The sequence below is a fragment of the Asticcacaulis sp. AC402 genome (assembly GCF_000495835.1).
Lineage (GTDB): Bacteria > Pseudomonadota > Alphaproteobacteria > Caulobacterales > Caulobacteraceae > Asticcacaulis.
Window position 1 is genome coordinate 55651 of record NZ_AWGC01000001.1, and the last position, 56037, is coordinate 111687.

The window sequence follows — 56037 nt, forward strand, 5'->3', positions numbered from 1 at the left end:
ACGCGGATGCCATCAACGACTCCGGTGGTGGTAAAGCGACGCTTGACCCCGCCGAAACCGGCTAGCCCCTTGCGGGCATCGTCTTCGGTCACACCCAGTTCGCGGGCGATGGCGATGGCGGCGGTGGCATTGCTGACATTGTGGTTGCCGGTCATCGGCAGCCTGATTTTTTCCCAGGTGAAAGGTTCGACGCCCGACGGCTGGAACTGGACGTCGAAACAGGCGCCTTCCGGGCCGAATTCGATGTTCAGGCAGCGGACCTCGGCTTGCGGGCTTGTGCCGTAGGGGATCAGGCGGCGGTTCTCGACCTTGGCGGCCAGGGCCTGGACTTCGGGATGGTCGATACAGACGGCGGCAAAACCGTAAAAGGGGATGTTCTCGACGAAATCGACAAAACCCTTTTTGACGGCGTCGAAATCGCCCCAGTGGTCAAGGTGTTCGGCGTCGATATTGGTGACAATGGCCAGGGTCGATTTCAGGCGCAGGAAGGAACCATCAGATTCATCGGCCTCGACCACGATCCAGTCGCCGTCGCCGACCTTGGCATTGGTGCCGTAATTGTTGATGATGCCGCCATTGACCACGGTCGGGTCCATGCCACCGGCATCCAGCAGGCAGGCGACCATCGAGGTCGTGGTGGTTTTGCCATGGGTGCCGCCCACCGCGATCGAGAATTGCAGGCGCATCAGCTCGGCCAGCATTTCGGCGCGGCGGACCAGCGGGATGCGGCGGCGGCGCGCCTCGACCATTTCCGCGTTGTCCGGCTTGACTGCGGTTGAATAGACCAGGGCGCAGACGCCATCGCTGACGTGCTCAGCCGCGTGGCCGATGAAAACCTTCGCCCCCAGCTTTTCCAGCCGTTCGGTATTGGCCGAGGCCTTGGCGTCCGAGCCCTGGACCAGGTAGCCGATCTTGAGCATGATCTCGGCAATGCCGCTCATGCCAATGCCGCCTATGCCGACAAAATGGACCGGACCGAGGTCGAACGGTGTAGGGCGAATTTGGGAAAGTGAGGCCATCAGGACAGGTTTCACGCGCGACAGTGAAGGGAAGGAGTACGCGCTTTATACTACGCTGTCGTAGCTGTCACGGGGCGTTTTCAACTTGGTGACGGGCGCGTTTAATGGCACAATAGCATTAAGAGGTATGGCGCTGATCATGGACAGGATTACAGTTTCTCTGGACGACGGCAACAGCGATTGGGTGCAACAACAGGCCGGCACCAATGCCGACGCCTATGTCAACGGTGTACTGCGCAAAGACCAGGAGCGCAAAACGGCTGAAGCTGAGGTAAATCGCTTGCTCGATGAGGCCGACGACAGTGGCGTCAGTGACAAAACTATCGAACAGATTTGGGAAGACGCCGAGGCACGCTATCGTGCTCAAAATGGCTGACGACAGATTAAGCCGTAAGGCCGAAGGCGATCTCACCGAGATAGCCATATATGGCTTTGAAAATTTTGGTTTTGTGAAATCGCGTGCCTACCGAGATAATCAGTTAGTTTTACTCCAGATGTTGACCGAGCATCCGCGCGCCGGAGCGATCTTCGGTAGCAAAGGCGACAGGCGGCGATTTGTCCATCAGGCGCATGCAGTTTACGATCGTATTTCCGGCAACAGTATATTCGTTCAGCGTATCTTGCATCATTCGCAAGATGCTTTGCGTCATCTGCCGTGACGGCCGGAACCCTATCCAACCCGCAGGGCTACCCATTCGTTGCCCGGCTTCTCCACTGGAGCATCGCCGTTTGTGTGCTTTCTTTGATTCCGGCGGGCCTCCTCATGAACCATGTCCCGTCCGGCGAGCCGCAGAACACCCTCTATACCGTCCACCGGTCGTTGGGGGTTCTGGTGCTGGTCCTGTCGGTGATCCGGCTGGGCTATCGGCTTACGACGCGATGGCCCAAACCCGAAACCAGCCTGACATCCTGGCAGCGAAGGGCATCGGCCACCGTGCACAGCCTTTTCTACGGGCTGCTGATCATCCAGCCCCTGGTCGGATGGTATGCCACCTCGGCCTATGGCGCCGCCATCAGCGTCTTTGGCCTGTTCGATCTGCCGCCCCTGAGCGCAAAGAACGCCGTCGCCGCCGATCTATGGTTCAATGCCCACGACGTTTTGGGCTTTAGCCTGGCGGGCCTGGTCGTGATGCATGTCGGCGCCGCGCTTTACCATCACCATCTGCGACGCGACGACGTTCACATCCGCATGCTTGCCGGCCGAAGGCATTAAAGGGCTCATATTCGCCCAGGTGGCTTAATCGGGCACAGGCGCCACACCTCATTAATGATTTGTTAACCACGTTGTCTTTTGGCGCAACCGACGTTACGTTTTGCGATTGAGTCTATGACGCCGCAGGGGCTGAATGCGTGGCTAAGGTATGGATTTACAGTCTTGGCTGGCTGGTCCTCGGGCTGTGCGCAGTCCTTGCCCTGCCCCGGCGCACCGATGGGCTGGAAACAATGCTGCGTAGCCAGATCGAGCAGCGGCTGGCGGCTCAGGGCCTGGGCGGTTTCGAGGTTCGCATGGACGGACAAGGCGCCACCCTTGCGTACCGCGACGACGGATTTTCCCAGGTCGCGGCGTCGGGCGATACGGCCGGCGACCGTATGCAGCGCGCCGTTACCGTGACACGCGGCGTAACCGGCGGTCTGCCCGAACGTGCCGGCTATGGCGGCGTGCTGGTGGGACCGGTGACAGGCGTAAGGGTGAACGAAGCTTCGGTCATTGCCATGCAGACGCGACTGGACGCGGCCGCCACCCAGACCGCCATGGCTGAGCAGGCCGAGCAGGCGGCCGACGACTGCACCGGCCGGGTTACCCAGGCCGTGGCCAGCCGCAGGCTGCAGTTCGTGTCGGGGAGCGCCGAACTGACCGGTGACAGCCAGGCGATACTGACCGATGTCTACACCACGCTCCAGACCTGTCCCCAGGGCCTGATCCTGAATGTCGAGGGCTATACGGATAATGTCGGCCAGGACCTCGACAACATGAAGCTGTCAACCGCCCGGGCCGAAGCGGCGGCCTTTGCCCTGACCGATATGGGCCTGGCTCAGGCATCGGTCACATCCCGGGGCTACGGCGCCCAGGATCCGATTGCCGACAATGCCACCGAGGAGGGCCGCGCGCGCAACCGCCGCGTCGACTTCATCCTGCGGCCACGCGATGAACCGGAGGGGCCATAATGTCCTCAAGGAGCGGAGCGTTAGGACAAACAAGAATGTCCTCAAGAAGCGGAGCGTTAGGACAATAATGCTGTACCTGGTGTATGACTTGCGCTGGCTCCTGCTCGCCGCCCTGCTGCTGGGGGCGGTGTTCGGCTTTGCCGCCCACCGTTGGGGGCGCTGACATGGTGTGGCTCTGGGTTCACTCACTCGTGCTGATCGCCCTGACCTTCTCTCTGGGTCTGGTGCTGGGTCATATCGTGTCTGCGGCGACCCGGAGCACGGTCCGCACGGTGCCTGCCAGTGCCAGCTTCCTGCCCCCCAAGGACGACATCATCTACCCGCCTTATCATGGTGCCGACCTCGCCCCGAAACCGCTTCCGGCCGTCGCCGAGCCGCCACGGCCGAAGCCGGAACCGCTGTTCACACCTCCGCCGAGGATCAGACCGCAACTTCTGTTCCCGATCAATCAGTTCGGTATCGTCACGGTGACCCAGGCGCCGGCGATCTGAACCCGGACGGCCATGAAGCCGCCGCAGTTGTCTTCGACAACGCCGTATAGGGAATCGCTGTAGAGATTCAAATCATGAAGAAGAACATGATCCATATCGCCGGGTGGGCGGCTTTGCTGGTCGTGGGCGCAATCGCCCTGACCACGACCAAGTCAGCCACCGAAACCGGTCTGACGCGTGAAGCCCAGGCAAAACTGGTGCAGGTTGGTGTCACCGGTGTGACCGTGACGGCATCGGGCCAGGAACTGGTGCTCAATGGCACGCCCGATAAGATCGCCGCCGCTCAGGCAGCGTTGAAGCCCGACGGCTTCTGGACAGGCCCGGTCACGGCCGTGCGCACCACAGCAATTGCGGCGGCCAGCCCGTCGGGTGCCAGCGAAAGCGCCAGTTCGACACAAAGCGCCAGTGCAACACTCAGCGTCAGTTCAAGTTCCGTGTCGACATCGTCGGCTTCGGCGTCATCGGCGACCGCAACAGTTGCAGCGACAGAAACCGCCCAGCCGCTCAGTCGCGCCGGCCAGCGCTGTCAGGACCGGATCAATGCCGTGGTCGCCCGCAGCGGCATCCGTTACAGGTTCAACGCCTATGAACTGACGCCCCAGGGCGAACGGACGATGCGCGAGGTCTATCGCGCACTGCAAAGTTGCCCCGCTGACGTTAAGCTGACGATCACCGGTTATACCGACAATGTCGGCGCCGACGAGGTCAATAGGTCCCTGTCGGCCGGCCGCGCTGTCGACGCCATGAACGCCCTCACCGCCGCAGGCTGGCCCGACGAAAAGGTCGCGGCCATTGGCGCTGGCAGCGCCGATCCGGTGGAGAGCAATGCCACCGCCGCTGGACGCAAAAAGAACCGCCGCGTCGTCTTTACCCTCAGTTCCGCGAGTTAAGCCATGCTATATCTGATCTCCGAACTGCGCTGGTGGCTGCTGCTCGCTCTTGTCCTGGGCGTCGCTGTCGAATACGCCGCCCGTCGCTACGGCAAATAGGAGGAAGCGCCTTGTCGATGCTGCTTAAATCCGCCGCCCTGTTGATCATCGCCTTCCTGATCGGGCGCGGCATTGGTTACCTGTTGACCCGCCAGGCGCGCAAGACCGCCGAAAAGCCGAAGCCGCTTCTGCTGGAAGACGAACTGCCGCCGCCCGCTGCTGAGTCCATCCTGCCGCCGGGCGAGGTCGAACTGATGCCGCTCGAGGCAAACTACGTGACCCTACCGGCGACTTCCGCGCCGGTCACGACCGTGGTCCCCAAGACGCGCAAGCCCAGGCCGGAACCCGAGGTCATTGCCAAGGCCCGCGCCGCCGCCAAACCGGCAGCCCGCAAAGCGGAACCCTCCCCGGCTGTCTCTCCCCTTGCGGCCATGACCCCGGACCAGGTCGAGGCCGCCATTGCCGCGGCCGGCGCGCCCTTGGAACCCGCTCGCTTGAAGGTCGCCGACAAGGGCAAGCCCGATCCGCTGCTGGACATCGTCGGCATTGGTCCGGTCAATGAGGTGCAGCTTCACGCCCTGGGTATCTATCACTTCCGCCAGATTGCTGCCTGGACGCCCGAGAACATCAAGTGGGTATCGGAGCGCATCAAGTTCCCTGGTCGGATAGTGCGCGAAAACTGGATGAAACAGGCTGCCGAGTTTGAGGCTGCGAAAAAGGGATAAGGCGTGTTACAAAAGATCGGCGCCTCGATAACGATGGCAAGCTTTCTTCTGGCCGCATCCGCAGCTTTATAGCGCAATCCGATGTAGTGGAAGCCACCTTATCGGATTGCGCTCTAAGGGTGAAACCCAGCTTGCCGTGAAAACGGATGACGACGTTAGGGAACTTCTGAACAATCGCGTTTCGATCGAATACTGTTTTGAAGACCGCCCACGCGACTGCTGGGAAAAGCGCCAGAATCATTGAGGTTGAGAGGGCGGAAAAACCGGTACGGCTTCCGCGACCAGTAACCTACTTCCTAAGTTGCCCCAGGTCGCGCACAGCGCCGGTGTCGGCCGAGGTAACCAGCGCGGCATAGGCCTGCAAGGCCGCCGAGACCACGCGGTCGCGGTTGTGGGGCGTATAGGCATCCGGGCCGCGGGCCTCTTCCTCGGCACGGCGTTGGGCGATTTCGGATTCGGAGATGGCCAGTTGGATCGAGCGCTTGGGGATATCGATCTCGATGCGGTCGCCTTCGCGGACCAGGGCGATCAGGCCGCCCGAGGCCGCTTCCGGCGAGGCATGGCCGATCGACAGGCCCGAGGTCCCGCCCGAGAACCGGCCGTCGGTCAACAGGGCGCAGGCTTTCCCTAAGCCCTTCGATTTCAGATAGGTCGTCGGGTACAGCATTTCCTGCATACCCGGGCCGCCTTTGGGACCTTCGTAATGGATGACGACGACGTCGCCTTCGACGATCTTGTTGTTCAGGATGGCCACGGTGGCCTCGTCCTGGGATTCGAAGACGCGCGCCGTGCCGTTGAACTGCCAGATCGATTCATCGACCCCGGCCGTCTTAACGATACAACCGTTTTCAGCGATGTTGCCGTACAGTACGGCCAAGCCACCGTCCTTGGTAAAGGCGTGTTCCTTGGAACGGATCACCCCGCCGATCCGGTCGCGGTCCAGCTCGTCCCAGCGGCGGTCCTGCGAGAAGGCCTGGGTGGTGCGCACGCCGCCCGGCGCCGCCTTGAAGAATTCGGTGACCTCTTCGTCATTGGTCTGGCGGATGTCCCAGTAGCTGAGAGCATGGGCGAGGGATGGCGAATGGACGGTCTTCGATTGGGTGTGCAGCATGCCACCGCGCGCAAGTTCGCCCAGGATTCCCATGATACCGCCAGCGCGGTGGACGTCTTCGACATGGACATCGGAGGCTGCCGGGGCAACCTTGCAAAGGCAGGGCGTGACGCGCGAAATCCGGTCGATATCGGCCATGGTGAAGTCGACGCCGGCCTCCTGAGCCGCCGCCAGGATATGCAGAACGGTGTTGGTCGAACCGCCCATGGCAACGTCCAAAGCCATGGCGTTCTCAAAGGCTTCCTTGGTGGCGATGCTGCGCGGCAGAACCGAGGCATCGTCCTTTTCGTAATAGCGCCTGGTGATGTCGACGATCAGCCGGCCAGCCTGTTCGAAGAGGCGCTTGCGGTCGGCGTGGGTGGCCAGGGTGGTGCCGTTGCCGGGCAGGCTCAGGCCCAGGGCCTCGGTCAGGCAGTTCATCGAATTGGCGGTGAACATGCCCGAGCACGAACCGCAGGTCGGACAGGCGGCTTCTTCGACGGCCTTGACCTGCGCATCGGAAATACGGTCATCGCCGGCCTGGATCATGGCGTCGATCAGGTCGAGCGAATGGGTCTTTTCGACGCCGTTCTCGTCGGCCCACACCACCTTGCCGGCCTCCATGGGCCCACCCGAGACGAAAACGACCGGAATATTGATGCGCATGGCCGCCATCAGCATGCCCGGCGTGATCTTGTCGCAGTTGGAGATGCAGACCATGGCGTCAGCGCAGTGGGCGTTGACCATATATTCGACGCTGTCGGCGATCAGGTCGCGCGACGGCAGCGAATAGAGCATGCCGCCGTGGCCCATGGCGATGCCGTCATCGACGGCGATGGTGTTGAATTCCTTGGCGACGCCCCCTGAGGCTTCGATCTCACGTGCTACCAACTGGCCGAGGTCTTTCAGGTGGACGTGGCCCGGCACGAACTGGGTGAAGCTGTTGACGACCGCGATAATCGGCTTGGAGAAATCGGCGTCGGTCATACCTGTCGCCCGCCAGAGCGCCCGCGCGCCCGCCATGTTGCGGCCGAAGGTGGTGGTGCGGGAACGATAGGCGGGCATGATGGTTACCTGTGAAAATACTTGGCGCGACAGGGGTTTGGGTTGTTGCCCTATATAGTCCCGCAGGCTCGTATGGCAATCACGGAATGCGCGGCAAATCTCAATTGGGTTTCATGCCGGACAGATACAAGGCGTTGACGCGAAACTGGATCTTGGCCTTGTCCGAGCACAAAGACTCGTAAGGCCGATCCTCCTTTACGAAAGCCTTCTCACCATTCCTCAATATGAAGACGTGGGACATGCCCGGTTTGTTGTTCGGGTTAACGGGTTGGCAGAACCATTCGCTCCAGAAAACCAGTCCCTCTTTTTCGCGAAGAAAGCCGTCCCATTCGTGCTCGGACCACTGCTCGCTTTCCGCCAGCAGCCGGCCGGAGGGGTCGAGAACATAGACGTAGGAGGATGACCAGTCGACACAGTCGTGCTGGTTGGTCGTTATGACGATCTCATCCTTAGTGCGGGCGATCTTGGCCGTATTGATGGAATTTCCCCAAGGCTGCGAGCCCTTCTCCGATACGGTCTGGCCGTTCACCTTGAGATGTGCCACGGCAGGCAGCTCGATCGACAACCCGCCGATCTCGGCCGAATAGCTGGACACCGGAAAGGACCAACCACACATGTCTTCTTCGTCGGACATCTCATCGGCATAAGATACCGCCGGCAGGCTCGCCATCAAAAACGCACCGAGAAAGCTTACCAGCTTCAGTTTCATAGTCCCCTCCTCTTACCCTTGCGCAGCCTATACCAGCCGCGCTGCGGCCGCAATCATGGCTTGGCGCAACACGCCTTCTCCGTCGTTCCCGCCATCCAGCGCAGGATATCCGGCATCAGCGCGCCGCCGTGCTGATCGGAGTGGCCGCCGTCGCCCCAGACATACTGCAATTCATACCGCGCCGGCCCGAGATTGCTTTGGTCAGCATTGGCATTAGCCCATTCCAGCGACTTGACCATCTGCTGGTTGGCCAGGAACCAACTGCCATGTTCGTTGTCGAGGTCGTTGGAACCATCCTGGAAAAAAATACGGATTGGCCGGATCTTCGATTTTCGGATCAAACCTGGATAGGTGTCGCCGCCGAAACGCGCCGGCTGGTCGCCCGCGGCCGGGCGGTAAGCGATGGAGGTGTAGGAGCCGACAATCGAAATGACATTGCTGAACGCGTCGGGGCGGTTCCACGCCACCGTGAAGGCCGCGATAGCGCCCGAGGAGGTGCCGCCAATGATGCGTCGCCGCGGATCATGACTAAACGTGTAGGTCTTGGCGACTTCCGGCAACAGTTCCTCAAGCAGCATGCGCGTATAAGTGTCGTCCAGCACGTCGTATTCTTCGGCGCGGTGGTCAGGGTTCGACATGCCCAGATTGTCGGGATAGTGCTCGCTCAGGTTCCCGGGCGTGACAAAAACGCCCAAGGTCGGCGCAATATCGCCCTTGGCGATGAGACTATCGAGCACGATTGGCAGGCGCAGGGAACCGTTGGGGTGTGTGGCGCGCTGGCCATCCTGGAAGACCAGCAGGCTGGGCGGGGTGTTCGGGTCGTAACCCACCGGGACATAGACCCAGTAACGCCGCACCGTGCCGGCGATTATCCTGGAATGGAATTCATAAGGCCCCAGCAGTTGCCCCTTCTGCACGCCAGGCTGTTCCACAGAGTCGGGCGTATGGGCGTAGTCTCCCGGCTTGCGCGGTGCATCAGCCAGGGCAGGTGAAGATAGAGCCAGCAAGGCGGCGGCCAGCAGGATACGGAACATGGTCTCTTCCCTTTGTGAGTTCGGTGACTCTTGGTCAAACCTTTAACATAGTGTGCACCGCGGCGTCGTCTGGAAACCCGTGGTGCCGTTTGGTTTCAGCCGCGAGCGCCTTGTCGTCGGGGCAAAATCGTTTCTGATTCTCGGGTAACGTGGCTGCTTTTTAAGGGTTTAAGACCGCTATCACGAAAATGTATTTCGGAAAATGGCGTTTTGCAGGTAAATTGTTTTGCTGCGACGCCGTTATTTGCCAGATTGTCGAAAAAATTTTCCAGATTTTCTTTGCTTTTTTGGCTGCGCTAGGCTTATATGGGGTCAACGCACCCGTTTGGGGCTGCGCAGGAGTATCTTTGACCATGGCCAAGGCCATTGCCATTGCGAAGAACCGGACGCAGGAGCTAACCGCTCTGGCTGTTTCTTTCGTCGTGGCTGTCATCGTATTCGACCTGGTATCGCTCCTTATTGGGGGCGTACTAAGCCCCCTGTCATCGGAGTGGTAGCGAAAGGTTCCGCCTAACGCTTTCAAGAGGATAAGACATCCTCCCGCTCCTTCAAAAGAGCGGGATTTTTAATACGCGCCTGTCAGTAACGTAACCCACGAGTTCCATCCGGAAGATTTGATATGACCCAGTTCACGCAAATCCATTGCCAGACCGCTACGACTGCCTCTGCGGGCTTTGCCATTCTTCATGGCTCGCTCGCTCCGGAAGGCTGTGTCGTAAAACTGGACGGGTTCACGGTGGACGTATTCGACGGTCCGGCGCGCGTTTTCGGTTCGACCAGGGATGCTCTGGACGGTATCGCCCGCGGCAGGATCCGCGCCTGCGACATTGTTATCATCCGACAGGACGGCAGCGAGATCACCGCCGCCGGCCTGCAGTCGGTCGCTGACGCTCTGGAAGACGCCGATATCGAGCGTGTCACCGTCCTCACCGATGCGCGGACCACGGGCAGCGAGTCCGGCGCCATCATCGGTCAGGTCGCACCGGGTGCTCAGGCGCGCGGTCCGATCGCCTACGTTAATGACGACGACATCATCCACATCGACATTGCCGCTCGCCGCATCGACGTCTTCGCCGACATCGACCTGCGCCGTGCCACCAAGGCGCAAAAGCCCGGCAAGATCACCTTCGGCGCCGGTGCGCTGGAAAAATACGCCCGCATGGTCACCTCGGTGACGAATGATGGCTTACTCTAAACCCCTGACGTAAAAAGACTACGGAGACCATTGTGAAGATCTATACGAATGACGACGTTTCGCCCGATGCCTTCAAGGGCGAACGCATCGCCATCATTGGTTACGGCTCGCAGGGCCGCGCCCACGCCTCGAACCTGAAGGATTCCGGCGCCGATGTCGTGGTCGGCCTGCGTGCCGGCGGCGCCGGCGAGGTCAAGGCCAAGCAGGACGGCCACACCGTTCTCTCCGTCGCCGACGCCTGCAAGGATGCGACCATCATCGCCATCCTGACCCCGGACATGACCCATGCCGACCTTTACAAAGACGTTATCGAGCCCAACGCCCCCAAGGGCGTCGCCATCCTGTTCGCCCACGGCTTCTCGGTCCTGTACGGTCGCGTCATTCCGCGCGCCGACATGGATGTGATCCTGGTCGCCCCGAAGGGCCCGGGTGATCTGGTGCGTCGTGAATACCAGCGCGGCCGCGGCGTGCCTTCGCTGTTCGCGGTTGACCGCGACATGTCCGGCAAGGCCTCGACCAAGGCCCTGGGCTATGCCCGCGGCATCGGCGGCACCGTCGGCGGCGTCATCGAGACGACCTTCAAGGAAGAAACTGAAACCGACCTGTTCGGCGAACAGGCTGTCCTGTGCGGTGGTACCACCGAACTGGTCCTGATGGGTTTCGAAACCCTGGTCGAGGCCGGCTACCGTCCCGAAATCGCCTATTTCGAATGCCTGCACGAGCTGAAGCTGATCGTCGATCTGCTGTACGAAGGCGGTTTCGAAAAGATGCACAGCTTCGTGTCGGAAACCTGCAAGTACGGCGACCTGATCTCTGGCCCGCGCATCATCAACGAAGAAACCCGCGAGCGCATGCGCGAAGTGCTCAACGATATCCAGTCGGGCGATTTCGCCCGCGACTGGATCCTCGAAAACATGGCCGGCCGGCCGCGCTACAACGCTCTGATGCGCCAGGACCTGGAGCACCAGATCGAAACCGTCGGCAAGGACCTGCGTTCGCGCATGACCTGGCTGCAAAGCAAGCAAACGGTTGATGCATAGTACTACGAAGAGGTGGAGGTAGCGTCCGAGACCGTGACGCCCCCTCCGCCGCCATTCGGCGGCACCTCCCCCGCAAGCAGGGGAGGATAATAACTTTTGAGTTTAGAACGATGAGCAACGAACCTACCGGAGCACAACTGGTGATCTCGACGCTGAAGGCGTTGGGAGTCGAGACCCTGTTCGGATATCCCGGCGGGGCCATCATGCCGATCTATGACGCCCTTGCCGGCTCCGGCCTGAAGCATATCCTGGTGCGCCACGAACAGGGTGCAGCCTTCGCGGCCGACGCCTATGCCCGCGCTACGGGCAGGGTCGGAGTCTGCATGGCCACCTCGGGGCCCGGCGCGACCAACCTGATTACCGGCATCGCCAACGCCTATATGGACAGTGTGCCCCTGGTGTGCATTACCGGCCAGGTTTCAACCCATCTGATGGGTACCGACGGGTTCCAGGAAGTCGATATTCTGGGCATCTGCCTGCCGATTGTGAAGCATTCCTGGCTGGTCCGCGACCCCGCCGACATTCCCCGTATCCTGGCGGAAGCCTTCGCCATCGCCTCCGAAGGCCGCGCCGGCCCGGTCCTGGTCGATATCCCCAAGGATGTGGCCGCCACCAGGGTCGGCGCCTCGTCCATGGCGACCTTCCCGACCTGGACACCGCCTGTCCCTGACACCAATGCGCTTCGCGCCGCCGAAAAGCTGATCGAATCCGCCAGGAAGCCTTTGTTCTACGCTGGCGCCGGCATTGAGATGGCCGGCGCCTCGCCAGCCTTCCTCGACCTGGTCAAGCGCACCGGCATCCCGGTTGTCACCACGCTGAAGGGTATCGGCGTCGTTCCGACCACGGAAGACCTGTGTCTGGGCATGTTGGGCATGCACGGCACGCGCGCCGGCAATACGGCCGTCCAGGAGGCCGATCTGCTGATCGCGCTCGGTGCCCGTTTCGACGACCGCGCCACCGGAAAACTCAACGCTTTCGCGCCCAATGCCAAGATCATCCATGCCGATATTGACCCGGCCGAGATCAACAAGCTGCGCAAGGCCGACGTCGCCATTGTCGGCAACCTGAAAACCGCCATCGAGAACCTCAATCCCAAGGTTGAGGGCATTCAAAAGTGGGTTGAGAAGTGCAAGGCCGACAAATGGGAGCACCGCTTCCGCTACAATGCGCCAGGCAAGGGCGTCTATGCCCCGGCCCTGCTGAAGCTGCTGTCGGAAAAGGCCGGTGACAAGTTCATCGCCGCCTGCGATGTCGGCCAGCACCAGATGTGGGTCGCCCAGCACTGCGAGTTTTCCAACGGCCGCGCCCACCTGACCTCAGGTGGATCCGGCGCCATGGGTTATGGCCTGCCGGCCGGGGTCGGCGCCAAGCTGGCCAAGCCCGACCACCATGTTGTCACCATCTCCGGCGACGGATCGTTCATGATGAACATCCAGGAGATGGCGACGCTGAACCGATACAACATCCCGCTGAAGATCGTCCTGCTTGACAATTCGTCGCTGGGCCTGGTCCGGCAGTGGCAGGAGCTGTTCTACCAGGAGAACTACTCAGAGATCGACCTGTCGGACAATCCCGATTTTGTCCAGGTCGCCAAGGCGTTCGGGATCGATGCCTTCCGCATCACCCACCGCCACGAAGTCGAGGGTGCCGTCGACCGGCTGCTGGCCGCCGAAGGGCCAACCCTTTTGCATGTTTTGGTCGATCCGCGCGAAAACGTCTGGCCTCTGGTTCCGCCGGGCGCTTCGAACGCAGAAATGATGGAGGAGCGTTGGGATGAGCCACTTGATTCATATTGAGCTGGATCGTCTCGAAGGGTCGCTGTTGCGCGTCCTGGGCCTGATTGAGCGGCGAGGTTTCCATCTCGACCAGTTGGAACTTTACGATCTCGGTGAGAAGCGCGGACTGTCGGTGACGTTGCGTCCGCGCGACAATTCCCGTAGTCCTGACCAACTGGGCCTGCAGATCGACCGTCTGTACGGCATAACGCGCCTTTCCGCCGATCCTCGGGTTGCGGCGCCGGCGCTGGACGATGCCCGGACCAAAAAAGAGATGCGCGCATGAAGGACGCGGGTCTCTCAGCCTTATCGAAATTCAAAGGAGAGGTTTATCGGGGCCGTGGTCGCGGCCCCGGCTCGGTAGGGGCACGATTGCGCGTCGTATGCGACGGCTTTAAAAAATCCGTCTTTCTGGCGCCCGCGGAAGGGCGTAAGAGGACGGTTCCAGTCGAAACCATTCCGATTAAGATTGCTGAGATAACATGACCAAACTCGCCGACAAAATCTGGTTTAACGGCCAGATCATCAACTGGGAAGACGCCCAGATCCACGTCATGACACATGCCCTGCATTACGGCACGTCCGTTTTCGAGGGCATCCGCTGCTATGATACGCCCAATGGCCCGGTGGGCTTTCGCCTGGGCGACCACCTGCGAAGGCTGGAGGATTCCGCCCGCATCTACGGTATCAAGATCCCCTTCGCTCTCGACGACATGATTGCGGCGTCGAAGCAGATCATCGTCGCCAACAACCTGAAGAGCGCCTACTGGCGTCCGATCGCCTTCCTGGGTGAATGCGGCATGGGCGTGACCCCCAAGGCCGACAGAGTCAAGGTCGACCTGGCCATCGCCGCCTTCCCGTGGGGTGCCTACCTCGGCGAAGAAGGCCTGGCCAAGGGCGTAGATGTCTGCATCTCGTCGTGGAATCGCGCGGCGCCGAACACCATTCCGGTCCTGGCCAAGGCGGGCGGCAACTACCTGTCGTCCTACCTGATCGGCAAGGAAGCGCGCGACCGCGGCTATGTCGAAGGCATCGGCCTGGGCGTCAACGGGCTGATTTCCGAAGGTGCCGGCGAAAACCTGTTCGTCATGATGAACGGCAAGATCTACACCCCACCGGTGGCGGCGTCGATCCTGGGCGGCATCACGCGTGATTCCGTCATCCGCCTGGCCAAGGCCGACGGTCTGGAGGTTCTGGAGCAGGACCTGCCGCGCGAAATTTTGTATCTCGCCGACGAAATCTTCATGACCGGCACGGCGGCGGAAATCACCCCGATCCGCAGCGTCGACGACATTCCGACCCGCGTCGGCGGACCGGGCAAGATCACCAAGCGGTTGCAGACCCTGTTCCATGGTCTGTTTAACGGCACCACCGAAGACCGTTTCGGCTGGCTCGACCCCATCGAGTCGACCGTTCCGGCCGAGTAAGTAAGACATCCCTTTGCCCTCCCTGCGTGCGGGGAGGGGGGACCGCGAAGCGGTGGGAGGGGCTTTACCGTCAGCGGAAAAGCCCCTTCCGTCTCATTGCTTCGCAATGATCCACCTCCCCCGTAAACAGGGGAGGCAAAGGTTTAGCAAACCAAGAGATTGTACGATGACCGCGAAATCGTTGTTTGAAAAAGTGTGGGATGCCCACGTCGTAGAACCGGAAGGGGCCGACAAGCCCGCCGTTCTCTATATCGACCTGCATCTCGTCCACGAAGTGACCTCCCCCCAGGCCTTCTCCGAGTTGGATGTCCGCGGGCTGAAGGTGCGCCGGCCCGACCGGACCTTCGCCACGCTGGATCACTCGATTCCAACCCTGCGCCCCGACGCCGAGGGCAACCGCCCCTACGTCACCGCCCAGGCCAAGAAGCAGGTCGAAACGCTGGAAGCCAACGCCGCCAGCCATGGCCTGCGCCTGTTCGGTTATGACGCCGAAAACCGCGGCGTCGTTCACGTCATCGGGCCGGAAATGGGCCTGACCCAGCCAGGCTTTACCGTCGTCTGCGGCGACAGCCACACCTCGACCCACGGCGCCTTCGGCTGCATCGCGTTTGGCATTGGTACCTCGGAAGTCGGCCACGTCCTGGCCACGCAATGCCTGGCCCAGCGCAAGCCCAGGACCATGCGTGTTACCGTCGACGGCAAGCTCCAGCCTGGCGTCACCGGCAAGGACGTCGCCCTGACGGTTATCGCCACGCTTGGTTTTTCCGGCGGCACCGGCTACGCGCTGGAATATGCCGGCGACGTCATCCGCGATCTCGACATGGAAGGCCGCATGACGGTTTGCAACCTGTCGATCGAAGCCGGCGCCCGCTGCGGCATGATCGCCCCCGACCACAAGACGGTCGACTGGCTGCGCGGCCGGCAATATGTGCCGCAAGGTGACGCTTACGAAGAAGCCGCCAAGGGCTGGCTGGCCCTGGCGTCCGACGAAGGCGCCGTCTTCGACAAGGAAATCCGCATCGATGGCTCGACCATCGAACCCATGGCTACCTGGGGCACCTCTCCAGACCAGGGTGCTGCCATCGTCCGTGGTGTGCCGATCGCCGATAACGAAGACCAGGAACGCGCCCTGAAATATATGGGCTTTACCGGTGGTGAAGCGCGCGAAGTCGAAAAGGTCGATGTCGTCTTCATCGGCTCGTGCACCAATGGCCGCATGTCAGACCTGCGCGCCGCGGCGGCCATAATGAAGGGCCGCAAGGTCGCGCCGGGCGTCCGCGCCCTGGTCGTTCCGGGTTCGGAATGGGTCCGCCTGGAGGCCGAAGCGGAAGGCCTGCACGAAATCTTCCTCGAAGCCGGGGCCGAATGGCGCCTGCCGGGCTGTTCGATGTGCATCGCCATGAACGGCGACTTCGTCTCGCCCGGTCAACTGGCCGTATCGACCTCCAACCGCAATTTCGAAGGCCGTCAGGGTCCGGGTTCGCGCACGGTTTTGGCGTCACCGGCCACCGCCGCGGCGTCAGCCGTCGCCGGTCACGTTGCCGACCCCCGTCAATTCATGGCGCTCGAGGAGGCCTAAATGTCCAACCAGGAACCCATCCACAGCTTTTCGTCGCGCATCCTCGTGTTGCCGGAAGCCAATATCGACACCGACCAGATCATCCCGGCGCGCTTTCTGACGACCACCACCAAGGTCGGTCTCGGCAAGGTCGCCTTCAACGACTGGCGCTACCATGCCGATGGTTCGAACAAGCCGCATATCCTGAACGAGATCGACCCGACCGAGCATCGCGTCCTGGTCGGGGGCAACAATTTCGGCTGCGGCTCGTCGCGCGAACACGCCCCATGGGCGCTGATGGACTATGGCTTTCAGGCCGTGATCTCGACCGAGATCGCCGACATCTTCAAGTCGAACTGCCTGAAGAACGGCCTGCTGCCAGTCGTGGTCAGCAAGGACGTTCACGACAAGCTGCTGGCCAACCCGCAGCAGCGCGTCACCATCGACCTGCAAAACAACGCCCTGACCCTGGAAGATGGCACGCTTATCACCTTCGAGGTCGAGGCCTTCGCGCGCCAGTGCCTGCTGGAAGGCGTCGATGCTATGGGCTGGTTGCTGAAGCGCCTGCCCGACATCGAAAAGTTTGAACACTCCCACGGAAAGGCTGCGTAATGGCTTCCTTCAATATCGTCGTCCTCCCCGGTGACGGCATCGGTCCTGAAGTCGCGGCCGCCGGCGTCCAGGCGCTGAAGACCATCGGCGATGTGTTCGGCCATAGCTTCTCTTTCGAGGAAAAGCGGATCGGCGGCATAGCCATCGACACAGACAACAATCCGTACCCGGAAGATACCGATCGTGCCTGCCTGGCGGCGGATGCTGTGCTGCTGGGCGCTGTTGGCGGCCCCAAGTGGGATCTCGGCAAGATGCGTCCGGAGCAGGGCTTGCTGGCCGTGCGCAAATCAATGGGCCTGTTCGCCAACCTGCGTCCGATGGACGTCAAGGCCTCCCAGGTCCACCGTTCGCCGCTGCGCGCCGAAGTGGTCCAGGGGGCCGATCTTTTGATCGTCCGTGAACTGACGGGTGGCCTTTATTTCGGCAGGCAGACCCGCACCGAGACAACGGCCACCGACGAATGCGTCTACACGGTCGCCGAGGTCGAGCGTGTCGCCCGCGTCGCCTTCGACGCCGCCCGCAAGCGCCGCAACAAGGTGACCTCGGTCGACAAGGCCAATGTCATCGAGACCTCGCGCCTGTGGCGTGAGACGGTGATCCGCCTGCACAAAGAAGACTATTCCGACGTCGAACTGGAGCACGCCCTGGTTGATTCTATGGCCATGCACCTGGTCACCCGCCCGACCAAGTTCGATGTGATTGTCACCGAAAACATGTTCGGCGACATTCTGTCGGACCTGGCTTCGGTCCTGCCGGGCTCCATCGGCTTGCTGGGCTCGGCCTCGCTGGGCGCCACGGGCAAGGGCCTGTACGAACCGATCCACGGTTCGGCGCCGGATATCGCCGGCAAGGACCTGGCCAATCCGGTCGGCACCCTGAAGTCGGTGGCCATGATGCTGCGCTTCTCGCTGAACCTCATCAAGGAAGCCGATGCGCTGGACGCGGCGATCGATGCCGTCGTCGAAAGCGGCTTCGTGACGCGCGACATCGGCGGCACGGCTTCGGGTTCGGCGGTTGCCAGGGCCATTACGGACAAGATTCGCGAGACAGCGTTGACGGCGGCATAGGCGCGTAATTGAGACCACCTCGCAAAGGTGACAACTGGCCCCGTTGGCTTCGGCTTGCGGGGCCGATTTTTTATGCCTGAGGCGCCGAACCGAGGATCACACTCCCTTCGCGGCTTCGCGCCTTCGCGTGAACCTTCTTTCAAGGGTGAGCGGTCGCAAACCATCAAGAAAGTAATTTCACGCGAAGGCGCGAAGACGCGAAGCTACAGGCGTTCCAACAGGTCGGCTTCGGTGAGGCCGTCGATCTCGATCTGCTTGAGGCGGGACGTATCTCCCGCCACCAATGACAGCCGGGATTTGGCCACGCCCAGGGCCTTGGCCAGAAAGGCGATCAAAGCCGTATTGGCGCGACCTTCGATGGGTGCAGCGCGGACCCGCACTTTCAGAAAACGCCGTCCCTGCCCGTCCACGCCCCAGCCGTCGATGGCGTCCGTCGCTGCCTTGGGCGTCAGACGGACCGCCAGCCTCAACTCCCGACCAAAGCCATCAGATTTTGCTGGGCCAGCGGCAGCAGGAACAGTTGAAGTCCCTTGATCACGGCGAAACACAGGATAAAGCTGATGTCAAAACCACCGATGGGCGGCACCAGGCGCCGGAAGGGTTCCAGGATCGGCGCGGTGAAGCGATCGAGTGCTTCAACAATGCGGTAAACGGTCGGATTGCGGGTATTGATGACGTTGAAAGCGATCAGCCAGCTCAGGATGGCGGAGATGATCAGCATCCAGATGATGAAGCTCAAGACGAAGTCCAGAACAAAGAAAATAAAGCCGATCATACCTAGCCTTCCAGAATGGCGTGAACGTGGAATATAGGGGATTCCCCGCTACGTACAAGTCAACGCGACGCTTGACACACCGCAATCTTGGCTTAAAAAAGCTGCTCCTTGCGGAAGGCATGGGGCTATAGCTCAGTTGGTAGAGCGCCTCGTTCGCAATGAGGAGGCCAGCGGTTCGAATCCGCTTAGCTCCACCAAGCCTTCCCTGGACCTCAGCCTGATCGAATTTGAAGTAGTCGCGCACGTGACTTGACTTCATGCGGGACCACCTTAGCTTCGCGGTTCATAGCAACCTGGGCAATAGCGATGAAGGCCTTCCACCACCTGCTCGGCAACAATCTGGTGGCCAGTATTACCAATTTCACCGTCTGGTTCGCTATCACCTTCTGGATCATCCTCCAGACGCGGTCGGTCTTTGCCACAGGGATGATCGCCGGCATCTACCTGGTCTTTACCGCCGGGTTCGGCCTGTGGTTCGGCAGTCTGGTCGACCATCACCTCAAGAAGACGGTCATGCTGGGCTCCAGTCTGGCTTCCGCCGTCTTCTACGTGCTGGCCCTGGGTTTCCTGCTGATATCGCCAGCGGAGGTGTTTAAAAATCCCTATGGCTATCAACTCTGGATCTTCGTCCTGCTGACCATGCTGGGGGTGATTGCCGGCAATATCCGGGCGATCGCCCTGCCGACCGTTGTCACCCTCCTCGTGCCCGAAGACCGCCGCGACAAGGCCAATGGCCTGGTCGGCATGGTGGGGGGGCTCGGCTTTCTTGTCACCTCCGGCATCAGCGGACTGCTGGTCGCCAAGGGGGGCATGGCGGGAACCCTGGTCTTCGCCCTGGCGTTCACGACCCTGGCCTTTGCCCATCTGATGTCCGTCAAGGTCGGCGAAACCCGCGCCGAGATGCCGCTGGGCGAACCGGAGGCGCCAAGGAGGATCGATATCAAGGGCACCATTGCGGTAGTTGCCGCCGTGCCCGGTCTCTTTGCGCTGATCTTCTTCGCCACGTTCAACAACTTTCTGGGCGGCATCTTCATGGCGCTGCTGGATGCCTACGGAATGTCGATGGTGAACGAAGTCGTCTGGGGCTTCACCTTCATGGTGGTGTCGACCGGGTTTATCATCAGCGGTCTCCTCATTTCGAGGGTTGGCCTTGGCAGGAAGCCGCTGCGAACCCTTTTGACCGTCAACCTGATCGCCTGGGTGACCTGCTGTGTCTTTACGCTGCAGCAATCCTTTTGGCTGCTGGCCGCGGGCTGCTTTGTGTGGATGCTCGTAAGCCCGTGGGCCGAGGCCGCTGAACAGACGACCCTGCAAAAGGTCGTGCCTCTGGAGCGTCAGGGGCGGGTGTTCGGTTTCGCCCAGTCGCTGGAACAGTCGGCGTCGCCGATCACCGCCTTCCTGTTCGGGCCGCTGACCCAGTTCGTCTTTATCCCGTTCATGACCGACGGCTGGGGCGCGCAGACCATTGGTGACTGGTTCGGCACCGGTCCGGCGCGTGGTACGGCTCTGGTCTTCACCCTGGCCGGGATTATCGGGGTTATCGTGACCGTGCTGGCCTTCCGGTCAAAATCTTATCGCAACCTGTCGGCAGCCTATGCCAAGGCACCTTCCGACGGCGCTGCACCCGCCCGTTGACAGCGCGTCGGCAGGCTCGGTCGCAACGCAACATCAGGCTGGCGGCAGGCTTCATGCAATGGCCAGCCCTCCGACGACAGCGGGATGCGTTTTGATGGACTCAAAACCAAAGGTCACGCACGCAGCGCCCTTTGGAAGGCAGGTCTTCGAAACTGTCCAGGCCATCGAAATGGTCGATCGGCAAATCGTGAACGCGTTCCGGCGGCGCAAGCCGAAGATTGACAGCTAAACGCCGGCGGCCATCTTCCTCAAGTCTCAAGCCGCGCCAACTCAGGACACAGGCGCAGGACGGGCAGAACTGGATTTCAAGCGATGGCGTGTCCTTGCCAACGCGGGTATAAGAGGCCGTCTGCCCGGCAACCGCGATGCGCCCGTCCTCAAAATCATAGGCCCACAGGGCGCCATACCGGCGGCAGAGCGTACAGTTGCAGGCCGTGATCGAGCCTGGATCGCCCGTGAGCGTCCAACCTGCCTTGCCGCAATGACAGGAACCCGTCAGCATGATGTCAATCCTGTTGTTCCTTCAACCGCGCCATCCTGCCTGCGTCATCCGAAAACCGCAAGGGCGCCGTACGCCGGTCAGGGGTGGTTTCAAGACGCCGAGCGGACCCCCGACTGCATCATGTCGATCTTGCCGATCAGGGCGTCGTGGCCCAGGATCATGTCGACATTGACGCCATCACTGGCCAGAGGCAGACGCAGCCAGAACAGGCTTAAGCCCTTGGCACCGCGCCAGGCCATGGAATGCAGGCCAACATTGGGTTTTCTCTGTTCGACAACAAAGGTCAGGGCCTCAGCCCAGTAGTCTGCCTCCGGCGCCGTGTAGATGCCATCCAGCGTCTTGCCGGTGATCTCGCCGCCATAGGCGGAGAACAGGTCGGTGCCGGCCAGACGCTGGCGGAAACTGTTGGCCAGGTTGTCAGGATGAGGTTCCAGTACGTCGATCAGGCTAATGGTCGGCAAGCGGCGTTTGATCGCGGCCGGATCGAGATCGGCCCGCGCCGGCAACCGGCCGCGTTGCCGCAAACTCTTCCAGTACCGAAAGATGTCTTCGTGCGAGCGCAGACCCGCCAACATTTCGGAAGCCAAACCCGCCATCACGAAAAGAACATGCGCCCCTTACTTCTAAAAACTCAATGCGGACGTGTTCGCAAATGAGAACAACGTGTGAACACTTCAAGTTTGACTTTAAAAATGGCTCTCGCCCGCGCGAATCACCTGAATTCACCTTCTCTTAACTGGTGAATCCTTGGCAAGCGAAAAAGGGTTAACGGCGCCTTGTTCCGGCCGCGATTGCTTGTGGAACAAAGAAAAAACCCCGCGCTTTCAAGGCGCGAGGTTTTGACGAACGTGGGGAAGAAATTCGCGTTTCAAGGCACATGCTTTAGGTTGCGCGCTACAGAATTTCCCCTTTTGGGCAGATTGCCAAAGCTTACTTGGCGCCGCGAGTCGTTTTGCGCGTAACCTGGCGGCCGCCCTGACCCAGCCCCATCTGCTTGGCCAGGTCCGAACGTGCCTTGGCGTAGTTTGGAGCGACCATCGGATAATCCTTGGGCAGGTTCCACTTGGCGCGATAGTCTTCCGGGCTCATGCCGTACTTGGTCCGCAGGTGACGCTTCAGCGACTTGAACTTGCGGCCATCTTCGAGGCAGATAATAAAGTCGTTGGAAATCGACTTCTTGACCGAAACGGCTGGTTCTTTCGGCGCTTCGACCTTGGTTTCTTCACCGGAAGAAATGGAGTTCAAAGCCTGATACACACTTAGAATCAGGGTGGGCAGTTCACTTGCGGGAACTGAATTATTGCCGACAAACGCGGAAACGATATCCGCCGTCATGTCCAAGGTATCGGTTTTGTTTTCCATTACACTAATCCTATCAAAATCATGCGCTTTACCTAAGCTAGAGATACCAATTATTCAAGTCAAAAAGTTAAAAAAAATGCACTACATTTGATGATGGCACCAGAGTTACTTGCCTCGCTCTAAATGAGCGAATCCCGGGTGTAAATCTCAGGCGAGAATAACGCAGTTGTAAAAATCAGGCCGACTGAAGGCGACGCCTTACGGTCAACAGGTCTATGCCAGGGCGTTGTTTAAATATTTGCGACAAGACCGAACCGGCCTGCTCAGGTCTTCAAATCCTGCGCGAAAGCCAGCATGGCCGCGCGTTGCGGGACGCTCATGCCTTCCAGGTCAATCTCTTCGCCGCTCGACAAGGCGCGCAGCATGACGTGGGTCAGGGCGGAGGACAGCGACCAGTTCCAATAGCGCAGAACTGTCTGGGCCCGATCGACGGCCAGAACATCATAGGTGATCAGCACTTCGGTCAGGTGCGGATGAGTGGCGCCATCAGGCCCTTTCATCGGGCGACGCAGGGCCTTCCACAGGGCACGCAGGGCACGTTTTGACAGCCCGGTCGCCTTGCACAGGACAGCCAGCCCCTCGCCGCCACGGTCTCGCAGCAACTTGGCGCCGGTCGAGGGCTTGATCCCGGAGAGGTAGGATATTTCCTCCGCCATCTTGCGTGTCATACCCTGGGTGGCAGCATCAGCAATAGCCGCTTCCAGCGACTTGTATGGGCTCTTCTTGAGTGCCTCCCGGTTGCGCTGGCGCCGCTCTATGAACTGCAAGGCCTTGCGAGATGTCGCGTCCTGCCATTTTTCTTCGGCAGCCATGGCAAAGACGTCTGCGGCCATATCTTGCATGACATCGCGGTTGACGCCGAAGCGGCTGAGGATCTGACGGCGAATATCGGATTCGGCCCACCAGAACAGGATATAGGCCGAAGACGGCCGCAACTCCGGCCGCTTCATGATCAGCGGGATCAGCGACGGTTCGTTCTGGCTCATCGCTACGACGGTTTCGATCGCTGTCTGGGACAGGGTCGACTTGACATTGCGCAGCAGTACCTCGGTCACGGCCAGGCTTTCGGTATTGACCAAGGTCTCGGAGACAATGCTCGACAGATTCTTGCGACTGGCCAACAGCAGGCGGTGGGCGGTCTTGCCATGACGGGCGGCGTAAAACAGGTCGCCGTCATTGAGCGCATCACAGTTTTCGATCAACGGCCGCGCGACTTCGATATCGTCGATGACAAGCAGTCGGACCAGCGAGTTGGGCACCTCGGCCAGGATGGCCAGACGGCGCGACACCCGGGCGCGGTCCGCGACCTCGGCCTCACGCAGCATCTCGACCAGGAGGTCGGCCGTGACAGCACGCTCAAAGGCGTTGATACGTGATTCGGGCAGGCAGACAACGTCGGCCAGACGGCGCATCAGGACGTGTCGGGCCTGAAATTTCGGTTGCTCGTCTCGCACAACCGGACCGGTATCATCGGTTACGGCTGGGCTGTCGCCCTCGCTGAACGGGGCGTTGTCGGAACGGGACGGCCTGGCTGCACTCGACATGCGGCTATGATGACCCATCATCCGTTAATCTTTGGTGTAGACCCAAGTATCGGAAAAGCGGGCGCTTTTTCGCGCCCGCTCCGTCAATTACAGACCGTCGAACAGGGCGGTCGACAGGTAGCGTTCGGCGAACGATGGGATGATGGCGACAATGGTCTTGCCGGCATATTCGTCCTGGGCCGCCAGGCGGAAAGCGACTTCCAGCGCGGCCCCGGAAGAGATTCCGACCGGCAGGCCTTCGATTTTTGCCGACTTGCGCGCCATGGCAAACGCCGCGTCGTTCGACACGGTTTCAACGCTGTCGATGACGCTGCGGTCGAGGATGTCCGGCACAAATCCGGCACCGATGCCCTGGATCTTGTGCGGGCCGGGTTCGCCGCCCGACAGGATGGGCGAGGCTTCCGGTTCGACCGCGATCATCTCAATGGAGGCTTTTTTCTTCTTCAGCGCATGACCGATGCCAGTGATGGAGCCACCGGTGCCGACGCCCGAAATGACGACATCGACAGCACCGTCGGTGTCATTCCAGATTTCCTGGGCGGTCGAAATCTCGTGAATGAAGGGATTGGATTCGTTCTGGAACTGCTGCGGCATGACCGCGCCGGGATTCTCGGCCAGCAGTTCCTGCGCCCGGTTGACGGCGCCGCGCATGCCCTTTTCGGCCGGGGTCAGTTCCAGCCTGGCGCCCAGCAGGATCAGCATTTTGCGGCGCTCGATCGACATCGATTCCGGCATGACCAGGATCAGCTTATAACCTTTGGCGGCGGCGACAAACGCCAGGGCTATGCCGGTATTGCCGGAGGTCGGCTCGACGATGGTGCCGCCGGGGTGCAACAGTCCCTTTTGTTCCAGCGACTCGATCATGGCGATGCCGATACGGTCCTTGACCGAGGCCATCGGGTTGAAAAATTCGAGCTTGGCCAGGACGGTGGCCTTGGCGCCATAGGCCTCCGACAGGCGCGGCAGGCGGATCAGCGGCGTGTCGCCCATGGTGTCGAGGATGGAATCGAATATCTTGCCGCGACCAGTGCGGGAAAACCGAGCGGCGGTAGGATTGGTCTGGGGGTTGTCGGCGGCCATGTGTGTCTCCGGAAAGAAGGGAATTTATTTTGCCTCATGTTTAACCAGAAAGCGCCTCAGGAGGTTTCTGGCCACTTTTTGGCACGAGACTTGGTTACGGGCTGAACAAAATGTTAACAGGCCCAGATGCGTTCCTTGGCGCTCATTAACCAGTCGTTAAGGACTTCTTTAGACATGTTAGCGCCTGTTGGCTTTGCAGTTAAGGCAAATCACCTCACATTTGTTGTGAGTAAATCTAACGAATACCGCGCGGCGCCGCCCAAGGAGTGCTTATGGACGACTATACCCCCCACCTGAGCCCCGAGCCGGTCGATGCCGCATCGCACGAGGCTAAGCCCGAGGTGGTCGAGCCTGGCGTGCCGGAGCTGACCTCGCACGACCTGGCGACGCAGATGGTGGCCAAGCTTTGCCACGACTTTATCTCGCCGGCCGGCGCGATCATGTCGGGCCTCGATCTGCTGGAAGACCCGTCCGCCCAGGACATGCGCCAGGAGGCGCTGAACCTGATCGCGGCCTCGGCCAAGAAGATGGTGACCCTGGTCCATTTCGCCCGCGTCGCCTTTGGCGCATCGAACTCAGCCGAAGCCTTTTCCGGTCATCAGCTAAACAAGATCCTCAGCGACGTCTTTTCGACCATGCGGGCGCAACTCGACTTTGCCATTGACGGCAATATCATCTTCCCCAAGCCGGCCGCGCGCGCCCTCCTCAATCTTGGCCTGCTGGCCGGAAATTCCCTGCCGACCGGCGGCACGGCGCGGTTGGAAGCCAGCTTCAGCGACGACGGCATTCGCCTGACGGCCGAAGCCCGCGGTCCGCGCGCGCGCCTGAAGGCAGAGGCCATAGAAGGCCTGACGGGCCAGGTCCTGAGCGACGGCCTGTCAGGTCAGTGGATCCAACCGCACTGGCTCTACGCCACGGTGCAGGAGGCCAAGGGCAAGCTGGCGTATCGCGCGGATACCGATGCGCTGTTCTTTGATATTTCGCTGCCGGCTTAGCCTTTTATCTATACCTCCCCGATCGAAGATTGGGGAGTGGGACCGTTCGGACGAAACGGAGCCAAAGGCGGAGTGAGTGAGGTGCGGTGGTGGGGTGACTTTCTTTCGAAAACGCCCGTGACTATGATTCCGACAGCAAGTCGCCCCACCACCGCAGCGCTTCGCTTGCCCCCCCCCGTCCCACGCGAAGAGCGCGGGGGGGGGGGGGGGGGTATAATCAATGGTCAAACCCATCCATCGCTGCGGTAAACTGCCCCTTGGCGTTCATGGCGCCCAGGGCATAGCGGTTCCATTTCGGATGGGTAGCTGGCTTCCACCAGAACACGCCTAGTCCCAAGGCCCCCAGCGCCTGGTTACGCCGGATGACATCGGCCAGCATCTCGCGCGCAGCCGTCGGCTCGTCGTAACGGTAACCGATCTCCACCACCATCACCGGTTTCCCATAGGTCCCGGTCAGTTCGATCATCGTGTCGGACAGTTTCGGGCTTTCGACCAGCCAGTCCTTCGACGGCGTATAGGCCGGATAGTAGGACAGGCCGATGATGTCCATCTTGCCGCCAGCCTGGCTAAAACCCGCGAACCACCACCGCGCCTTCTTCGTATCCCAGCCGTTGTCGATATGGATCACCGCCGCCGCATCAGGATAGACCACCTTGGTGGCATCATAGCCAGCATTGGTAAAGGCAGCGATGTTGGCGAAGTTGTCGGTCTTGCCCTCTGGCCACAACAGGCCGTTGGTAATCTCATTGCCCGGCTGGACCCAGGCAACATTGATGCCATTGGCTTTCAAATAGCAAAGAATTTCAAAGGTATGAGCGTAAACGGCCTGGCTTAGTTGTTCGGGTGAGTAATTGGCCCAGGCGGCGGGTTTGACCTGCTTGCCGGGGTCGGCCCAATTGTCGCTGTAGTGGAAGTCGATCATGATGCGCTGGCCCAGGGCCTGAGCGCGTTTGGCCTTGGCCAGGGTGTCTTCCTTGCCGTTCCAGCCCTTCTCCGGATTGACCCAGACGCGCAGGCGCACCGAGTCGATGTGGTGTTCCCGGAGTAGCACGAACAGGTCAGTTGGCTTACCCGAGCGGCTATGGAAGGTAATGCCCTCCGCCTCCTGCTGGGTCGCCCAGCCAATATCAGCGCCGTAAGCATAACCGGGCGCGACGGGCACGCTCCAGTTTTGCGCGGACACCGGACCGGCGAAAATCAACATCATCAGGGTCGTAAGAAGTTTGACGCGCATGGGAACCTCCTGCCATTAGAGCGGGATGAGTTTTGAGGGACTCAAAACCCTGCTCTACGTTTTTGTTTTGTCGCGCAATTTTTCCGAAAACGGGAGCGCCCGTGCGGTGGCGTCCACTTTATCGGATTGCGCTCTGTTAAATGAGATGCACCGCAGCAACTTTTCCGCGGGCCAGGAGACACCTAATGCACGCGGCTGGCAAGATACGGATCGTTTTCGTCGGCGATTCGATTACCGAATGGTGGCAGGACACGTCCTACTGGGCTGAAAGCTTTGCGGCGCAAAGCCTGAACTTGGGGATAGCCGGCGATCGCACCGAAGACGTGCTGTGGCGGCTACAGGACCGCAATCGCGGCGGACTGGGGCAGTTGGCCGATCCCGATATCCAGCCAGACGTAATCACCTTGATGATCGGCACCAACCATCTGTGGGATGAGGGCCGCGATGCCGCCGACACGATTGTCGCCGGCCAGATGGCGGTGATCACACGTCTGCGCAGCCTGCGACCACAGGCGCATATCCTGGTGCATTGCGTACTGCCAACAGGCGATGCAGCGCTGAACCGGACCATGGTCGAACCCCTCAACCGCCGTCTGGCCGAAGCGGTTTCCCGTCTTGCGGGGATGAGCTTCCTTGATCTCTATCCCGATTTTGTCGACGTCGACGGCCGCGGCCCGCGCCATCTGTTTCCAGATGGCGTCCACCTCAGCGAAGAGGGTTATCGGCTCTGGCGCGACCTTTTGCTACCGGAACTTGAGAGGCTGAAATTGCCCTAAAATCCGTCTCCCCGCCACAGCGAGGAAAGGACAAGAGCCGGGCAAAGCATGGGCAACCCCGCATGGTGCTTCGACGTCTTCGGACGGCCCCTCAGGCTCGCCGCCCCGCGCCGGCGCTATCGCTTCGCTCAGCTCTCGTCCTCTCGCCGGCAGGCAATGGCGGGGAGAGCTAAGATCAAGATTAACCATGGCCGCTCAGGTTTGGGTGCAAAATGCCTTTCGCGCGGTGGCTTGCGGCAAAGGTTTGCGCAACCGAGGCGACAGGGAACAGAAATTGCGCCGATTTAGGTTTCGTTAGGGTTTTGCGAACGCTCTCTTAACCAAACCTCAGCAATATGGCGATGTTAGGCAGGGGCTTAGTGTAACTATGGTTCCCCGGCCACCTCCAAAAAGACGGGGACAACCGTGGACGATTTGATTGCCGAGTTTTTGACCGAGACCGCCGAGAGTCTGGAGGTCGTCGATGCCGAACTGGTCAGGTTCGAGGCTAACCCCTCCGAGCGCAAGACGCTCGATAACATTTTCCGCCTGGTCCATACCGTCAAGGGCACCTGTGGCTTCTTAGGACTGTCGCGCCTCGAAGCCGTCGCCCACGCCGGCGAGACGCTCCTGGGCCGCTTCCGGGACGGCAAGCTGGAAGTCAATGCCGATGCCGTGACTCTGGTGTTGCACTCGATCGACCGCATCAAGGTGATCCTGGCCGGCCTGGAAGGCGCCGGCATCGAACCGGAAGGCGACGACCACGACCTGATCGCGCAACTGGAAGCCATGGCCGAGGGCCAGGCGGTCGATCTGACCGCCGTCCAAGCCGTAGAAGTGCCCAACCGCCCGATCGGCTCCGAAATCGAACCGGCCGAACTGAACCTGCCGACCACGGCGCCGGCCACGGCCGCCCCCAATCTCAAGACCGGCGATGTCGATCCCGCCACCGGCCGCGTGCTGCGTCCAGGCGAAGTGTCCGAAGCCGACCTGGAGGCCGCCTTTGCCGCCGCCTCGGGCCCCGAAGACGAACCCAAGCATTTGAAGGCCGGCGATGTCGACCCCGCCACCGGCCGCGTGCTGCGTCCAGGCGAAGTCTCCGAAGCCGAGCTGGAAGCCGCCTTTGCCGCCGCCGAGGCAGAAATCGATATCTCGGCCCCCGCACCGGTGGCCGAAGCGCCCAAGCCGGCGCCTGCACCCGCCCCAGCTTCGGCGCCCGTTACCAAGAAGGAAGCCGAGCCCCTGCCCGCCTCGATGGGCGGCGAAGACCTGACTTCGCTGAACAACACCCAGTCGATCCGCGTGTCGGTCGACGTCCTCGAAGGCCTGATGACCCTGGTCTCGGAAATGGTGCTGACGCGCAACCAACTTCTGCAGATCAGCCGCACCCGGGAAGACTCGGCGTTCGCCACTCCGCTGCAACGTCTTTCGACCCTGACCGGCGAACTGCAGGACAGCGTCATGAAGACGCGGATGCAGCCGATCGGCGCGGCGTGGAAGAAGCTGCCGCGCCTGGTCCGCGATCTGTCGCACGAACTGCACAAGAAGATCGACCTGGTCATGGAGGGCGAGGGTACGGAACTGGACCGTCAGGTTCTGGAACTGATCCGCGACCCGCTGACCCACATGGTGCGCAACTCGGCCGACCACGGGCTGGAAACCACCGAAGAGCGTATCGCCCTGGGCAAGCCGGCCATGGGCACAATCAAACTGGCCGCCTTCCACGAAGGCGGTTACATCGTCATCCGCATCTCCGACAACGGCAAGGGGCTGAACACCGGCCGCATCCGTGAGAAGCTGGTCGAAAAGGGCCTGGCCACCCGTCTCGAACTGGATACGATGAGCGACCAGCAGGTCCATCGTTACATCTTCGCGCCGGGCTTCTCGACCGCTGCCAAGGTCACCAACCTGTCCGGCCGCGGCGTCGGCATGGACGTGGTGCGCACCAATATCGAGCAGATCGGCGGCCAGATCGACCTGGTCTCCGTTCCCGGCCAGGGCACCACCTTTACCATCAAGATCCCGCTGACCCTGGCCATCGTTTCGGCCCTGATCGTCGGCGCCGGCGGCCAGAAGTTCGCCGTGCCCCAGACCTCAGTCATGGAATTGGTCCGTACCGGCGTAACCGCCGAACACAAGATCGAACGTATCAATGAGAGCCTCGTTCTGCGCCTGCGCGAAAAGCTTTTGCCCCTGGTCCAACTGGGCCCAACCCTGCAGCTGGAAGGCGCCAAGACAGAGGATCCGACCTTTGTCATGGTCATCCAGGTGGGTGAACGCCGCTACGGTCTGGTCGTCAACGACGTCCTCGATACCGAGGAAATCGTCGTCAAGCCACTGGCCACCGTGCTGCGCGACGTCGATGTCTTCTCAGGCGCCACCATCCTGGGCGACGGTTCCGTGGTTCTGATCCTGGACCCCAACGCCATGTCCGAACGCGCCGGCAATATGCTCGAAGAAAAGCAGGCCGAAGAGGGCGAGGAAACCGCGGACATCACGAACGACAGCCGCTGCGCCATGCTGCTGTTCAAGGCCGGAAGCGGCGCCCCCAAGGCGGTCGAACTGGCGCACATCACCCGCCTGGAACACGTCGAAGTGGTGCAGATCGAGCGCATGGACGGCCGCGCCGCCCTGCAGTACCGCGGCAAGCTGATGCCCATCCTCAATGTCGGCGACTTCTCCACCATCAAGGACGAAGGCATCCAGCCGTTGCTGGTCTTCACCGGTGAAGGCTATGCCATGGGCCTGGCGGTTGACGAGATCGTCGATGTCGTCGAGGACCGGCTGCAAATCGAACTGTCGGCTGACCGGCCCGGCGTCCGAGGCACAGCCGTCGTCGCCGGCCGCGCGTGCGAAATCCTCGATGTTGATTACTACCACCTGCGCGGCCTGGCGGAACACCAGCGCACACCCGGCTCTTCCGGTGCAGCATCTATCAATGAAAGGGCCGTGGCATGAGCCTGCGCGATTACGTCACCCTCCGCGTCGGCGGTCAGCTCTTCGGCGTCGACGCCGCCCGTGTCCACGACGTCTTCCATCCCCGCGGCCTGACCCCGGTGCCTTTGTCGCGCGGTGAAATCGCCGGCGTATTGAACCTGCGCGGGCGCATCGTCACCGCCATCTGTGCCCGCCGCCGGTTAGGGTTACCACCCCGTCCGGAAGGTTCGCCCGAGCCCCTGGCCGTCGGCCTGGAAGTGCATGGCGATTCCTATGGCCTGGTCATTGATTCGGTTGATGAAGTTCTGAAGCTCGACGATGAGAAGTTCCATGCGCCGCCGGGCAATCTCCCGCCGCGCTGGGCCGAAATAATCGTCGGTGTTTATCAATTGGAAAAGGAACTTCTGATAGTGTTGGAGCCTCAGACGCTTTTGGATGCAGCCCATCTCAAAGCGGCCTAGTTTAAACGCGCATCTTAATCCGAAACGTGCGTCACACTTTTCGGGATGCGCGTGAAGGGCTTTTTTTACAGGACGTTAGTTAGATGAAAACCTGCCTCGTCGTCGACGACAGCCGCGTGATCCGCAAGGTCGCACGCCGTATTCTCGAAAACCTTCAGTTCGAAGTGTTAGAGGCCAATGACGGCCTCGAAGCTTTGAACATGTGCAAGGACAAGATGCCGGCCGCGGTGCTGCTGGATTGGAACATGCCCGTCATGGACGGCATCACCTTCCTGCGCCAGTTGCGCAAGGAAGACGGCGGCAAGGACCCGATCGTGGTGTTCTGCACCACCGAAAACGATCTGGCGCACATAACCGAAGCCCTGACCGAGGGCGCTTCGGAATACATCATGAAGCCGTTTGACGGCGAAATTCTGGAAGCCAAGTTCTCGGAAGTCGGCCTGATATAGGTACTGTAGTTTTCCTCTCTTTGTGTCGTCCGCAATGGCCCTGAACCCGAACACAGCTGCCTCGTTGAGGCCCTTGAAAATCATGATCGTCGACGACTCGGCGGTCGTGCGGGGTCTGATCTCGCGTTGGCTGGAGCACGAACCGGACATGGTCCTGGCCGGGCTGGCCATCGACGGCGCCAAGGGCGTCGAAAAAGTCAAGGAAATCCAGCCGGACGTCCTGATCCTCGACATCGAGATGCCGAACATGGGCGGGCTGGAAGCCCTGCCCAAGCTGCTGGCCGCCAAGCCGGGGCTGAAGGTACTGATGGCCTCGACCCTGACAACGCGCGGCGCCAATGTAACCCTGCGCGCGCTGGAACTGGGTGCCGCCGACTTTATCCCCAAGCCCGATTCGACTCGCATCGGCGGCGCCGACGGCTTTCGCACCGAACTGCTGACCAAGATCCGCGCCCTGTGCGGCCGCACCCGCGCCTGGCCATTGCAAACGCCGGAAACGCCTGCGGCGCAGAATCTGCCCGGGTCGCAGGCGGCACAAAACTTGCCCGGGTCGCAGGCGGCACAAAACTTGCCCGGGCCGCATGCGGCACAAAACTTGAATGTGTCCCCGACCATGGGACATTCAAAACCTTCGCCGTCTGGTACATCCTACGCGTCGTCGCCCGCACAGCGTCCGACATCGGCGCCGCAGGCCAGCCCTCTGGCTGCACCCAACATCCTTCGACCGATCGCGCCGGTGCCGGCACCGGTTATTCCGCTGCGTCCGCGCGCTGGCCCCAAGCGCATCGACGTCCTGCTGGTTGGCGCCTCGACCGGCGGTCCGCCGGCCCTGCGCAACTTCCTGCTGGGCCTGGGCAATGAGTGGAAAATTCCCGTGCTGATCGTCCAGCACATGCCCGCAACCTTCACCACCATACTGGCCGAGCACCTCGACAAGGCGCTGCCGCAGAAGGTGCAGGAAGCCAAGGACGGCATGCTGATCGAAAGCCGCAACATCTATATCGCCCCGGGCGACTTCCACATGACCATCAAGAACGATCCGATCTGCAAGCAGATCAAGCTGGACCAGGGGCCGCAGGTCAACTGGTGCCGGCCGGCGGTCGATCCCTTGTTCAAATCTGCAGCCGACATCTACGGCAATCATGCCCTGGCCGTCGTGCTGACGGGCATGGGCCATGATGGCCGTGACGGGGCCGCCGCCCTGCAGGGCGTCAATGGCACCGTCATGGTCCAGGACGAAGCCTCCAGTGTTGTCTGGGGCATGCCGGGAGCGGTCGCCGAAGCGGGCTACGCGGAATACATTAAACCCATAGATGGCCTCGCTCAGGCCTGCAAAGCCTTTGCTCGAGGGGAAAGACCATGACACCCGAAGACATCGATCATCTTGCCGCCACCCTGAAGACCCGGTCGGGTCTGATCCTGGGTTCGGACAAGACCTACCTGATCGAATCTCGCCTGGCCCCGGTGGCGCGGCGGGAGGGTTTCGCCAATGTCTCGGCCCTGCTGACGGCGCTGCGCACCAAGCGCGACGAAAAGCTGATGACGACGGTCACCGATGCCATGACCACCAACGAGACCTTCTTCTTTCGCGACAAGGTGCCCTTCGACCAGTTCAGGTCCGACGTCCTGCCGGCTCTGGCACGCACCCGCATCAACGGCGACATCAAGGTCTGGTGCGCCGCCTGTTCGACCGGACAGGAGCCCTACTCCCTGGCGATGCTGATGGACGAAATGCGGATGATCTATCCGCGTGTTTCGCTCGACATCCTGGCCACCGACATTTCCGACCGCTGCCTGGAAAAGGCGCAATCGGGCCTGTACACCCAATTCGAAGTCCAGCGCGGCCTGCCGATCCAGATGATGGTCAAGCACTTCGAAAAGATCGATGAAATGTGGCGGATTTCGCCCAAGATCCGTCAATCGGTGCGCTTCAAGAAGCTGAACCTGCTGGACGACCTGCGCCTGATCGGGCGTCAGGACGTCGTCTATTGCCGCAACGTGCTGATCTATTTCGACCTGGAGACCAAGCGCCGGGTTCTGGAGCAGATTGCCAACCTGCTGCCGGACGACGGCTATCTGTTTCTGGGCGCCGCCGAAACGGTGCTCGGTATCACCGAGTCGTTCAAACCGATGCAGGGCATGCGTGGCCTGTACATCAAGAACCAGGCCTCCCAGAATTCTGCCCGCCCGCTACGGGTCGGCACTGCCTGACCCGCAGCCTGTCCTGAAGTAACTCCAGCGCAAACACGCATACTTTGACAGAAAAAGGCCCCCTTCGCCGCGACGGAGGGGGCCTTTTTCCTAAAGAATGTTCACGTCGAAGTGGACGGCTATAACATTCGAAGCGAGATTTCCGCCGCAATTACTGCTTGTGCAAATCCTCCGCATCCGGATCATCAGTGGTATGGAACTCATACCAGATTCCGTTCAGGACACCGACGGCAACGGCAAGGCCTACGCCTAGGATCCAGGCAAAATACCACATAGTTTATGCTCCTAATAGTAGTCGGGTGAAGAGGTCACGGTGGATACTCCAACACGGCCGAACAGCACCTTGTAGACCCACGCCGTGTAAAGCAGGACGATCGGCAAGAACACGATCGTGACCAGAAGCATGATACCCAAAGTCATGTGCGAACTGGACGACGTCCACACGAGCAGGCTTGAGCGGCTATCAATAGAACTGGGCAGGATGATCGGGAACATGCTGAGGCCGACGGTCGAGACGATGCCGGCAAGGCTGAGAGAGGATGCCAGGAAGGCGGCAAAACCCAACCTGAAGCGCAGGCTTAGCGCGGCGAGTGCAGCTCCGCCAAAACCAAGAAACGGCCCGGCCCACATCCACGGATGCTTACTGAAATTTTCAAGCCAGGCGCCGGCTGCCGGAATGACCTCGGCGCGCGTTGGATTGGAGGCGCCCGATGGCAAAACCTCGGCGACAACATGGAAACCAAGTCCACTGTAGCGAATAAAGATATAGCCGCCGGCAAACAGGGCAATGGTCAAAAGCGCCGCCGCCGAGCCGTAGGTCATGACGCGATCGTAGGCTTCGCCTTTTTCCAGCTTCATCGCCAGAAACGCAGCGCCCTGCATGACCAGCATGGCGACCGAGGTCAGGCCGCAGAGCAGGGTGAACGGCGTAAACAGTTTCAGAAGACTCATGAACGTACCGCCTTCGTACGTGATGCGCAGGTCGCTGTCCAGGTGGAAGGGCGCGCCCGACAGGACGTTACCGACAGCCACGCCGAAGACGAGGGCTGGGATCAGACCGCCGGCAAACAAAGCCCAGTCCCAGTTGCGGCGCCATGCCACGCCAGGCCGTTTAGACCGGTATTTGAACGCGACCGGGCGCAGGATGAGCGCTGCCAGGACGAGGAACATGGCCAGATAGAAGCCGGAAAAGCTGACGGCATAGACAAAAGGCCAGGCCGCGAAGATAGCGCCGCCGCCCAGGATCAGCCAGACCTGATTGCCTTCCCAGGTCGGCGCGACGCTGTTGATCAGGGCGCGGCGCTCGCCGTCGGTCTTGCCGGCGAAGGGCAGGAGCGACATGGCCCCCATGGCATAACCGTCCATAATTGCCAGGCCGATGAGCAGCACGCCCAGGAGGCCCCACCAGATGACCCTGAGGGTCGGGTAGTCAATAATCGGTTCCATAAATCTGTCTTTCTTTCGATTATCTTGAGGGCGATTACTCAGCCGGTGCCCGCGCCGCAGCGGGGGCAGGTTCGTCATGCAGACGGCCAAACACCGACTGATAGGGTCCCTTTTTGATCGCGTGGATCATCAAACGGATCTCGATAATCGCAAGGACACCATAGAGCAGCGTAAATCCAACAATGGTTATCCAGATCTGGGTTTTGGTCAGGCTGGAGGCTCCCATAAAGGTCGGCAGGACACCTTCGACGGCCCAGGGTTGACGTCCGATCTCGGCCAGGAGCCAGCCGCCTTGGATGGCAATCCAGGGGAATGGCAGGGCCGCGACACAGAGGATCAGGAACCATTTCGTCCGGACCTTGTCGAAGGTAACCATGTAGAAGGCCAGGACGAACAAGGCAATGAAGGCAAAGCCCAGACCCGCCATCACACGGAAAGTCCAGAACAAGACCGGCACATTAGGGACCGTGTCCATCGCTGCCTTGACGATGGTGGCCTCATCCGCCGTACGCGGATCGGCAACATAGCGCTTCAACAGGTAGCCATAACCCAGATCGGCCTTGTGGCGTTCAAACTGTTCGCGGGCGACCAGGTCGGCCTCGTCGATCTTGAGCTTTTCGACCGCGTCATAGGCGACGACGCCGGAACGGATGCGGCTTTCGGCTTTTTCGACCAGATCCAGTATCCCGGTGACCTCTTTGTCCAGGCTGCGCGTGGCGATTACACCCAGGACATAGGGCACTTTGATATCGTAATCCGTGCGCTGCTCTTTCACATTGGGAATGCCGAAGATCGAGATGCCGGCAGGCGCCTTTTCGGTGTGCCACATCGACTCCAGTGCGGCCAGTTTCATGCGCTGGTTATCGGTCAGGGCATAGCCCGACTCGTCACCCAGGACGACCACCGACAGTGACGACGCCAGACCGAAAGCTGCCGCCACTGCCATCGAGCGCTTGGCGACGCTGATCCACTTGCCCTGAAGGAGGTAGATGGCCGAAATGGCCATGACAAAGACGGCGGCCAGCACATAGCCGGCACTGACCGTGTGGACGAACTTGGCCTGGGCAACCGGATTGAACAGCACCTCCATGAAGTTGTTGACCTCCATACGCATGGTCGCCGGATTGAACTCAGCGCCGACCGGATTTTGCATCCAGCCGTTGGCGATCAAAATCCACACGGCCGACAAATTGGTGCCCAGCGCCACCAGGAAGGTAACCATCAGGTGGGCGGGCTTGCTCAGCTTGTCCCAACCGAAGAACATCAGGCCGACAAAGGTGGCTTCGAGGAAGAAGGCCATAAGTCCTTCGATGGCCAGCGGCGCACCGAAAATATCGCCGACATAATGCGAATAGTATGACCAGTTGGTCCCGAACTGGAACTCCATGGTCAGGCCGGTGGCGACGCCCAGCACGAAGTTGATGCCGAACAGCAGACCCCAGAACCGGGTGATGGTTCGCCAGATCTCCTTGCGCGTCAGGACGTAGACGCTTTCCATAATGACCAGCATGAAGCTCAGCCCGAGCGTCAGGGGTACGAACAGAAAGTGATACATGGCTGTCAGGGCGAACTGCAACCGCGACAGGTCGACGGTACTGAGGTCCATAGTTTTGGGCTCCCGTGCCTTTGAATTTAAGGGCGTGAATGAACAGACGTTGGGCACCATAGCCATGTGGCGGCGGACGACCTTGACGTGGATCAAGGATTTTTTGCACTGCAGCAGGCATTTCGCGTATGTTCCTCCTGCTTTCCTCCTGCGATCGGACAAATCGCACATCCCTTGAAATCCGTGCGCCTCTTGACAAATATGACAGACCCAGTCGCCCCCAAACCCTCGGCAAACGACATCCAGCGCCAGTTGCGCGCCTGGATGTCGGGTGAGACTGCGGCGATGCGCCGCGGCATGCTGCTGGCCCTTGGGGAGGGTGCGGCCGTCATCGGTTTCGCCTGGGGGCTAAGCCATCTGGTGACCGATCTGTGGGCGGCGCGCACCCCGGCAAGCCTGGCCGTTGCGGCCATTATTGTCGCGATATCGCTGGTCTTGCGCGCGGGGTTCGGACTGGCAGCACAGCGGCTTAACCTGGGTGTGGCGCGCGCAATTGTGCGCAATGTGCGCCTGAATATCACGGCGCAGGCGCTGGAGGGACGAATCGATGCCTTGAGCCAACGGCGGCGCCTCAATACCCTGTTCGAAGACAGCGAAGCCCTGGAGGGCTACTACGCCCGCTTTCATCAAGCGCAGTTTCAAGCCCGCCTGCTGCCCCTGCTTGTTCTCGGCGTTATCGCCATGAACAGTTGGGTTTGCGCGCTGATCCTTGGCCTTACCCTGGTCCCTTTCGTCGCAATGATGGCCATTTTAGGCTACAGCAGCGCCGATGAATCGAAGCGCCAGCTCCTGGCCCTGTCCCGCCTGTCCAACCTTCTGCTCGACCGGATCCGTGCCCTCCCCCTCATAATCGCTTTTGGCGACGGCCCGCGCCAGATCAAGACTGTCAGCGACTCCGCCGCCGCCGTCGCTGACAGCACCTTGCGGGTGTTGCGCATCGCCTTTGTAACCTCCGCCGTTCTGGAATTTTTCAGCGCGCTGGCCGTCGCCCTGATCGCCGTTTATTGCGGCTTCTATCTGCTGGGAATCCTGCCCTTTCGTCCGGTGGAACCCCTGACCCTGGCCACCGCCTTCTTTGTCCTGGCGCTCAGCCCGGAGGTTTACGCCCCCATGCGCCGACTGGCCGCGGCCTATCATGACCGGCAGGCGGCGATAGCCGCGGCCGAGCGCCTGATGGCCATAGCGACCGCGGCGACGGCCAGACCTGCGCCGGCCCTGGGGAGCGCCCCAGGACTCGCTTTCAGCCGCGTTATCATCAATTTTGATGACGATCCCGACCACCAATTGGGACCCTTCAGTTTTGATTGCCCGCCAGGTTCGATTACCTGCCTGACCGGCCCTACCGGTTCAGGAAAGTCGACCCTGCTGCGCCGCATCCTGACGCCAGGGGGTGAAGATATCCGTGTCAACGGGGTTGCCGTCGGACGCGACCACGACCTGGCGGCACAGATCGCCTACGTGTCGCAGTCGCCGCCGCTGATAGCCGGCACTCTGGCCGACAATCTTATGCTGGGCAATCGTGACGCGACGCCGGCCATGCTGCAAAGCGCGGTCGACCGCACAGGTCTGGGCCAGTTGATCGCCGCGCGGCCGGAGGGCCTGCAAACGATTCTGGATGACCGCGGCTCGGGTCTTTCCGGCGGTGAGCGGCGGCGTATCGGGTTGGCGCGCGCCCTTTTGCGTCCGGCCCCCATTCTTCTGCTGGACGAACCGACCGCCGACCTCGACAACGACTCAGAGACCGCGATCCTGGCGCTGCTGCCCGAATTGTTCGACGGTCGAACGGTCATTGTCACCAGCCACGCCGACAGGGTCATTGCGCTGGCCGACCAGGTGGTGGCGCTGTGAGGGGAGATTTCGACAAGACCCTTATCGCCCTGAAGACGCGCCATCGCGGCGGCCTGTGGTTGGCCGCAGTCTTTGCCGCCGGGGTCTCGGTGGCTGCGGTTGGCCTTCTGGGCCTGTCGGGCTGGTTCCTCACGGCCGCCGCCACGGCCGGCGCCGCCGGTCCGCTCGCCGTGCGAGGTTTCAACTATCTGCTCCCCAGCGCCCTGATCCGGACCCTGGCCATCGTCCGCACGCTCCTGCGTTACGGCGAACGCCTGGTTGGTCACGATGTCGCCTTGCGCGCCATGGCGCAACTGCGGCCGAACCTGTTCGAACGGATCCTGGGGCTCCGCCCGGATGTCTCCTTAGGACTGGCCCGCGCCGATACCTCCAGCCGCCTGGTTCAGGACGTGGCAACGCTGGAGACCGCCATGGTGATGCGCAGCGCCGGTCCGGCGGCGCTTGCCGGCGTCGTCACCTCGGTGACCCTGGCCGCCCTGGGTCATCCGTCGTCGGCCGGCGTCCTTCTGGTGTTTTTTGTCTTGGGACTTATCGGGGTCTGGTGGCTGCATAACAGCTTGCCCCAGGCCCAGCCGGAGACGGAAAGGCTCGCCCAACTCAAACAGCGGTTCCAGGACGTCCTGGACATCCTTCCCGATATTCGCACCTCCGATCCGCGCCATGGCTGGCTGGACGAGATAGCCGCTCTCGAGGACGGTCTCGCCGCTTCACGTCGCAACCTCATCTCTCGCGATGCCCTTGCCTCCGCCTGGATCACCGTCCTGACCGGCCTGTGCCTGCCTGTAATGGCATTGTTTTGGGCTTGGTTTGGTAGCGACGGCGATCTCGCCGGCCTCGCCCTGGCGCTGCTGGCCGGCGCCATGGGCTTCGAAAGCCTCAACGCCGTGGTTCGTCATATGGGACAGTGGCATGAGCAGGAGACGGCCAGACGTCGGCTGCGCGAACTTTACGATCATGACCACGGCCAATCCGGCGATAAAGATAGTGATAGCTTCACCTGGAAGGGCGAAACCTATCCCCTGGATGGATCTCTCAGATTGCTGATCGCGGGCGTGTCCGGCAGCGGCAAGACAGCCCTTGCCGAAGGACTGCTGGGTCTGCGCCGCGTCGCGGGACTGAGCGGCAGCGGGCGCTCCGCCATCGCCTGGCAGCCGCAGGACGCCGCCCTGATCACAGGCACGCTGCGCCATAATCTCGCGATGGCGGGAACGCATGACGAGGATGCCCTGTGGTCCGCCCTGGATGATGCGGGGCTGAGCACGCGCGTCAAGGCCCTGCCACAAGGGCTCGACACCTGGGTCGGGGATGGCGGCGTGACCCTGTCGGGCGGGGAACGCAAGCGGCTGGCGCTCGCTCGCGCCTATCTGCGTGATGCCCGTGTTCTTCTCCTCGACGAGCCCACAGAAGGCCTCGATGCCGCAACGGAGTCCGTGATCATTGAACGGCTGGAAGCCAGACTGGCGCGTACCGGTCAGGGCCTGATCCTGATCAGTCACCGCCTCGCGCCGCAGCGCCTCGCCAATCGCACGCTCAATCTTGCCATGCCTCGTGACGCGGCGGCTGCTTTGCTTGGAATTGACAGCGAATGCATGTAGAATCAAAGCCCCACCATGACAGGGGCCTCGGTTTGCAAGATGTATTCGACCAACTGAAACGCCGACCGGGCCGCTTTTATGACAGCGTCCTCCAGGGCCGTTATGCCGGCTGGCGCAGCTACGTTTTGGCCCTCATCGGGGTGCTGCTGGCCTTCGGCCTGCGCGAACTCCTGGGTGCTGACATTGGCGGACGCATCGCCTTCGCTCTCATTGTTCCGACTGTTCTGTTTGGCGCGCTGTTGGGCGGACTCTGGCCAGGGCTGTCAGCCGCCGCCCTGTCTCTCATCCTCGCCCTCCTGTTCACCGACACCCATGAAAGCTGGCTGGATGCCGCGAGCCTCGCCCTCGTCTACGGCGTTACGGGCGGGCTCACCGCGTGGATGGGCGAGATCATTCACGCCGCGCGCCGCCGCACCGTAGCGGCCGAGGAACAACTGGACGAGCGCGAGGAACAGATCCGGTCCATCCTGCAGACCATTCCGGACGCTGCTATCGTTATTGATCATGTGGGCCGCATCATTTCCTTCAATACCGCCGCCGAGCGCCAGTTCGGCTATACCGAAACTCAGGTTCGTGGTCACAACGTGCGCATGCTGATGCCGCAACCCTATCGCGGTGAGCATGACAGCTACATGCAGCGTTATGTCGACACCAACGAGAAGCGTATCATTGGCATAGGCCGTGTTGTCGCCGCCCAACGCGCCGACGGCTCGACCTTTCCGATCATGCTGGCCATCGGCGAAGTCCGTGCCGGCGGAAAAGTCTATTTCACCGGCTTTATCCGCGACCTGACCGAGCGGGCGGACGTCGAGGCCCAGTTGCAGCAGTTGCACAGCGAACTGGCGCGCTTGTCACGCCTGAACGAATTGGGCGAAATGGCGTCAACCCTGGCACATGAGCTTAACCAGCCCCTCTCAGCCATCGCCAACTATACGCAGGGCTGCGTGCGCATGCTGAAATCGGAAACCGGGGAACTCGCGGTCACCATAAGGTCGGCCCTGGAAGAAACGGCGAAACAGGCCCTGCGCGCCGGCAAGATCATCCACCATCTGCGCGAGTCGGCTACCCACGGCGCGACTGAACTCAAGGCCGACAGCCTGCGATCGGTGATCGAGGAGGCCGCCGCGCTCGCCCTTGCAGGGTCAAAGGAAAAAGGCATCAAGACCGTGTTTGTCTATGGGGCACATGAAGACTCTATCCTGGTCGATCGCGTCCAGGTCCAGCAGGTCCTGATCAACCTGATACGCAATGCGGCGGAGGCCATGCGCAACTCGGTGGAGAAACAGATCACCCTGTCGACCTTCGATGCCGGCCCGGGGACCCTGGCCGTGGAAGTCGCGGACAGCGGGACCGGCATCGCCGATGACATTGCGGCACAGCTGTTTCAACCCTTTGTGACCACAAAGCCGGGGGGGATGGGAATTGGCCTTGCTATATCCAAGCGCATCATCGAAGCTCATGACGGCACGATCTGCGTCGGTCGTAATGCCGCAGGCGGCGCCACGTTCCGATTTACCCTGCCTGTATTGCAAGCGGCCGCAGAAGCTGAGGACCCGGAATGAATGACCGCATTGTTCACATCGTCGACGACGAAGCCCCTGTCAGGGCATCGCTGGCCTTCCTTTTGACCAGCGCCGGGTTTGCCGTGCGTACGCACGACGGCGGCCCCTCCTTCCTGGCTGGCCTCATCGATCCGGCCCAGGCCTGCCTGGTCACGGACCTTCGCATGCCCGAGATGAGCGGCGTAGAACTGCTGGAAGCCTTGACGCAACGGGGCCTTTACGTTCCCGCGATTGTCATCACCGGCCACGGTGATGTTCCCATGGCCGTAGCGGCGATGAAGGCGGGCGCTTTCGATTTCATTGAAAAACCGTTCGAGGATGACGTTCTGATCGAAGCCATACTTCGTGCCGGCGCCCTGGCGGATTCGCGCGGCGAGCCGGCTCCGGCTGCGGCCGAAATTCGGCAAAAAATGGCATTGCTGACGGCCCGCGAGCAAGAAATCCTGTCCGGAATTGTCGCAGGCCTGCCCAACAAGACGATCGCCTATGATTTGCAGATCAGTCCTCGCACCGTCGAAGTCCACCGCGCCAACATTATGAGTAAGATGCAGGCGAAAAGCCTTCCAGAGCTGGTTCGCATGACTCTCAACGTGAATGTGGCGCAAGTTTGATTCTGGTCAAAGCGACGCATGGATGGCTATGCGATGACAGGCTATGCGATCCTCTGCTCACCCTGCCAGCATCCTTGTCGTCGCGCCCGACGACAGCCTGAGACGCTCCTTGTCCTTTATGCTCAAGGCTGAAGGCTACAGCGTGCGCGAGTCGCCGAGCTGGCCGGAAGCGGGAAGCACACCCGCGTTCGACGCGGCCGTTATCGACCATGGCGGTATCAACCGTTTCTCGTCGGATGACCGGGTTTTGCGCGGTCTGGGCGCGCGCGCTGTTATCCTGTCCAGTCGCGCGGAACAACCCTCACATCTCGCCTTTGCCTCCATTGTGCGCAAGCCCCTTATCGAGCATGAACTGGTCGACCGCCTGGAGGCCGTCCTCGGTGAAAACAAGGTCGAGCCCAAGCCGGAATAGCACGCCTTTTTCGAGAAAACGGACACGACTTTTTCTCAGATTGCGCTCTAATACCAAGCGTCATTCTTTATGAGGCTTGGTGTAAGTACAATCCCGTACGGATAAGTGCGGATTTCGCGCGTCTTGCGAAAATGTCATGCTTGTCTCATGTTCGCAGTGAGAGACAGCCATGTTTGATGCCGCCCCTTCGACGACGCTGCTTCCCTCCCGAGGGTCATCCGTCGCAGCCACGGGCCCGACCAGCCATGATCGGTTGGCCGCAAGTTGCGGCCCACTTGTGACCATTATGCCCGGCGCCGAAATCTACGCTGAGGGTGACAAGTCCGGGGCGCTCTATCAGGTGGCTTTTGGCGTGATCCGTATCTACCGCTTGATGGCGGACGGTCGGCGCCAGATTTGCGCCTTCTATATGCCAGGGGACATTTTCGGCTTCGAATCCGGAACGCAACGCCATTTCTTCGCCGATGCCGTCGACACCGTTGGCCTGCGTACCCTGCGTCCCAACACTCTGTCCGATCTGTCCCACGAACTTCTCAAGCTGGCATTGCAGTCGCTGAGCCGGGCACACGACCACCTGCTTACCGTCGGACGCAATGACGCCGCCGGGCGTGTGGCCGCCTTTCTTCTCGATATGGCCGAGCGTCAGGGCGGGCCACTTGGTCGCATCAATCTGCCCATGTCACGGACCGACATTGCCGACTATCTCGGGTTGACGATCGAAACGGTGTCGCGCGTCCTGTCCCGAATGAAGGACGCCGGCATCATCAAGATGGCGAGCGCGCGACAGCTCGAACTCCTTAATCCGACTGCGCTGGAAGACATGACGGCGTAACGAATGGCCTCACCCGTCTGGTCGCGGCGTCGCACCAGGTGTTTCAGTCCGCGTTGTCTACACGCGGCGTGTCAAGAATTTCGCGGGTTGGTATAAGCGCGAAAAGGGAAAGTCATCGCAGCCTGGTGTTACCGGCGCAAAAGGGCAATCAACGTCAGGTCGTCTTCCAACCTGTTCGTTTCGAGATCCAGAGCGTCGATGAGATGCGCATTAATCGTAGCGGCATCAGCGTCAAACCCCAGGAGGTTGACGGCACTGCAAAGTCTGTCCGTATCGAAGACCGCTTGCGGCGGCATCGGCGTCTCGACGAGGGCGTCGCTGTAGATCACCAGCCCACCGCCGCGTTCAAATCGACGGCTGTGGTTCTCATACCGCGCTCTTGGTTGAAACCCCAACGGAAGTCCGGCGCCTTCGAGCAGTTCGTAAGGCCTGCCTTCGCCCAGACGCCACAGGGGCGGCAAAAATGTCGAACAGGCGTAGTCGAGCTGATCGCGCGCAATGTCGATGACGCCGTAAAACATGGCGGCGAACCGTCCGGGCGGCAGATAGCCATGCAGACCTGAATTGACTTCGGCAAGAACTCTCTGCGGCCGGCTCCGCTCAAGGTCAGGGGCATGCAAAAGCTGATGGACCTTACGGGCGTGTGGCGCCACGGCCAGGCCATGACCGCAGACATCGGCACAAAACACCGCCAGCCGGTCGTCGTCTATGGGCAAAAGCCCCCACAGATCGCCGCTCATCGGTGGCGGTGACAGAAAGACCGACGACAGATCCAGGCCGTACATAGCTTCGCAACTTGAAACCAGGCGGTCATCAGGCAACAGACCGTCGAAGGCGCAAATCTCGCCGTCGGGATTTACCACGGGAAGGCCCTTCCCGGCAGAACGGCGGGCCCCAACTGGAAATGGCACAAGAGCCGCCGCGCCCATGATTACGCGACCTTGAGCATTTGATCGAGGCGAGACAGTTGCAGCAACTGCCGCACAGGTCCGACAGCGTTGGCAACCGTCAGGCTCCATCCGCCCTTGCGAGCGTCCTCGATCGCCAGCATCAACATACCGAGTCCCGAAGAATCGATAGCATCAAGACCGGCAAGATCGAACACGCAGGACTTCACCCCGTCGCTGCGAATGCCGTCAAGCATTTTGCGGAACAGACCATGGTCAGCAAAGGTCATCCGGCCCGATAGCCGGGCGACGAGGTGTACATCCGTCTGGGTGAGGTCAATCCGCATCTGAAACCCTTGTGCGCGGGAAACGTGCAATCGATTTCCGACTCCGTTCGCGCCTGAGGATTACTTTAGTTTCAAGTGGTTAAGCCGTGATAAACAACCACGCCTAACGTTTCGAATTCTTCTTGATTCTTAGAACAATTCGATATCGTCCACCGATGCGGGCGTTGGTGTGAACACCACCGGGCCGGAGCCCTTACGCAGTGCCCGTTCCAGTTTGTCATGGACGCTGCCCAGCGTGCATTGCGCCAGAACGGCGGCGCTCAGCTCGCACCCCATATCCGGCGTATGATCCAGGCTCAGATGTTCCTGAACAGCGCCGTCAACCCGGCGCAGGGCATCGGTCAGGGTGCCAAGGCCTTTAACCGCTGTCTCCAGCCTCTGGGTGGCGCGGTCCTGGAACTGCATCCGGACAATAGCGGCCGAAATGTCCTCAGAGATCGTCTGGGTAGCTTCTGCGCTGGCTTCGAGCATGGTCTTCATGCTGACGCTCTGATCGATCAGCGCACGCATCATGTTACTCATGCTCTTGTGGACGAGCAGGTTCTGGCCTGATGTATCGACCTCGGCGATTTCGCGCAGCAGTTCATAACCGTTGTTCAAGCCCTTTGAAATGGTCGCGATGCGACTCTTCAGGTCGGCCGAGAGCATATTGACGTTTTTGGCCAGTTCGCGGATTTCGTCGGCGACAACCCCAAAGCCGGTGCCGGCATCGCCGGCATGAACGGCCTCGATCTTGGCGTTGATGGCCAGCATATTGGTATGCGCGTTGATCTTGTCGATGGATTTGATACTGTTTTCGACAGCCGTAATCTCAAGCAGGACGTCGTCCAGCGTATAGACCATGTTGACGCTGCGCGACGACATGAAGACGATCTTCTCGATGAAGTCCGACAGGGCGCGGCCCATGGTATCCACGACATCATGGATCGCCAGGGTCTGGTCGGCGACCTGCACCGACTCGGCATTGCCGGCCAGATCCTGAACCATGCGCGTCTGGTCCTGCGACACCCGCGCCAGATGCGTAAAGCGCTGCGACAAATCCTGGAAGTTGACGTCTATGTCCGAGCGCACTTCCGAAATTTCATGGATGACGACATCGAGAATCCGCGCCTGGACATCGTTCAGGCCCAGGATGTCGCACAGATAGGCCTGGGCCTGCAGCAGGCCCGCCGGGAGTTCCGGCGCGGTCGGTGGAACCGCCTCGACTCTTGTGATTTCGGGCTCGCGCCGTTTCAGAAAGGATATCAGGGACATGGTATCAACCTGTACGGACAAGAGGATGGGTGCACAGGTCGATCAGGGCCTGGGCCATGCGCGCGGGGGGCAGTTGCCGTTCAACGGCCCCCAGTTCCGCGGCCACGCGCGGCATGCCATAAACGACACAACTGGCTTCATCCTGACCAAGGGTGGCGGCGCCACACCTGCGCAATTGCAATAAACCTTCGGCGCCGTCGCGCCCCATACCCGTCAGGATTACGCCAACGGCACGCTTGCCGCAGGTGTCGGCGACGGATTGGAAGAGAACATCAACTGACGGACAGAAACCGCCGACCGCGGTTTCGTCGCTCACTGCCAGTCGAAAGTTTCCCGGCGCTGGCCTTACCCGCATCATCCGGCCGCCGGGCGCGACATAGACTTCACCGGGCCGCAACGTCTGGCCGTCCTGACCTTCGTAAATCTTGACTGCGCATAGTTCGTTGAGACGCGCCGCGAATCGGGCGGTAAAACTGGCGGGCATATGCTGAACAATGACAATGGGTGGCATATCGACCGGCAAGGCGGATAACACGGCCGTCAAGGCGGGCACGCCCCCCGTCGACGCACCGATGGCGATGATCCGGTCAGCCACCAGGTTTGTGCCCGGCTTTGTGGCGGGACGCCGAACGGGCGTGGCGGCAGGCGGGACCTCGATCCGGCTGGCCGCCGCCATCCGGACCTTAGCGCGAATCTCGTCACCCAGGGCCATCATGCCGTCGGACATGAATCCCGAAGGCTTGCCGACAACGTCGAATGCCCCCAAGTCAAGCGCGCGCAGGGCCGCGTCCGCACCGGAGGCGGTCAGGGACGAGATCATGACAACTGGCATCGGGCGCAGGGCCATCAGCCGCGACAGAAATTCAAGACCATTCATCCGCGGCATTTCGACGTCGAGGGTAATGACATCGGGGTTATGCTTCTTGATCTTCTCACGCGCGATCAGGGGATCGGCAGCGGTATCGACGACGTGAATGTCCGGGTCCTGGCTCAGGACAGCGGTCAGCATCTGGCGCATCAGGGCCGAGTCGTCGATGATAAGTACGCGAATGGGCGGTTTCATATCGGCCTCTAACCAAACAGCTCAATATCGCCCTCGACCGGGGCTGCAGCCAGACGCGAGCGATAGGTGGTTTCGGCCGTGGCGACACGGCTGTCTTCGCCGCCGGTCAGAAGGAGGCGTTTGACCTTGCCCGTCGCCGGCCAGTAATGGATGCGTCGGCCGTGATGCCCGCCCAGGTCGCTGGCTATTGCCTTCAGCCCCTCTTCCCTGAGATAATCAGTGACAAACCGGGCATTCTTGGCGCCGATCTCGCTAGTGCCGACATACATGTTGGCGCCCCCGAAGAGTTTTATTTCCATTTCAGAGCGTCGGCACCCGGATTTCATCACTTCATTGATCAGGTTTTCCATGGCGTGGTTGCCATAACGCATATGTGACGAAACGCCGTTCCATTCACCCTCATCACTTTGCGGCAACATGAAATGGTTCATGCCGCCAAAGCCGTTGAGCGGGTTGCGGATGCAGGCCGCTATGCAGGATCCGAGCACAGTGATGATCATGACGCTGCTGTCACCGGTGACGAAATATTCGCCGGGATTGACACGGACATTGTGCTGGCCCAGGCGGGAATCGCGGATGCGCGTCCGGGCGATATGACGCTCCATGGGCACGGTCATGGCGTCACATCCCGACCGGGCTGTGATCCGAGTCTGCGGTAGATGGTCCGGCCGCACAGCGAAAACAGCGCCTGCTGGTCCAGAAGTGTTTCGGAATGGCCGACAATCAGCCAGCCACCGGGACGGAGCAGGCCAGCGAACCGCCGTATCAGTTCGGTCTTGGTCGGATTGTCGAAATAGATCATCACATTACGGCAGAAGATAACGTCAAAGGGGCCCTTCACGGGCCAGGGCTGCAACAGGTTGAGCGGCTTGAAGGCGGTCAGGTGACGCAAATTGTCCTTGGCGCGCAGGGCGGCGCCGGCTTCGGTAAAGTAGCGCTGACGCAGGTCAGCATCGACTCCGTCGAAGGCATCGGCGGGATACAGGCCGGCGGCGCCTTTCGCCACCATGTTGGTATCGATATCGGTGGCCAGGATGCGGGCGTCCCACCTTGGCAATTCCGGAAAATGCTCCTGCAGCGTCATGGCGATCGAATAGGGCTCTTCGCCCGAAGAACATCCCGCCGACCAGATTCTGAGCCGGCGGTCGGGGCGTGACACCCGAAGCAGCGGCAGGATGGTCTGAGCGAGGTATTCGAAATGATGCTTCTCACGAAAGAACCGCGTCAGGTTCGTCGTCATGGCATTGATAAAGGCGCGAAACTCGTCCTCGCCGTTCTTCGAATTCAATACGTCGATATAGTCGTCAAAGCGCGTCAATCCGCGCTCACGCAGGCGTCGCGTCAGGCGGGAATAGACCATGAACTGTTTGTTCGGGCCCAGAACTATGCCGGTATGCTGGTGGACCAGCGCCGCCAGCACGTCAAAATCCTTGCGCGAGAAGTCGAACTCTACGCTGTCCAGATCGCGGACGACCGATTTTCTCGCCAATGCCATTTTACTTCGACTCATTTCTGAGATGAGCGCGCCGCCAGCCCAGGCGGGCCGGCGGTCGCGCAAGACTTACCCGTGTTCGATCAGAATTCCGCCCAATCGGCGTCCATGGCCGAGCGCAGGTCATCCTGGAGCCGCGCCGCACCGCCGGCGACCCGGCGTGCAGCCGCCTTGCGCGGCGCCGGTGCGGGGTTGCGCGCAACCTCGACCGGCCGGACGGCATCGCGTTGTGAAACGGCGTGTGGCAGGCTGAAATAGGCCATGCGGCTGTGCATATTCTCCGCCTGGTCCTGCAACATGCGCGATGAAGCCGCGTTCTCTTCGACCAGGGCCGAGTTCTGCTGGGTCATTTCATCCATCTGGGAAACAGCCGTGTTGATTTCCTCGACACCGACCGACTGCTCCTTGGAAGCCGCGGCGATTTCCGAGACGATTTCAGCCACCTGGCGGATCGAACCGACGATTTCGGTCAAGGCGCCGCCGGCATCATTGACCAGCCTGACGCCATCCTTGACCTCGTTGCCGGAGGCTGCGATCAGGGTCTTGATGTCCTTGGCGGCGCCCGATGAACGCTGGGCCAGGGAGCGGACCTCGGCAGCGACGACGGCAAAGCCTTTCCCGGCATCCCCTGCCCGCGCCGCTTCGACCGCAGCGTTAAGGGCCAGCAGATTGGTCTGGAAGGCGATTTCGTCGATGACCCCGATAATGTCGGAAATCTTCTGCGACGATGCTTCGATACGCGACATGGCCTGGACCGCCTGGGAGACGACCTCACCGCCCTTGCCGGCGACCTGGGAGGCCGTTCCGGCCAGCTTGCTGGCCTGTTGGGCATTGTCGGCATTCTGCTTGATGGTCGAGGCAATCTCTTCCATCGAAGAGGCAGTCTCCTGCAGGCTCGACGCCTGCTGCTCGGTCCGCTGCGACAGGTCGTTGGTGCCGGCGGTGATTTCGGCCGTGGCAACCTTGATCTCGCCGGCGCCAGCCGTGACCTGCTCAACAATAACGCAAAGCTTGTCCGAGGTCTCATTCAGCTTGTTCTTCAGGTCTTCAAACAGACCGCTATAGGAATTTTCGATCCGGCGGGTCAGGTCACCTTCGGCCAGATAACCAAGATGGATCGAAACCTCGTTCAGGCTCTCGGCCGTGTTTTCGCACAGGCGATTCATGGCCTCGGCCAGGTTGCGCATAAAGCCGGTCTTGCCCTCAAGCTCGAGGCGTTCACTGAAGTCACCCTCAACAGCAGCCTGGACGACGCGATCGACTTCACCCTCGATGTGCTTTTCGGCCGTAATGTCCTTCCATTCCACGACCGAGCCGAGGCGCTGACCGGCGTCATCAATAACGGGACTGGCGGTCAGGTCGAACTGACGCGTGCCAACCTTGATCTGGGTTTTAAAGGTTGTCGTCAGCCGCTCCAGCATTCCGCGCTGATGCGCCGGATTTTTATGGAAGACATCGATGTTTGCGCCATCCAGCTTAGACGCGTCGAAGTTCGGCAAAGCGGCGCGCAGGTCGCTTTCTGCATTCGACATCATCGCACGGACGGACGTGTTGAGATAAATAATCTTGCCTTCGGGGTCGGCCATCATGACATTGGTCGAGCAGTTGTCGAGCGCGACCTTGATCCGCAGATTTTCGCCGGCGATGCGTTTGCTGGTTATGCCATTTTGCTTGAAGACTTCGACGCTCCTGGCCATGGCGCCGACCTCGTCACGCCGGTTCGCGCCGGGTACGGTGACATCGAAATCGTCGTTCGCCAGTTTCGTCATCACCGTGCTCAAACGACCGATCGTGCCGGATATCTCCAGTGCGATGAAGGCGGCAAGACCGATCGCCGCGGCAGCTATAGCGCCGGCGATTGCCAGCAAGGTCAGCATATTAAGCCAAATGCCGGCAATGCGGGCCTGGAGCAGGCGGTCAAGTTCATCGGCTGACGTCACCCAAAGGGTATCGTAGGCCGCCTCAAGCTTCTCATGGAGTGGTAGCAGGACCTCCATATCCGCGCCGGTGATACGTCCTCCCACTTGGGTGCGGTCCAGCAGGCGCTGAAGTTCGTCGGTGTAGGCCTTGTTTGCCGCCGTGAACGTTGCCACCGCCGGATTGATCCGGCCTGACACAGCGGAGTCCTTGGTCCCCTTGAGTGCGCTTTGCGCCGATGCCACGGTCGCCGCCTCGGCTTCTCGCAGCGCACCCAGCAGACTGCCCAGGTCGACAGCGAATTTCGTCGTCACTGGCTTATCCACCTGGGCCAGAACGACCTGATAGGCATCGTTGTTGCGACCTCCCATTGTCGGCAGGTTCACCGTAATGATATTCTGGAGATAGTAGGTGTCGATATCCGGATCCAGGGTGAGATTGCTCTCATTGCCGACTTCGGCCACCAGCGCCGACACGGCAGTAACTGCGCTCGATGCGGCCTGCGCCGATTCGATCGGCCGCGCCGGAAAACCAAGGCCATCAAGGGCCTTGCGGGTCTCTTGATAGACAGGATCGATACCCAGCTTTTGGGCCAGGTTCGTCGCCTCGGCGAGGCTTTCACCACCCAGATGGGCCTGAGGCGCCTGGCCGTCTTCCACGGCGGCATAGAGGGCTGACAAGGTCTGCCACACCGGACGCAGATAGGCTGTACCGACCCGTTCCTTTTCGGCGAAGCCGATGTCCTGAAGGTTGGTATTGATAAACAGACCGGACATGATCACCAGCGGCACGCTGAGCGTGCCGACGATCAGGGCCAGTTTGCCGCGAAGCTTGATATTGTTCAGCGAAAGCATGGACATATTCCTCTGGTGCCGTGGTCAGGCGGCGGTTTCGTGGGCGGGCTGGTCGCCCGGAAGGGTCAGGGTGTCGAATAGGGTGTCGAGCGCCAGCAGAACGACCATGGTGTCGCCCTGGGTGATGATGCCGGCCAGGTAGCGGTGGTCGCCGCGAATCGATGTCTCGGGTACCGCTCCGATATTGTCGTCGGCGACGCTCAGAATATCGCTGACCTGGTCGACCAGAAGGCCGACGAGACGATCTCCGACAGCGACGATGACGACGACGTGTTTGGCCGTAGCCTCTGTGGGTCCCTGTCCGAAGCGGCTGCGCAGATCGAAAACCGGCACGATGGCGCCGCGCAGGTTCAGCACGCCACGAACATAGTCTGGCTGGTTGGGGAGCACGGTCGTCCGTGTCCAGCCCTTGATTTCGCGAACGGCCAGGATGTCGATCGCGTAGTCTTCCGTCCCCACCCGGAAACTGATGAACTGACGCACGCCGTTTTGGTCGGCGCCACGTCCGATCATGCCCAGGGTGTCTTCATAGGTGCGCTGAAATTCGCTCATGCAGCGGTCTCCTTAAGACTGGCCAATTGTTCGATGTCGAGAATGAGGGCGACGCGGCCGTCGCCCAGTATCGTGCCGCCGGAAATGCCCGGTACGGCGGTGAAATTTGCCTGCAAGGATTTAATGACCACCTGCTGCTGACCAATCAGGCCGTCAACCACGAGGCCGAGACGGCCACCGGTCGCTGTCTCAACCAGAACGACAAGGCCCAGAACCGGGTCGTGAACGGCATCGGCGACGCCGAAAACCCTTCCCAGTCCCAGAAGAGGAACATAGTCACCGCGGACACTGACAATGCGGCCGCCACCGGACAATTCGCGGATCTGACCTGAAGCCGGCCGGAAACTTTCGACGATGGATGTCAGAGGGAGAATGTAGCGTTCCGAACCAACAGAAATCAGCATGCCGTCCAGAACGGCAAGAGTCAGGGGGATGATCAGGGTAAAACGGGTACCGTGGCCGGCGACGGAGTTCACCTGAATCCGGCCGCCTATTTTCTGAATATTACGGCGGACGACATCCATGCCAACGCCGCGGCCGGACACGTCGGAAACGGTCTGGGCCGTTGAGAATCCCGGGGCAAAGATGAGGTCGAGGGCCTCGTCATCGCCAAGGACGGTGCCGGGAGGGACAATCCCTTTTTCGATTGCCTTGGCCACCAGGCGCGCGCGATCGATCCCGGCGCCGTCGTCCTCAATCTGGATCAGGATGTTGCTGCCAACCTGGCTGGCATTGAGTGTGATCGTGCCTTCGGCAGATTTTCCCGCCGCACATCTGACAGCGGGACTTTCGATACCGTGGTCCACGCTGTTGCGGATCATATGGGTCAGCGGATCCGACAGCTCTTCGATCACCGTTTTGTCGAGTTCCGTCTGTTCGCCAACCATGATGAGGCGAACCTGCTTGTCGAGCCTGGCGGCGACATCGCGAACAAGGCGTGGCATCCGCGCAAAGACGGACCGGACGGGCTGCATCCGGATGGCCATCACGCAATCCTGCAGTTCGCGTGTCAGAGCATCGAGCGATTCCAGACCGTCGACAACCGGCAGGTTATGGCTCGCCAGCTCCTGTCGCAGCATGGCCTGGGATATGACCAGTTCGCCGACCATATCAACCAGTTTGTCGACACGCGACAGTTCGACGCGAATAGAGGTCTGGACCGCCGGCCGTTTGGCTCCATAATCCACATTTACCACCGAAGCAGGGGTCTGTTCTCGGGCAGCGTCGGCGACATCTTCAAGGACAGGTGTCTCAAGCCACAGACCGAATCCTTCATCTTCGGAAGCAACGGGTGTGCGGACTTCGTGAGAAATTTCGGCATCGTCTTCAACAAATTCGAAGACCTCACGAATCGCCTCCTCCGCTGCTTCTGTTTCGAGGACGAAGGTCCACGAAAGATAGCAGTCCTGTGTATCGATCCGTTCCAGCATAGGAACCCGGCTCGCGTCGCAAGCTGTCGTCAAACGCCCCAGGGTCGACAACTCGCGGATGACCAGCAGTGGCTCATTTGCCTTGCGCAACAAGTCGGCATGCGGGACGAAACGGATCTCGACGCAGCGCGATTCACAATTCACCGGCGGCAAGATGGGTGCCGTCGCGGCGGAGACGCTTTCGACGGCCATCAAGGTGTTGATGGCCGTCATGACGTCGGCACCCGCATCATCCGGTGCCGACCGTTCGGCCTGGGCCGCGGCGACCAGTTCGGCCAGAATGTCGGCCGCACGAATAATCAGACCGGCGACCGCTGGGTTGACGGCCATACGGCCGTCGCGCAATCGATCCAAAAGGGCCTCGAACCCGTGGGCGAACTCGACGAGGCGGCGGTAATCGAACATGCCCGCGCCGGCCTTGATCGAATGTACCGCGCGAAAAACGGCGTCCAGCTCCTCACGATCCAGACGCCCGGACTTCAGGACCTCCAGACGATCATCCATATCGGCCAGCATCTCCGCGCTTTCGGCGAAGAAGGTCTGGCGAAACTGAGCGTAGTCGTTGCGGGCTTGGGTCGACATGACGGCTACGGGCAGACCTTGTTGACGACCGCAACCAGTTTGTCAGGCGCAAAAGGCTTGACGATCCAGCCTGTCGCACCGGCAGCACGGCCGGCGGCCTTCTTGTCTTCGCCACCCTCCGTGGTCAGGATCAGGATGGGCGTTGAGCGAAACTGCGGCTGGGCGCGCAATTCCCTGACCAGGGTGACACCGTCCATGTTCGGCATGTTAATGTCGGTGAGGATAACATCGACGGGTTGTGTCTTGACGACGGCCAGGGCCTTGACGCCGTCCTCGGCTTCAAAGACCTCAAAGCCGGCGTTGCGAAGAGTAAATGAGACCATGTCACGCATGGTTTTGGAATCGTCTACGGCAAGTACGCGCTTCGACATGTTAGTGCGGTTCCTTGAGGAGGTTGAAATGCTCGGGGCCGTCCAGGCCGGCCATGGCGAGCGCCTGGGTCAAGGCCGGTGACAGCGGGGTGATGTCAAACTCCAGACCCTGTGCAGCGAAGCTGAGCCGGGCGGACCACAGAACCTGAAGACCGGCTGTGCCGATACGTTCGACGCGGCCGCCATCGATCCGGCAGGGCGTGTGGCTTCCCATCTGCCCGAGCAGAGAGACCTTCAATGACTCCGCCGCAGCGCTATCTATCACCGTCGGCAAGTTTAGATTGAACATGACCTGGACTCCGCGATGCCTTTTTGCTGCGACGCTGCAATCCATTTCGTAATTATAGGATATTGGTTTCCGCCTACTTAACGGGGGGCACCATCAGTTCTTTTCCATTTCAAATGAAATTCGATACTTTCAGTGTTTTGCAGTAAATTTCTACGCAATTTACGTCTGTTAACGCTTATAGCGAGATAGCTTTAGGTAGAATCGCCATCTCGCTCTAAGTTTTTGTTTTGTCGCGCAATTTATCCGAAAAGTGCTGCACACTTTATCGGATTGCGCTCTAGCTTTTTTTGTCACGCCCATCCAGAAACGTGAGTCACCCGTTTCGGGATGAACCCTCCTCACCCGACAGGTTAACGACACACCGGACACGGTTGCCTTTACCTTCGTAAACCAGGGTATCAAACGACAGCAGGCGCGCGGTCGCTATACCGCGGCCATGCGGATCGGTAGCGCGTTCAGGGCTGAGCTCAAGGTATGACTGGAACGCGAAGCCGGCGCCTTTGTCCTCAATGCAGACACTGACCTCGTCAGCGCGAGACTCGATTGTCAATTCGGCAAAGCGCTGCGCTTGATCGGCAAGGGCCAGACGGCGGTCGACCTCCGCCTCCCATTCGCCTTCGACCACCAGTTTCGTCTTTTCGGCGTAGCTGATCCCCAGGTTGCCATGCTCGACAGCGTTGATCATCAATTCGCTCAGACCGTAGACAACGCGTTCCGGTTCGGGAAAGCAGTTGGCAATGAAGACAGCGAGGTTGCGGGCATCCTCAAGCGTGCGAAACCGGAAAGTCCCATGCTGCAACAACCCCAGGACCTTGCGGTGGCGGCGAACGTCGCCGAGCAGCTCTTTGCGGCGGCGGGCGTCGTCCAGGGCGGAACGGACCAGGCTGAGAAGAATCTCCGCCGCATAGGGCTTGGTCAGGTAATAGAAAACCCCGGCCTCGATGCCTTGTCGCACCTGATCATGCGACGCTGCCGCCGTCTGCATGATGACCGGGATGTCGCGGAATCTTGGCTCGGCCTTCAAGGCGGACAGGCAGGCCATGCCGTCCATGTTCGGCATCATCCGATCAAGGACGATAACCTCTATATCGGGATGCAGGTCAAGCAGGGCCAGGGCTTCGCGGCCATCGACTGCCAGAACGGGATTATAACCGGCGTCATCCAGTATCTCACCCAGAATGTCGAGATTGAAATCTTCGTCGTCGACAGCCAAAATCTTGGGTCGGGTTTGCGAATCCATGTTTG

General features: G+C 60.8%; 57 protein-coding genes and 1 tRNA gene (1 of these 58 only partly in view). 31 read left to right on the forward strand and 27 right to left on the reverse strand.

Going from position 1 to position 56037, the window contains the following annotated elements; genetic code table 11:
- On the reverse strand, nucleotides 1–1019 hold the 5' portion of the coding sequence (gene murC, locus ABAC402_RS21445; protein ID WP_023447649.1) for a UDP-N-acetylmuramate--L-alanine ligase. The gene continues 415 nt to the left of window position 1, outside the view; only the first 1019 of its 1434 coding nucleotides appear in the window; it begins with the start codon at nucleotides 1017–1019; its stop codon lies beyond the left edge, outside the window.
- A 139-nt stretch (nucleotides 1020–1158) separates the two neighbouring features.
- On the opposite strand from murC, the gene ABAC402_RS40010 reads away from it, so the two are divergent.
- From ABAC402_RS40010 to ABAC402_RS39015, 7 genes are all read left to right on the forward strand, one after another.
- Nucleotides 1159–1395 (forward strand): hypothetical protein, encoded by a 237-nt coding sequence (locus ABAC402_RS40010; protein WP_040409748.1) that lies wholly within the window; start codon nucleotides 1159–1161, stop codon nucleotides 1393–1395.
- Nucleotides 1388–1678 (forward strand): type II toxin-antitoxin system RelE/ParE family toxin, encoded by a 291-nt coding sequence (locus ABAC402_RS39585; RefSeq protein WP_162148493.1) that lies wholly within the window; start codon nucleotides 1388–1390, stop codon nucleotides 1676–1678. Before ABAC402_RS40010 ends, ABAC402_RS39585 begins: the two co-directional genes overlap by 8 nt.
- Entirely contained in the window at nucleotides 1675–2232 is a 558-nt protein-coding gene (locus ABAC402_RS21455; RefSeq protein WP_031234983.1) for a cytochrome b, read from the forward strand. The genes ABAC402_RS39585 and ABAC402_RS21455 overlap by 4 nt, the downstream gene beginning before the upstream one ends.
- 137 nt (nucleotides 2233–2369) lie before the next feature.
- A complete protein-coding gene (locus ABAC402_RS21460) occupies nucleotides 2370–3185 on the forward strand; it encodes an OmpA family protein (protein ID WP_155847257.1) in 816 nt (271 codons plus the stop codon).
- A 164-nt stretch (nucleotides 3186–3349) separates the two neighbouring features.
- Complete coding sequence (locus ABAC402_RS21465; RefSeq protein ID WP_023447655.1) at nucleotides 3350–3676, forward strand: hypothetical protein; 327 nt, start codon at nucleotides 3350–3352, stop codon at nucleotides 3674–3676.
- A gap of 74 nt (nucleotides 3677–3750) precedes the next feature.
- Nucleotides 3751–4566 (forward strand): OmpA family protein, encoded by an 816-nt coding sequence (locus ABAC402_RS39010; RefSeq protein ID WP_023447656.1) that lies wholly within the window; start codon nucleotides 3751–3753, stop codon nucleotides 4564–4566.
- Between the two features lie 110 nt (nucleotides 4567–4676).
- Nucleotides 4677–5330 carry a hypothetical protein gene (locus ABAC402_RS39015; protein ID WP_155847258.1) on the forward strand — a complete coding sequence of 218 codons (654 nt, stop codon included), beginning with the start codon at nucleotides 4677–4679 and terminating at the stop codon, nucleotides 5328–5330.
- 289 nt (nucleotides 5331–5619) lie between these two features.
- Here the strand turns inward: ABAC402_RS39015 and ilvD are convergent, their stop codons facing one another.
- The 3 genes from ilvD to ABAC402_RS21490 all read right to left on the reverse strand — a co-directional run bounded on the left by ilvD (nucleotide 5620) and on the right by ABAC402_RS21490 (nucleotide 9228).
- Nucleotides 5620–7485: a dihydroxy-acid dehydratase gene (gene ilvD / locus ABAC402_RS21480; RefSeq protein WP_023447659.1), complete on the reverse strand. Its 1866-nt coding sequence runs from the start codon at nucleotides 7483–7485 to the stop codon at nucleotides 5620–5622.
- 100 nt (nucleotides 7486–7585) lie between these two features.
- On the reverse strand, nucleotides 7586–8194 hold the full coding sequence (locus tag ABAC402_RS21485; RefSeq protein WP_023447660.1) for a hypothetical protein: 609 nt from the start codon (nucleotides 8192–8194) through the stop codon (nucleotides 7586–7588).
- Between the two features lie 53 nt (nucleotides 8195–8247).
- A complete protein-coding gene (locus ABAC402_RS21490) occupies nucleotides 8248–9228 on the reverse strand; it encodes an esterase family protein (protein ID WP_023447661.1) in 981 nt (326 codons plus the stop codon).
- 347 nt (nucleotides 9229–9575) lie between these two features.
- On the opposite strand from ABAC402_RS21490, the gene ABAC402_RS40015 reads away from it, so the two are divergent.
- The 9 genes from ABAC402_RS40015 to leuB all read left to right on the forward strand — a co-directional run bounded on the left by ABAC402_RS40015 (nucleotide 9576) and on the right by leuB (nucleotide 17902).
- Nucleotides 9576–9725 (forward strand): hypothetical protein, encoded by a 150-nt coding sequence (locus ABAC402_RS40015; RefSeq protein ID WP_155847259.1) that lies wholly within the window; start codon nucleotides 9576–9578, stop codon nucleotides 9723–9725.
- A 122-nt stretch (nucleotides 9726–9847) separates the two neighbouring features.
- On the forward strand, nucleotides 9848–10423 hold the full coding sequence (locus tag ABAC402_RS21500) for a dihydroxy-acid dehydratase (protein ID WP_023447663.1): 576 nt from the start codon (nucleotides 9848–9850) through the stop codon (nucleotides 10421–10423).
- 32 nt (nucleotides 10424–10455) lie between these two features.
- Nucleotides 10456–11463 carry a ketol-acid reductoisomerase gene (ilvC, locus tag ABAC402_RS21505; RefSeq protein WP_023447664.1) on the forward strand — a complete coding sequence of 336 codons (1008 nt, stop codon included), beginning with the start codon at nucleotides 10456–10458 and terminating at the stop codon, nucleotides 11461–11463.
- A gap of 110 nt (nucleotides 11464–11573) precedes the next feature.
- Nucleotides 11574–13259, forward strand: coding sequence for an acetolactate synthase 2 catalytic subunit (ilvG, locus tag ABAC402_RS21510; RefSeq protein WP_023447665.1), 1686 nt, complete (start codon nucleotides 11574–11576; stop codon nucleotides 13257–13259).
- On the forward strand, nucleotides 13237–13524 hold the full coding sequence (locus ABAC402_RS21515; RefSeq protein ID WP_023447666.1) for an ACT domain-containing protein: 288 nt from the start codon (nucleotides 13237–13239) through the stop codon (nucleotides 13522–13524). Before ilvG ends, ABAC402_RS21515 begins: the two co-directional genes overlap by 23 nt.
- Nucleotides 13525–13720: 196 nt before the next feature.
- Nucleotides 13721–14665, forward strand: coding sequence for a branched-chain amino acid transaminase (locus ABAC402_RS21520; protein ID WP_023447667.1), 945 nt, complete (start codon nucleotides 13721–13723; stop codon nucleotides 14663–14665).
- A 166-nt stretch (nucleotides 14666–14831) separates the two neighbouring features.
- Nucleotides 14832–16244 carry a 3-isopropylmalate dehydratase large subunit gene (gene leuC / locus ABAC402_RS21525; RefSeq protein ID WP_023447668.1) on the forward strand — a complete coding sequence of 471 codons (1413 nt, stop codon included), beginning with the start codon at nucleotides 14832–14834 and terminating at the stop codon, nucleotides 16242–16244.
- Entirely contained in the window at nucleotides 16245–16835 is a 591-nt protein-coding gene (gene leuD, locus ABAC402_RS21530) for a 3-isopropylmalate dehydratase small subunit (RefSeq protein ID WP_023447669.1), read from the forward strand.
- Complete coding sequence (gene leuB, locus ABAC402_RS21535) at nucleotides 16835–17902, forward strand: 3-isopropylmalate dehydrogenase (protein WP_023447670.1); 1068 nt, start codon at nucleotides 16835–16837, stop codon at nucleotides 17900–17902. The genes leuD and leuB overlap by 1 nt, the downstream gene beginning before the upstream one ends.
- Before the next feature lie 203 nt (nucleotides 17903–18105).
- On the opposite strand, the gene ABAC402_RS21540 is transcribed toward leuB, so the two are convergent.
- Entirely contained in the window at nucleotides 18106–18372 is a 267-nt protein-coding gene (locus ABAC402_RS21540; RefSeq protein ID WP_023447671.1) for a DUF167 family protein, read from the reverse strand.
- Nucleotides 18369–18677 (reverse strand): YggT family protein, encoded by a 309-nt coding sequence (locus ABAC402_RS21545; protein ID WP_023447672.1) that lies wholly within the window; start codon nucleotides 18675–18677, stop codon nucleotides 18369–18371. Before ABAC402_RS21545 ends, ABAC402_RS21540 begins: the two co-directional genes overlap by 4 nt.
- A gap of 121 nt (nucleotides 18678–18798) precedes the next feature.
- Here ABAC402_RS21545 and ABAC402_RS21550 point away from each other — a divergent pair.
- Both ABAC402_RS21550 and ABAC402_RS21555 read left to right on the forward strand, forming a co-directional pair.
- Nucleotides 18799–18874 (forward strand) — tRNA-Ala (locus ABAC402_RS21550).
- A gap of 109 nt (nucleotides 18875–18983) precedes the next feature.
- On the forward strand, nucleotides 18984–20312 hold the full coding sequence (locus ABAC402_RS21555) for an MFS transporter (protein WP_023447673.1): 1329 nt from the start codon (nucleotides 18984–18986) through the stop codon (nucleotides 20310–20312).
- Nucleotides 20313–20412: 100 nt separating this feature from the next.
- Here the strand turns inward: ABAC402_RS21555 and ABAC402_RS21560 are convergent, their stop codons facing one another.
- The 5 genes from ABAC402_RS21560 to cysK form a co-directional block, all read right to left on the reverse strand.
- A complete protein-coding gene (locus ABAC402_RS21560) occupies nucleotides 20413–20814 on the reverse strand; it encodes a GFA family protein (protein WP_023447674.1) in 402 nt (133 codons plus the stop codon).
- An 89-nt stretch (nucleotides 20815–20903) separates the two neighbouring features.
- The gene (locus ABAC402_RS21565) at nucleotides 20904–21389 is read right to left on the reverse strand and encodes a PAS domain-containing protein (protein ID WP_040409751.1); all 486 of its coding nucleotides are present in this window, start codon (nucleotides 21387–21389) and stop codon (nucleotides 20904–20906) included.
- A gap of 355 nt (nucleotides 21390–21744) precedes the next feature.
- Nucleotides 21745–22176, reverse strand: a complete 432-nt coding sequence (locus ABAC402_RS21570; RefSeq protein ID WP_023447676.1) for a MucR family transcriptional regulator — start codon at nucleotides 22174–22176, stop codon at nucleotides 21745–21747.
- A 263-nt stretch (nucleotides 22177–22439) separates the two neighbouring features.
- Complete coding sequence (locus ABAC402_RS21575; protein ID WP_023447677.1) at nucleotides 22440–23741, reverse strand: DUF2336 domain-containing protein; 1302 nt, start codon at nucleotides 23739–23741, stop codon at nucleotides 22440–22442.
- Between the two features lie 66 nt (nucleotides 23742–23807).
- Nucleotides 23808–24800 carry a cysteine synthase A gene (gene cysK / locus ABAC402_RS21580; RefSeq protein WP_023447678.1) on the reverse strand — a complete coding sequence of 331 codons (993 nt, stop codon included), beginning with the start codon at nucleotides 24798–24800 and terminating at the stop codon, nucleotides 23808–23810.
- A 272-nt stretch (nucleotides 24801–25072) separates the two neighbouring features.
- Between cysK and chpT the strand changes: the two genes are divergently transcribed.
- Nucleotides 25073–25795: a histidine phosphotransferase ChpT gene (chpT, locus tag ABAC402_RS21585; RefSeq protein ID WP_023447679.1), complete on the forward strand. Its 723-nt coding sequence runs from the start codon at nucleotides 25073–25075 to the stop codon at nucleotides 25793–25795.
- A gap of 217 nt (nucleotides 25796–26012) precedes the next feature.
- Here the strand turns inward: chpT and ABAC402_RS21590 are convergent, their stop codons facing one another.
- Nucleotides 26013–27029, reverse strand: coding sequence for a glycosyl hydrolase 53 family protein (locus tag ABAC402_RS21590; protein WP_023447680.1), 1017 nt, complete (start codon nucleotides 27027–27029; stop codon nucleotides 26013–26015).
- Nucleotides 27030–27214: 185 nt separating this feature from the next.
- On the opposite strand from ABAC402_RS21590, the gene ABAC402_RS21595 reads away from it, so the two are divergent.
- The 6 genes from ABAC402_RS21595 to ABAC402_RS21620 all read left to right on the forward strand — a co-directional run bounded on the left by ABAC402_RS21595 (nucleotide 27215) and on the right by ABAC402_RS21620 (nucleotide 33842).
- On the forward strand, nucleotides 27215–27805 hold the full coding sequence (locus ABAC402_RS21595) for a GDSL-type esterase/lipase family protein (protein WP_023447681.1): 591 nt from the start codon (nucleotides 27215–27217) through the stop codon (nucleotides 27803–27805).
- 405 nt (nucleotides 27806–28210) lie between these two features.
- Nucleotides 28211–30742, forward strand: coding sequence for a chemotaxis protein CheA (locus tag ABAC402_RS21600; protein WP_023447682.1), 2532 nt, complete (start codon nucleotides 28211–28213; stop codon nucleotides 30740–30742).
- A complete protein-coding gene (locus ABAC402_RS21605) occupies nucleotides 30739–31182 on the forward strand; it encodes a chemotaxis protein CheW (RefSeq protein ID WP_023447683.1) in 444 nt (147 codons plus the stop codon). Before ABAC402_RS21600 ends, ABAC402_RS21605 begins: the two co-directional genes overlap by 4 nt.
- 83 nt (nucleotides 31183–31265) lie before the next feature.
- Nucleotides 31266–31631: a PleD family two-component system response regulator gene (locus tag ABAC402_RS21610; protein WP_023447684.1), complete on the forward strand. Its 366-nt coding sequence runs from the start codon at nucleotides 31266–31268 to the stop codon at nucleotides 31629–31631.
- An 82-nt stretch (nucleotides 31632–31713) separates the two neighbouring features.
- Nucleotides 31714–32994, forward strand: coding sequence for a chemotaxis response regulator protein-glutamate methylesterase (gene cheB, locus ABAC402_RS21615; RefSeq protein ID WP_023447685.1), 1281 nt, complete (start codon nucleotides 31714–31716; stop codon nucleotides 32992–32994).
- The gene (locus ABAC402_RS21620) at nucleotides 32991–33842 is read left to right on the forward strand and encodes a protein-glutamate O-methyltransferase CheR (RefSeq protein ID WP_023447686.1); all 852 of its coding nucleotides are present in this window, start codon (nucleotides 32991–32993) and stop codon (nucleotides 33840–33842) included. Before cheB ends, ABAC402_RS21620 begins: the two co-directional genes overlap by 4 nt.
- A 151-nt stretch (nucleotides 33843–33993) precedes the next feature.
- Here the strand turns inward: ABAC402_RS21620 and cydX are convergent, their stop codons facing one another.
- From cydX to ABAC402_RS21630, 3 genes are read right to left on the reverse strand one after another with little or no spacing between them, the layout of a single operon-like run.
- Nucleotides 33994–34116, reverse strand: coding sequence for a cytochrome bd-I oxidase subunit CydX (gene cydX, locus ABAC402_RS39590; protein ID WP_082179815.1), 123 nt, complete (start codon nucleotides 34114–34116; stop codon nucleotides 33994–33996).
- An 11-nt stretch (nucleotides 34117–34127) separates the two neighbouring features.
- A complete protein-coding gene (cydB, locus tag ABAC402_RS21625) occupies nucleotides 34128–35288 on the reverse strand; it encodes a cytochrome d ubiquinol oxidase subunit II (RefSeq protein WP_023447688.1) in 1161 nt (386 codons plus the stop codon).
- Between the two features lie 34 nt (nucleotides 35289–35322).
- Nucleotides 35323–36894 carry a cytochrome ubiquinol oxidase subunit I gene (locus ABAC402_RS21630; RefSeq protein ID WP_023447689.1) on the reverse strand — a complete coding sequence of 524 codons (1572 nt, stop codon included), beginning with the start codon at nucleotides 36892–36894 and terminating at the stop codon, nucleotides 35323–35325.
- 201 nt (nucleotides 36895–37095) lie between these two features.
- Here ABAC402_RS21630 and cydD point away from each other — a divergent pair, with 201 nt between their 5' ends.
- From cydD to ABAC402_RS21655, 6 genes are all read left to right on the forward strand, one after another.
- The gene (cydD, locus tag ABAC402_RS21635; protein ID WP_023447690.1) at nucleotides 37096–38742 is read left to right on the forward strand and encodes a thiol reductant ABC exporter subunit CydD; all 1647 of its coding nucleotides are present in this window, start codon (nucleotides 37096–37098) and stop codon (nucleotides 38740–38742) included.
- Nucleotides 38739–40337, forward strand: a complete 1599-nt coding sequence (locus ABAC402_RS21640; protein ID WP_023447691.1) for an amino acid ABC transporter ATP-binding/permease protein — start codon at nucleotides 38739–38741, stop codon at nucleotides 40335–40337. Before cydD ends, ABAC402_RS21640 begins: the two co-directional genes overlap by 4 nt.
- 32 nt (nucleotides 40338–40369) lie before the next feature.
- Nucleotides 40370–41899: a nitrogen regulation protein NR(II) gene (locus ABAC402_RS21645; RefSeq protein WP_235079885.1), complete on the forward strand. Its 1530-nt coding sequence runs from the start codon at nucleotides 40370–40372 to the stop codon at nucleotides 41897–41899.
- Entirely contained in the window at nucleotides 41896–42510 is a 615-nt protein-coding gene (fixJ, locus tag ABAC402_RS21650; protein ID WP_023447693.1) for a response regulator FixJ, read from the forward strand. Before ABAC402_RS21645 ends, fixJ begins: the two co-directional genes overlap by 4 nt.
- A 43-nt stretch (nucleotides 42511–42553) precedes the next feature.
- Nucleotides 42554–42922, forward strand: coding sequence for a response regulator (locus ABAC402_RS0119535; RefSeq protein WP_031234993.1), 369 nt, complete (start codon nucleotides 42554–42556; stop codon nucleotides 42920–42922).
- A 286-nt stretch (nucleotides 42923–43208) separates the two neighbouring features.
- A complete protein-coding gene (locus tag ABAC402_RS21655) occupies nucleotides 43209–43754 on the forward strand; it encodes a helix-turn-helix domain-containing protein (protein WP_155847267.1) in 546 nt (181 codons plus the stop codon).
- A 128-nt stretch (nucleotides 43755–43882) separates the two neighbouring features.
- Here ABAC402_RS21655 and ABAC402_RS39020 read toward each other — a convergent pair whose 3' ends face one another.
- The 12 genes from ABAC402_RS39020 to ABAC402_RS21705 all read right to left on the reverse strand — a co-directional run bounded on the left by ABAC402_RS39020 (nucleotide 43883) and on the right by ABAC402_RS21705 (nucleotide 56032).
- Complete coding sequence (locus ABAC402_RS39020; protein WP_162148494.1) at nucleotides 43883–44617, reverse strand: PP2C family protein-serine/threonine phosphatase; 735 nt, start codon at nucleotides 44615–44617, stop codon at nucleotides 43883–43885.
- 68 nt (nucleotides 44618–44685) lie between these two features.
- On the reverse strand, nucleotides 44686–44988 hold the full coding sequence (locus ABAC402_RS21660) for an STAS domain-containing protein (RefSeq protein WP_023447697.1): 303 nt from the start codon (nucleotides 44986–44988) through the stop codon (nucleotides 44686–44688).
- Nucleotides 44989–45117: 129 nt separating this feature from the next.
- Nucleotides 45118–46242, reverse strand: a complete 1125-nt coding sequence (locus ABAC402_RS21665) for a methyl-accepting chemotaxis protein (RefSeq protein ID WP_023447698.1) — start codon at nucleotides 46240–46242, stop codon at nucleotides 45118–45120.
- Nucleotides 46243–46246: 4 nt separating this feature from the next.
- Nucleotides 46247–47305 (reverse strand): chemotaxis response regulator protein-glutamate methylesterase, encoded by a 1059-nt coding sequence (locus tag ABAC402_RS21670; RefSeq protein ID WP_023447699.1) that lies wholly within the window; start codon nucleotides 47303–47305, stop codon nucleotides 46247–46249.
- 8 nt (nucleotides 47306–47313) lie between these two features.
- Nucleotides 47314–47922: a hypothetical protein gene (locus ABAC402_RS21675; protein WP_023447700.1), complete on the reverse strand. Its 609-nt coding sequence runs from the start codon at nucleotides 47920–47922 to the stop codon at nucleotides 47314–47316.
- Nucleotides 47919–48800: a protein-glutamate O-methyltransferase CheR gene (locus ABAC402_RS21680; protein ID WP_023447701.1), complete on the reverse strand. Its 882-nt coding sequence runs from the start codon at nucleotides 48798–48800 to the stop codon at nucleotides 47919–47921. Before ABAC402_RS21680 ends, ABAC402_RS21675 begins: the two co-directional genes overlap by 4 nt.
- A gap of 80 nt (nucleotides 48801–48880) precedes the next feature.
- The gene (locus ABAC402_RS0119545) at nucleotides 48881–51568 is read right to left on the reverse strand and encodes a methyl-accepting chemotaxis protein (RefSeq protein ID WP_052025233.1); all 2688 of its coding nucleotides are present in this window, start codon (nucleotides 51566–51568) and stop codon (nucleotides 48881–48883) included.
- A gap of 24 nt (nucleotides 51569–51592) precedes the next feature.
- Nucleotides 51593–52120, reverse strand: coding sequence for a chemotaxis protein CheW (locus tag ABAC402_RS21685; RefSeq protein WP_023447703.1), 528 nt, complete (start codon nucleotides 52118–52120; stop codon nucleotides 51593–51595).
- Nucleotides 52117–54132: a chemotaxis protein CheA gene (locus tag ABAC402_RS21690; protein WP_023447704.1), complete on the reverse strand. Its 2016-nt coding sequence runs from the start codon at nucleotides 54130–54132 to the stop codon at nucleotides 52117–52119. The genes ABAC402_RS21685 and ABAC402_RS21690 overlap by 4 nt, the downstream gene beginning before the upstream one ends.
- Before the next feature lie 5 nt (nucleotides 54133–54137).
- Nucleotides 54138–54503, reverse strand: coding sequence for a response regulator (locus tag ABAC402_RS21695; RefSeq protein WP_023447705.1), 366 nt, complete (start codon nucleotides 54501–54503; stop codon nucleotides 54138–54140).
- Nucleotide 54504: 1 nt separating this feature from the next.
- Nucleotides 54505–54837 carry an STAS domain-containing protein gene (locus tag ABAC402_RS39595; protein WP_082179817.1) on the reverse strand — a complete coding sequence of 111 codons (333 nt, stop codon included), beginning with the start codon at nucleotides 54835–54837 and terminating at the stop codon, nucleotides 54505–54507.
- A 268-nt stretch (nucleotides 54838–55105) separates the two neighbouring features.
- A complete protein-coding gene (locus ABAC402_RS21705) occupies nucleotides 55106–56032 on the reverse strand; it encodes a response regulator (protein ID WP_023447707.1) in 927 nt (308 codons plus the stop codon).
- Nucleotides 56033–56037: the final 5 nt, after the last annotated feature.

Excerpts from the sequence above, each read along its gene's own strand:
- cydX (WP_082179815.1), bottom strand. The coding sequence starts at position 34,116 with ATGTGGTATTTTGCCTGGATCCTAGGCGTAGGCCTTGCCGTTGCCGTC.
- ABAC402_RS21590 (WP_023447680.1), bottom strand. The coding sequence starts at position 27,029 with ATGCGCGTCAAACTTCTTACGACCCTGATGATGTTGATTTTCGCCGGT.
- leuB (WP_023447670.1), top strand. The coding sequence starts at position 16,835 with ATGGCTTCCTTCAATATCGTCGTCCTCCCCGGTGACGGCATCGGTCCT.
- cysK (WP_023447678.1), bottom strand. The coding sequence starts at position 24,800 with ATGGCCGCCGACAACCCCCAGACCAATCCTACCGCCGCTCGGTTTTCC.
- ABAC402_RS21655 (WP_155847267.1), top strand. The coding sequence starts at position 43,209 with ATGCCCGGCGCCGAAATCTACGCTGAGGGTGACAAGTCCGGGGCGCTC.
- ABAC402_RS21690 (WP_023447704.1), bottom strand. The coding sequence starts at position 54,132 with ATGTCGACCCAAGCCCGCAACGACTACGCTCAGTTTCGCCAGACCTTC.
- ABAC402_RS21545 (WP_023447672.1), bottom strand. The coding sequence starts at position 18,677 with ATGATCGGCTTTATTTTCTTTGTTCTGGACTTCGTCTTGAGCTTCATC.
- ilvG (WP_023447665.1), top strand. The coding sequence starts at position 11,574 with ATGAGCAACGAACCTACCGGAGCACAACTGGTGATCTCGACGCTGAAG.
- ABAC402_RS21485 (WP_023447660.1), bottom strand. The coding sequence starts at position 8,194 with ATGAAACTGAAGCTGGTAAGCTTTCTCGGTGCGTTTTTGATGGCGAGC.
- ABAC402_RS21465 (WP_023447655.1), top strand. The coding sequence starts at position 3,350 with ATGGTGTGGCTCTGGGTTCACTCACTCGTGCTGATCGCCCTGACCTTC.
- cheB (WP_023447685.1), top strand. The coding sequence starts at position 31,714 with ATGATCGTCGACGACTCGGCGGTCGTGCGGGGTCTGATCTCGCGTTGG.
- ABAC402_RS21605 (WP_023447683.1), top strand. The coding sequence starts at position 30,739 with ATGAGCCTGCGCGATTACGTCACCCTCCGCGTCGGCGGTCAGCTCTTC.
- ABAC402_RS39585 (WP_162148493.1), top strand. The coding sequence starts at position 1,388 with ATGGCTGACGACAGATTAAGCCGTAAGGCCGAAGGCGATCTCACCGAG.
- leuC (WP_023447668.1), top strand. The coding sequence starts at position 14,832 with ATGACCGCGAAATCGTTGTTTGAAAAAGTGTGGGATGCCCACGTCGTA.
- ABAC402_RS21560 (WP_023447674.1), bottom strand. The coding sequence starts at position 20,814 with ATGCTGACGGGTTCCTGTCATTGCGGCAAGGCAGGTTGGACGCTCACG.
- ABAC402_RS21630 (WP_023447689.1), bottom strand. The coding sequence starts at position 36,894 with ATGGACCTCAGTACCGTCGACCTGTCGCGGTTGCAGTTCGCCCTGACA.
- chpT (WP_023447679.1), top strand. The coding sequence starts at position 25,073 with ATGGACGACTATACCCCCCACCTGAGCCCCGAGCCGGTCGATGCCGCA.
- ABAC402_RS21595 (WP_023447681.1), top strand. The coding sequence starts at position 27,215 with ATGCACGCGGCTGGCAAGATACGGATCGTTTTCGTCGGCGATTCGATT.
- ABAC402_RS40010 (WP_040409748.1), top strand. The coding sequence starts at position 1,159 with ATGGACAGGATTACAGTTTCTCTGGACGACGGCAACAGCGATTGGGTG.
- ilvD (WP_023447659.1), bottom strand. The coding sequence starts at position 7,485 with ATGCCCGCCTATCGTTCCCGCACCACCACCTTCGGCCGCAACATGGCG.
- ABAC402_RS21570 (WP_023447676.1), bottom strand. The coding sequence starts at position 22,176 with ATGGAAAACAAAACCGATACCTTGGACATGACGGCGGATATCGTTTCC.
- ABAC402_RS21610 (WP_023447684.1), top strand. The coding sequence starts at position 31,266 with ATGAAAACCTGCCTCGTCGTCGACGACAGCCGCGTGATCCGCAAGGTC.
- ABAC402_RS21660 (WP_023447697.1), bottom strand. The coding sequence starts at position 44,988 with ATGCGGATTGACCTCACCCAGACGGATGTACACCTCGTCGCCCGGCTA.
- ABAC402_RS21675 (WP_023447700.1), bottom strand. The coding sequence starts at position 47,922 with ATGACCGTGCCCATGGAGCGTCATATCGCCCGGACGCGCATCCGCGAT.
- ABAC402_RS21620 (WP_023447686.1), top strand. The coding sequence starts at position 32,991 with ATGACACCCGAAGACATCGATCATCTTGCCGCCACCCTGAAGACCCGG.
- ABAC402_RS21515 (WP_023447666.1), top strand. The coding sequence starts at position 13,237 with ATGAGCCACTTGATTCATATTGAGCTGGATCGTCTCGAAGGGTCGCTG.
- ABAC402_RS39010 (WP_023447656.1), top strand. The coding sequence starts at position 3,751 with ATGAAGAAGAACATGATCCATATCGCCGGGTGGGCGGCTTTGCTGGTC.
- ABAC402_RS0119545 (WP_052025233.1), bottom strand. The coding sequence starts at position 51,568 with ATGCTTTCGCTGAACAATATCAAGCTTCGCGGCAAACTGGCCCTGATC.
- ABAC402_RS21490 (WP_023447661.1), bottom strand. The coding sequence starts at position 9,228 with ATGTTCCGTATCCTGCTGGCCGCCGCCTTGCTGGCTCTATCTTCACCT.
- ABAC402_RS21665 (WP_023447698.1), bottom strand. The coding sequence starts at position 46,242 with ATGTCCCTGATATCCTTTCTGAAACGGCGCGAGCCCGAAATCACAAGA.
- cydD (WP_023447690.1), top strand. The coding sequence starts at position 37,096 with ATGACAGACCCAGTCGCCCCCAAACCCTCGGCAAACGACATCCAGCGC.
- ABAC402_RS21565 (WP_040409751.1), bottom strand. The coding sequence starts at position 21,389 with ATGTTGGCGGGTCTGCGCTCGCACGAAGACATCTTTCGGTACTGGAAG.
- ABAC402_RS21670 (WP_023447699.1), bottom strand. The coding sequence starts at position 47,305 with ATGAAACCGCCCATTCGCGTACTTATCATCGACGACTCGGCCCTGATG.
- fixJ (WP_023447693.1), top strand. The coding sequence starts at position 41,896 with ATGAATGACCGCATTGTTCACATCGTCGACGACGAAGCCCCTGTCAGG.
- ABAC402_RS21705 (WP_023447707.1), bottom strand. The coding sequence starts at position 56,032 with ATGGATTCGCAAACCCGACCCAAGATTTTGGCTGTCGACGACGAAGAT.
- ABAC402_RS21520 (WP_023447667.1), top strand. The coding sequence starts at position 13,721 with ATGACCAAACTCGCCGACAAAATCTGGTTTAACGGCCAGATCATCAAC.
- ABAC402_RS39595 (WP_082179817.1), bottom strand. The coding sequence starts at position 54,837 with ATGGATTGCAGCGTCGCAGCAAAAAGGCATCGCGGAGTCCAGGTCATG.
- ABAC402_RS21695 (WP_023447705.1), bottom strand. The coding sequence starts at position 54,503 with ATGTCGAAGCGCGTACTTGCCGTAGACGATTCCAAAACCATGCGTGAC.
- ABAC402_RS21500 (WP_023447663.1), top strand. The coding sequence starts at position 9,848 with ATGACCCAGTTCACGCAAATCCATTGCCAGACCGCTACGACTGCCTCT.
- leuD (WP_023447669.1), top strand. The coding sequence starts at position 16,245 with ATGTCCAACCAGGAACCCATCCACAGCTTTTCGTCGCGCATCCTCGTG.
- ABAC402_RS21680 (WP_023447701.1), bottom strand. The coding sequence starts at position 48,800 with ATGGCATTGGCGAGAAAATCGGTCGTCCGCGATCTGGACAGCGTAGAG.
- cydB (WP_023447688.1), bottom strand. The coding sequence starts at position 35,288 with ATGGAACCGATTATTGACTACCCGACCCTCAGGGTCATCTGGTGGGGC.
- ABAC402_RS21685 (WP_023447703.1), bottom strand. The coding sequence starts at position 52,120 with ATGAGCGAATTTCAGCGCACCTATGAAGACACCCTGGGCATGATCGGA.
- ABAC402_RS0119535 (WP_031234993.1), top strand. The coding sequence starts at position 42,554 with ATGCGATCCTCTGCTCACCCTGCCAGCATCCTTGTCGTCGCGCCCGAC.
- ABAC402_RS21555 (WP_023447673.1), top strand. The coding sequence starts at position 18,984 with ATGAAGGCCTTCCACCACCTGCTCGGCAACAATCTGGTGGCCAGTATT.
- ABAC402_RS21575 (WP_023447677.1), bottom strand. The coding sequence starts at position 23,741 with ATGATGGGTCATCATAGCCGCATGTCGAGTGCAGCCAGGCCGTCCCGT.